The following is a 55683-nucleotide window of genomic DNA, read 5'->3' as shown; positions in this document are numbered from 1 at the left end:
CGTGGTGCACGTGCAGCTCCACCTTGGGCAGTCCGGCGATGAAGGCCGACAGGTCGGTCACGGGTTCTCCCTAGGATCGGGCGCCGGTACGGGCGACACAGAAGACACGGCGGAACGGAAAGTACACCTGCCCGGCGCGGACGGGGTACGCCTTTTCGAGCCGGTCGCCCAGCTCGGCGCGGAACTCCGCCCAGTCCGGGCCGTCGCCGAGCGCGGAGCGTACCGGCCGCAGCGCGGTCCCCTCCATCCAGCGCAGCACCGGGTGGTCGATCACGTCCCGGGCCGGCAGCAGGTGCACGTAGGTAGTTTCCCAGGCGTCCACGGCGCACCCGGCACCGACCAGCAGCTCGGCGTAGCCCGCCGGGTCCCGGACCGGGTCGTCGCGCAGCAGGTCGGCGACCCGGTCCCGCCAGCGCGGCAGCCGGGCGACGTCGCGCAGGGCGCGATGTGAGGGGGCGTCGAAGTTGCCCGGCACCTGGAGCCCGAGCCACGCCCCGGCGGGCAGTTCACGGGCCCAGCGCGACAGCAGCGGCTCGTGGCCGGGCACCCACTGGAGGACGGCGTTGGTGACCAGCACGTCGGTCTCCGGCGTCGGCGACCAGTCCCGTACGTCACCGACGGTGAAGTCGACCGCGCTTCCCCGCGCCACCGCCCGCTCGATCATCTCGGGCGACGAGTCCACGCCCCGGACGCGGGCGTCCGGCCAGCGGGTGGCGAGCGCGGCGGTCAGGTTGCCCGGGCCGCAGCCGAGGTCCACGACCTCCCGGGGCCGGTCGGCCGCCACGCGGGCCACCAGGTCGAAGAAGGGGCGCGAGCGCTCGTCGCCGTACCGCAGATACGTTGCCGGGTCCCACATGCCAGCTCCCAAACCGTACGTACGTCTTGCTGGGACGATACCGGCGGGCCGGGACGGCGCACAAGTCGGGGCCCGAGCCCACAAGTTAGGCTCCTCCCCGTGGAGAAGCGACGTTTTCCCCGGCTGGGGCGTGAGGTCGGCGTGATCGGTCTCGGCGCCTGGCAGCTGGGTGCCGACTGGGGCGAGGTCAGCGAGGAGACGGCCACGTCGATCCTCGCGGCGGCGGTCGAGTCCGGCGTGACCTTCATCGACACCGCCGACGTCTACGGTGACGGGCGCAGCGAACAGCTCATCGGCCGGTTCCTGCGCGAGCACCCCGACGCCGGCCTGACCGTGGCGACCAAGATGGGCCGGCGCGTCCCGCAGACGCCCGGGGCGTACACGCTCGACAACTTCCGGGCCTGGACCGACCGCTCCCGCGCCAACCTCGGCGTCGAGGCGCTGGACCTGGTGCAGCTGCACTGCCCGCCGAGCCCGGTGTTCGTCACCGACACCGTCTACGACGCGCTCGACACGCTGGTCGAGGAGGGGCGGATCAAGGCGTACGGAGTGAGCGTGGAGACGGTCGACGAGGCGCGCGCCGCCATCGCCCGTCCCGGCGTGGCCAGCGTCCAGATCATCCTCAACGCCCTGCGGCACAAGCCGGTGACCGAGGTGCTGCCCGCCGCGGCCGAGGCCGGGGTCGGCATCATCGCCCGGGTCCCGCTCGCGAGCGGCCTGCTCTCCGGCCGGTACGACGAGCACACCACGTTCGCGGCCGACGACCACCGGACCTACAACCGGCACGGCGAGGCGTTCGACGTGGGCGAGACCTTCTCCGGGGTCGACTTCTCCCTGGGTCTCCAGGCGGTCCGCCGGCTGGCCCCGCTGGTGCCGGAGGGGGCGACCATGGCGCAGTTCGCCCTGCGCTGGATCCTCGACCAGCCCGGCGTCACCGTGGTGATCCCCGGCGCCCGCAACCCCGAGCAGGCCCGGGCCAACAGCGACGCGGCGGCGCTCGCCCCGCTGCCGCCGGAGGCGCTGGCCGAGGTGGCCGCGGTCTACGACGAGCTGATCCGGCCGCAGGTGCACCACCGCTGGTGACCCGCCGGCGCCGGCCGGCTCCCGTCGCGGATGGCGCGGACCGGGCCCGGCCGGCGATCCGGGCGAGGGACCGGACCGGCGCGCCGGTCCGGTCGGGCGTCCCCGTGCAGTCGGAAGGAGAAGACGTGTCGAGGAGTTGGTTGGCGCTCACACTCGGGCTGCTCGCCATCGTCGTGGGTGCCGTGTGGACGCTGCAGGGCCTCGACTACCTGACCGGCAGCGCGATGAGCGGGCAACGTTTCTGGGTGGTGGCCGGTCCGGTGGTGGTGCTGGTCGGGCTGGTGGCGGTCGGATTGGGGCTGCGGGCGCGGCGTCGGCGTACCCCGTCAGGGTGAATCCGGACGGTTTCGTAACGTAACGGGCGCGCCCGGGGCAACGTTCGATGCGACGCGACGTACACCGGACCCGCGCCCGTCACGACAGCGAGCATCCACCGCGACACCGGGAACGTCCGCCGCGACAGTGGGCGAGCGCGCGGTGACGGTCGGCATGATTCCGCGGTCGCGACGCGGGCATCGCATCGACCCCACGACGGCGGCGAGCCCCGCGTCCCGGACGGGGACACGGGGCTCGCCGTGGTACCTGAGCTCGTGGTCTTACCGCAAGTCGTGGTACCTGGAGCGGTTCGGTGCCGGCGTGGGCCGCCGGCCGTCAGCGGATCAGATGGGGCGGACCTGCTCGGCCTGCGGACCCTTCTGACCCTGGGCGATCTCGAACTCCACCCGCTGGTTCTCCTCCAGCGTGCGGTAGCCGCTGGTCTGGATGGCCGAGAAGTGGACGAACACGTCAGCACCCCCGCCGTCGACGGTGATGAAGCCGAAGCCCTTGTCTGCGTTGAACCACTTCACGGTTCCCTGCGCCATGTGTATCTCCTTCTAAAACTGGCGGCCGAGCACGCCGTGCGGCCGATTGGCCGTTTTCGAGCAGCGGCGCCTGAGTCCGCCCCCACCAAGGAGACTTCTCTCAAACCACGCCATCTCGCAACAGCGTGGAAAGCAAACCACGTACGCAAAAACTTCGCACAGCCTACCCGACGAAATTCTCCGACATGTGACCTGAGGCGGCACCACCATCCGCCCGGCGGTACCGCCAAAGCGGACCGCTCAGGGCTTGACGACGGTCACCGGCGCATCGAAGTCGGAGAAGGTCACGGTGACCTCACCGGACTGTCCCGGTACCGCGAACCGGGCCTGGTGCAGCAGGCGCCGGTCGGTGCCGACCCAGAGCGTGCCGGTGGCGTCCGAGCTGAGCCCGGGGACCAGCACGGCGAGCCCGGCGCCGGCGAGCGTGCCGCGAATCCGGTAGGTCGGCACCCCGCCCAGCTCCTCGCGGGCCTCCGTGGTCCCGTGGGCGGTACCGACCAGTCGGGCGAGGCCGCGCTCGGGCGAGAGCAGCGCCGACGGGTCGTAGACGGCGGCGGCCGCGGCGAGCGGGAGGCGCTGCCAGCCGCCGGCGGCCAGGCCCTTGACGTACAGGTCGGGGGGCTTGACGACGAACGACAGGTCCGAGGCGACGCCGGTCTGGTCCAGCCGCACCTTGCCGTCGGCCTCGCCCGCGGCGGTCACCCGCCCGCTGGCGGAGCGGATCCCGAGCAGGTCGCCGCCGTTGGTGCTGATCTCGAAACGTACGGTCCGAAGGTCGCGCAGCTCGGCCGCGGCCTCCCGCAACAGCCCGTCGGCCGGCGGGAGCTGTCCCGCCGAGCCGCTCGGTCCCGCGCTGGCCGGGGGCCGGGGTTCGCGACCAGTGCAGGCGGTGAGGGCGGTCAGGAGGAGGAGCAGGGCCGCGGCGAACGTGAGGGGTCGGCGCATAGGCGGGAGCCTACCGAGCCCGCACCGCCGACGGTTCGGCGTCAGCCGGGCCAGCGGCCGGTCAACCGCCGTACGGTGACGGCGCCGCCCCGGTCGACGGCGGCCCGGACGACCGCGAAGATGGCGCCCTGGAGCGCGGCGGCGGCGATGATCTCGGCCCAGTGCCGGTCCTCGTCGGTGGCGTTCGGGGCGTCCCCGTCCCCGGTCAGCCGCCAGACCTGTCGGAAGAGGGCGCCGGCCAGCAGGCCGGCCCCCATCCCGAGCAGCAGCCCCACCGGCTTGTACGCGATCATGCCGCGCCCGTCGCTCATCTGCGTCTCCCCCGCCACACCAGTACCGCCACGAGGGCGGCGACGGCCCCCGCGCCGACCGCGGCCAGCGGGACGCGGTACGTCCGGACGGTCCGGCCCAGCCCGGAACCCGAGCCACGTACCGAGGCCATCGCCTGTCCCGCCTGCCGCTGCATCCGCTGCGCCGCCTGTCCGGCCTGCCGCTGCACGCGCTGGGCCGCCTCGCCCGCCTGCCGCTGCACGCGCTGCGCGGCCTCACCCGCCTGCTGCTGCACCCGATGCGCCGCCTCACCCGCCTGCTGCTGCATCCGCTGCCGGGTCTGCGCGGCCGATCCCTTGACCCGGGACTTGACGTCCATCTTCGCGGCCAGCGCCTCGACGGTCTCGCCCAGTTCGGCGCGGGTCTGCTGGATCTCGGCCCGGAGCGCCTCGCGGTCGCCCGCGCCGTTGGTCGCGGTCACGACCGGCCCCGGTGGTCCCGCACCGCGGCGGCCAGCGTCTCCACGTCGGCGCGTACGCCCTCGGCCGCCGCGAGCGGCACCGGCGGTACCGCCCGTTTCACCTGCTGGCGGCCGACCAGCGCGAAGACGCCGGCCAGCAGGAAGAGCAGTCCGGCCACGATGAGCGCCGACGCCCAGGCCGGCAGCACCAGCGCGAGCAGCAGCACGGCGGCGGCCACGAGCGTGCCGAGGCCGAGCACGGCCAGCACCCCGCCCCCGCCGAAGAGTCCCACCCCGAGCCCGGCGTGCTTGCCCTTCTCGGTCAGTTCGAGCCGGGCCAGGGCCAGCTCGTCGCGGACGAGCCGGGAGATCTGCTCGCTGGCGCGCTGGATCAACTCCCCGGTGGACTGCTGCGCGGCGGGCCGGGCCGGGCCGCCGTTCACGACGTCGGCCATCGTGTCCTCCTTTCCGTACCCCCGCGCTGTATGCCCCGACTTCGCACCGGTCAATCCTCGAACCGGGCGCGAACCGGGGAGCGAGCGGCGGGGCCACCGGCGGCGGGATCGCTGCGCGCCGCCGGCGGTTCCCGGTCAGGTCTCAATCCTCCGGCCGCTCCAGCAGCACCACACTGCGGAGCACGCCTCCGTCCCCCATCCGGGTGAACGCCGCCTCCACGTCGCCGAGCCCGATCTCCTCGGAGACGAACCGGTCCAGCGGCAGCCGGCCCTGCAGGTGCAGGGAGGTCAGCGTCGGGAAGTCCCGTTCCGGCAGGCAGTCGCCGTACCAGGAGGACTTGACCGCGCCGCCCCGGCTGAAGACGTCGAGCAGGGGCAGTTCGAGGGTCATCTCGGGCGTCGGCACGCCGACCAGGACCACGGTTCCGGCGTGGTCGCGGGCGTAGAACGCCTGGCGGAACACCTCCGGCCGGCCGACCGCGTCGATCGTGACGTCGGCGCCGTCGCCGCCCGTGAGCGCGCGGATCGCCTCGACCGGGTCCTGTTCCCGCGAGTTGACCGTGTGCGTCGCACCGAACGCGCGCGCCAGCTCCAGCTTCCGCTCGTCGATGTCGACGCCGATCACGGTGGTGGCGCCCGCGAGAACCGCGCCGGCGATGGCGGCGTCGCCCACCCCGCCGCAGCCGAAGACCGCCACCGAGTCGCCGCGCCCGACCGCGCCGGTGTTCATCGCGGCGCCGAGGCCGGCCATCACGCCGCAGCCGAGCAGCCCGGCCACCGCCGCCGGTACCGCCGGGTCGACCTTGGTGCACTGGCCGGCCGCGACCAGCGTCTTCTCGGCGAAGGCGCCGATGCCCAGGGCCGGCGACAGCGGCGTACCGTCGGCCAGGGTCATCGGCTGCCGGGCGTTGTGCGTGGCGAAGCAGTACCAGGGCCGCCCCCGGCGGCAGGAGCGGCAGCGGCCGCAGACGGCCCGCCAGTTGAGCACGACGAAGTCGCCGGGGGCGACCTGGTCGACGCCGTCCCCGACCGCCTCCACCACCCCGGCGGCCTCGTGGCCGAGCAGGTACGGGTAGTCGTCGCCGATCCCGCCCTCGCGGTAGTGCAGGTCGGTGTGGCAGACCCCGCAGGCGGCGACGCGGACCAGCGCCTCACCGGGGCCCGGATCGGGCACGATGATCGTTTCTATGGTGACGGGCTGGCCCTTCTCGCGGGCGACGACCGCGCGGACGGAACTTGGCATCCTGGCGCACCTCCGGTCGGCAGTGACGGACGTCACTGATCCCAGTGCACTCCGTCCTACCAGGAATCCGCGCCTGAGCCTAGGGCGGCGCCCGAACCGAGGTCCGGTGTCAGCGGGGCGCGTCGACCGGCTCGCCCGGGCCGACCGTCAGCGGGGCGCGTCGACCGGCTCGTCCGGGCCGACGAAGGCGGTACCGCGCGCCTCGCCGTCGTCGCCGCCGCCGAAGACCCGCGCGTCGTCCGGCACCTCGTGCTCGGTCGGCCGCCGGGCCGGACGGCGGGGCTGGACCCACTGCCAGGCCAGATGGCTGGACGCGTCCCCGACCTCGGCGCGCATCCGGGGCAGCGCCGTGGGCCGCTGGTCCCGGATCCAGCCGACCAGGTGCTCCCGGATCAGGCAGCGCAGGTCCCAGAGGCTCGGCGCGTCCGGCGCGCTGACCAGTGCCCGTACCCGGACCAGCCCGCCGACCGCGTCGGTGACCTGGAGTACGCAGACCCGCCCGTCCCACAGGTCGCTCCCCTCGACCGCCCGGCGCAGCTCCTCGCGCATGGCCTGTACCGGCACCGACCAGTCGACGTCGAACTCGGCCGTACCGAGCACGGCGGACTGGGTACGGGTCCAGTTCTGGAACGGCTTGGTGGTGAAGTACGAGGTCGGCAGCACCAGCCGCCGGTCGTCCCAGATCTGCACCACGACGTAGCTGAGCGTCAGCTCCTCGATCCGTCCCCACTCCCCCTCGACCACGACCACGTCGTCGAGGCGTACCGCGTCGCTGAAGGCGAGCTGCATGCCGGCGAAGACGTTGCCGAGCACGCTCTGCGCGGCGAGCGCGGCGACCGCACCGATCACCCCGGCGGAGGCGAGCACGCTGGCCCCGATGCCGCGTACCTCGGGGAAGGTCATCAGCATCACCCCGACGGCCAGGATCGCGGTGGCCGCGATGGTGAGCCGGCGCAGGATGCCGATCTGCGTCTTGATCCGCCGGGCCTGGCGGTTGTCCGGAACGTCGGTGCGGAACCGGGCGAGCGCGGTGTCCTCGGTCACCAGCAGCAGCGACGCGGCGAAGCGGGCGGTGGTCGCGATCACCGCGAGCAGGAGCACGTGCAGCAGGGCCCGGCGCCAGGACGTACCGACGGCGTAATTGGTGCTGAACCGGACGGCGAAGTGGACCGCGACGACCGTGGCGGCCACCTGGAACGGCCGGTACGAGTGGTCGGAGAGTTCGGCCAGCAGCAGCGAGCGCCGGCCGAACGACTTGACCACCCGGTGCACCACCTCCACCACGATCAGCGCGATCGCCGCGGCCGCCAGCGCGAACACGATCGTCCAGAGGTAGCTCTGCACCGGGTCTCTCCCCCTCGCCGGACCGGCACGTCGTCCGTGCGCACCCGCGAGCCGGTCCGACCGGGTGCGCCGTGGGCAAAGGCCCAATGATCCGCGACTTTGCCGGCAGCGGCCAGGCTAAACCTGCCGTCGCCGACGAAGGACGGCTCGGTGCCGGGCCGCGACGGGGCCCGCGCCGAGTCGGCACTGGCCCGGACGAGCCTGGCAGCCCCGAACGAACTGCCCTAAACCCGCCGATACCTCGCCTGGACGAAGCAGAACAGAGCGAACGCGGCGATACCGAGCGCCACGAGCGTGAGCAGGATCGCACCGTACGACTGCTCGCGCAGGGTGTGCAGCGCCGTGTCGAGCCCGCGCGCCTTGTTCGGCTCGTACCGCGCGGCGGCGACCACCACGAGCAGCCCGGCGATGCCGTACGAGACACCCTTGGCCGCGTAGCCGGCGATCCCCGAGCGGCGGCTGAGGGTACGCACCGACGGGCTCATCCGGCCCGTCTCCAGGTGCTTCTCGAAGCGCTTGAGCACCCCGTACACGACCAGACCGATGCCGAGGGCGGCGAGCCCGACGCCGACCGCCCCGACCAGCCAGCGCCCGCCGGAGGCGCTCATCAGCCGCTCGGAGAGCGCCTGCTGCTTCTCCGCGCTGGAGGGCCCGGCATGGTCGAAGACCTGGTAGGCGGTCCAGGCGAACCACAGGTAGACGAGGGTACGGCCGGCCGAGGCGACCCGTTCGGCCGCGCGCTCGGCGCCCCGGTCCTCCCGGTGCCCGGTGGCGGCCTCGACGGCCTGCCAGATCGCCATCGCGACCAGCCCGACCGCGATGGCGATCACCAGGAACCGGCCCAGCGGCTGCGCCGCGAGGGTGAGCAGCGCGCCGGACTGGTCCCCCTCGTTCGCCGGCCGGCCGAAGGCGATCTGCAACGCCAGCCACGCGAAGAGCAGGTGGACGATCCCGTAGCCGACGAAGCCGGCCCGGGCGAGATTCTTGAGTACGTCGCTGTGGGCGGCGCGGGCGGCGGTGGCCTCCGCGTGGCGGGTGACTGACATGGCCTGTCAAATCACCGGAAGGGAAGGTCGCCAAACGTGGGCCACCGCCGCGAGGGTCGCGGCTGCGGGTCACGACCGCCGGGTCAGAGTCGCCGGGTCACGGCCGCCCAGCGGGTCCTTCGCCCGCCGGAGCGGGCCGCCGGGTCACGGCCGGGCGATCCGGACCACCACCTGGTCGTCCGTGACGCTCTGGACGGTCACCAGCATCCCGCCCACGTCGGCGCCCTGCTGGCCGACGGTGAGGCCGAGCTGCTCGCCGGCGACCTCCACGGTCACCACGTCGCCGTCCACACCCACCAGTCGGGCGTCCACGCCGAGGATGCTGGCCCGGGCCTCGACGCCCCGGTCGAAGGTGACGGTGCACTGGTCGATTCCGCAATCGGTGGAAGCACCTTCGGCGCTGCAACCGGCCAACAGGGCCGTGCCGAGGGCCAGACCGGCGACGAGGCCGGCGGCGCGACGGGCGATGGTCATCGGGGGGTACGTTCCTCGATTTCTCACCTTCGCAACGATACGAGACGGATGCCCGTCCCCGGCAATCATGGATCCGCGCCGGGCCCAGTAGGGTGCGCCCATGCCGTTCGACATCACCCGCGTCCGGGCCGCCTACCCCGCGCTCGCCGAGGGCTTCGCGCACTTCGATGGCGCGGGCGGTACCCAGGTCGCCGCCGGCGTCGCCGACGCGGTCGCCGAGACCATGCGCGGCGCCGTCGCCAACCGCAGCACCGCCTACCCGCCCGGCCGGCGCGCCATCGAACTGGTCGCCGCCGCCCGGCACGCGGTGGCCGACCTGCTCGGCGCGGTACCGGAGGGGGTGGTGCTCGGGGCGAGCGCCACCGCGCTGACCTACACGGTCGCCCGTACCCTGTCGCGCGACTGGCGGGCCGGCGACGAGGTGGTGCTCTCCCGACTGGACCACGACGCGAACGTACGGCCGTGGGTGCAGGCCGCCGAGGCGACCGGGGCGGTGGTGCGCTGGGCCGAGTTCGACCCGGAGACGGGCGAGCTGCCCGCCGCCCAGTACGCCGGGCTGGTCGGTCCCCGGACCCGGCTCGTCGCGGTCACGGCGGGCAGCAACGCGATCGGCACCGCGCCGGACCTGCCGGCGATCGCCGCGGCGGCGCACGCGGCCGGGGCACTGGTCTACGTCGACGGGGTGCACGCCACGCCACACGGCCCGACCGACGTCGCCGCGCTCGGCGCCGACTTCTACGTGACCAGCGCGTACAAGTGGTCCGGGCCGCACCTGGCCGCGGTCGTCGCCGACCCGGCCCGCTGGGAGGGGCTGCGTCCGGCGAAGCTGCTGCCCTCACCGGACTCGGTACCGGACCGGTTCGAGGCCGGTACGCCCAGCTTCCCGCTGCTCGCGGGCGTGCGCGCCGCCGTCGACCACCTCGCCGGGCTGGACCCGGCGGCGACCGGGGACCGGCGGGCGCGGCTGCTCGCCGGCCTCGCCGCCGCCCGCGCGTACGAGCTGGACCTCTTCGACCGGCTGCTCGCCGGCCTGGCCGCCCGGCCCGGGTTGACCGTGTACGGCGCCGCCGCGCGCCGCTGCCCGACGGTGTCGTTCCGGGTCGACGGCCAGCCGCCCGCGCGGACCGCCGCCCTCCTCGGCCAGCAGGGCGTCTGCGTCTCCAGCGGCGACTACTACGCCTACGAGTACTTCCAGCGGATGGGACTGCGCGACAGCGGCGGGGCGGTGCGGGCCAGCCTCTACCACTACAACACCGCCGAGGAGGTGGACCGGCTGCTCGCCGCCCTGGACCGGATCACCGCCCCGGTCGCCTGAGCCGGCCGCCGCCCGAGCCACCCCGGTCGCCCGAGCCGGACCGGTCGCTGAGCCGGCCCGGTCGCCCGAGCCGGCGCGGCCCGGGGGAGCCGCGCGGCGCGCCCCGATTCCGGCGGCGCGCCCGGGCGGTACAGAATGGGGCCGTGAACATGCTGGTCGAGGACAACCCGGCGCAACGGCGCTTCGAGATTCTGGTCGACGACAGTCTGGCCGGTTTCGCCACCTACCAGTTGCGGCCCGGCGTCGTGGTCTTCATCCACACCGAGGTCGACTCCGCCTTCGAGGGCAAGGGCGTCGGCTCGGCGCTCGCCAAGGGCGCCCTCGACCAGGTACGCGAGCGGGGCGAGCGGGTGATCGCCCGCTGCCCGTTCATCGCCGCCTACATCGAGCGGCACCCCGAGTACAGCGACCTGCTCGTCACCGAGTAGGCCGCCCCGGTCACCGCAGCACGGCTCCGATCCGCCGCGCCGCCTCGCGCAGCCGGTCCGGCGGGTGCGCGGCGTACCCGAGCACGAGTCCCGGCGGGCCGCCGCGCTGGCGGTGCCAGGAGAGCGGGTGGACCAGGACGCCCGCCGCCCGGATCCGCTCGGCGAGTTCCACGTCGGCGACGTCGCCTGGTGCCTCCGGCAGCGTGAGGAGCAGGTGGAGCCCGGCGGCGACGCCCCGCACGCACGCCCGGGGCAGGTGCTCCCGGAGCGCGGCCAGCAACGCGTCCCGGCGGGTCCGGTGGCGGGCACGGACCAGCCGGACGTGCCGGTCGAGTTCGCCGGTGGCGATGAGCCGCGCGAGCACCAGCTGCGGGATGGCCGGGCTGCCCAGGTCGCTGGCGTGCTTGGCGGCGACCAGGTCCGCGTGGAGCCGGCGGGGCGGGATCAGCCAGCCGAGGCGCAACCCCGGCGCCAGCGTCTTCGAGGTGCTGCCCGTGTACGCCACCGCCTCCGGCGCCGACGCCTGCAACGGCGGCACCGGGGCCCGGTCGTAGCGGTACTCGGCGTCGTAGTCGTCCTCGACGACCAGCCCACCCGCCGCCGCCCACGCCAGCAGGGCGCGGCGACGCTCCGGTGCCAGGACCACCCCGGTCGGGAACTGGTGCGCGGGGGTCAGCAGCGCCGCGCCGAGGCCGGTACGGGCCAGCTCGTCGACCCGCAACCCGTCCTCGTCCACCGGGACCGGCACCGGTTCGAGACCCCAGTGGGCGAGCTCGTCCCGAGCGCCCCGGGACCCCGGATCCTCGACCGCGACGCGGGACGCCCCGGCGGCCGTGAGCCGCTGGGCGAGCAGCGCGAGCGACTGGGCCACCCCGGCGACGATGATGATCTCGTCCGCGCCGGCGCGGACGCCCCGCACCCGGGCGAGCCAGCCGGCCAACTCCTGCCGGAGCCGGGGCGCGCCGCGCGGGTCGCCGTAGCCGAGGTCGGACGCGCCTGCCCGGTCGAGCACCGCCCGCTCGGCGCGCAACCACATCGCCCGGGGAAACGCGGTGAGGTCCGGCACCCCCGGGGAGAGGTCCAGCTCGACCGGGGTGACCGGCGGCGGCAGGGGCAGCGGCGGGGACATCGCCCCGGTGGCCGAGCGGCCGGCGGGCGGTGCCGGTGGCGGCGCCGGTACGGGCGGCCTGGCCAGCGGGGTCACCACCGTGCCGGCGCCGGTCCGGGCCCGCAGCAGCCCCTCGTCGCCGAGGCGGCGGTACGCCTCCACCACCACGCCGCGCGACACCCGCAGGTCGTCGGCGAGCACCCGGGTGGCGGGCAGCCGGGCACCGGAGCGGAGCCGACCGTCGGCGATCGCGGTACGCAGCGCGGCGACGAGCCAGTCGGTCAGCCCCTTGGGCGGCGCGGCGGCCGGGCGCAGTTGCAGGAAGTCGGCGCCTCGCGACGCGTCGGGCGCCATGGCATGCCTCCGCGATTGGTCCACTTGGCAGCCCGTCGGATGGTCCTGGAACCGGACCACCGGGGCGTCGAGCATGGTAGCCGTGACAGACAGCGACTCCGCCATCGAGCGGTTCCACCGGTGGCTCCGGCACGAGTTCGTCGGCCTCAACACCGAACTGGAGAAGGTCTACCTCTCGGCCGGCGGGCAGCCCGAATCCGGCCGGCCGGAGCTCGACGGCCTCCGGCACGCGCTCGCCCGGGGCGGCGCGGACCTGGTCGGCCGGATCCGTGCCGACGCGGTGCGGGCCGACGCGCGGCAGCGGTACCTGCTCCTCGGCGCGATCGGGTTCCACCTGGCGGCCTGCCACCGGCACGGCGTGGACGTGCCCGCCGCCGAACGGACCGAGGCGCTGGCCGACCGGCTGGGCGCCTCGCTGGGTGTGGCGCCCAGGTACGTCTTCGCCCACCAGTCCCGGTACGGCTACCGCACCTTCACCTCGCTCCCGGACGAGCACGCCTTCGTCGCCGGCAACGGGCTCGGCGTGCTGGCGTACGACCGGGCCGCCCGCGCGCTGCGCGCCGTACCGGCGGTCGGCATCTCCAGCCCGCTCGCGGGGTACCTGCTGCGGGACGCCGCCGCGGCCCTCGCCGACGTGCTGCGCTTCCACCAGGAGCTGGCCCGTACGCTCGACGCCGACGTCTTCTACCACCACATCCGTCCGTACTACCTGCCCTACCGGGTGGGCGGGGTCGAGTACCGCGGGGTGAACGCCGGAGACTTCGCGGCGATCAGCGAGATCGACCTGCTGCTCGGGCTCTGCGCGGCGGACGACCCGTTCTACCGCCGGGTGCTGGACGAGAAGTACCGCTACGTCCCGCCCGAGGACCAGTCCGCACTGCGCTCCGTCGTCACCGAGGAGTCCCTGCTGGAGCTGTTCCTCCGCGAGGCGGCGGCCGGCGCGGTCACGCCGGGGCTGCGGGCCAACGCCGGCGCCTTCCTCGCGGTCTGCCGAGCGCACGGCGCGGCGTACGCGTACCACCACCACCGGCTGGTCAGGCCCTTCCTGGCGGAGCCGGCGCGGGGCGCCCCCGCGGTCACGGCCAGCGGGCCGCCCCTCGACGTGGTCGTCCGCCTGCTGGGTCGCCTCGCCGACCTGCGCGCGGCCCGGGACCGGCCGGGAGCACCACCGACCGCGCGCGCCGCGATCGACCGGCTCCGCGCCCTGCTGGACCCCGCCGAACCGTGACGCGGGCGCAGCGGGGTGGTTGAGCCGGCCCGCCGCTGGCGAGCCTGCTCGACCACCCGCTCAGACCGCGTGCTCCGGCGCCGGCAGCTCGGCGAAGGGGAAGCGCTGCTGGAAGTCGGGCCAGGGCACGCTCAACCGCAGCCGCCCGTCGGCGCCGACCTCCTCGACCCGCAGCTGGGCGAGGTCACCGAGTTCGCCGAGCGAGCGGTGCACCTCCTCGACGGCGACACCGGCCAGGGCGGCGAGGCTGGCGGCGGTGGTGCCGAGCACCCGACGCCGCCACCGCCGCCGGGTCCGCTCGGCCAGCCGCCGTACCGCTATCGCGACCAGGACGGTGCGGTCGTCGCGCTGCGCGCGCTCCTCCAGTTCCCGTTCCTCCGCGGTGAGCGGCAGCACGTCCAGCGGGTCCCGGTCGAGCCTCGGACGCACCAGCGGGTCACCGTCCTCGCCGTCGGTCAGCTCGAACAGGCCGAGCGTGGCGAGGCAGCTGAGCAGCTCGCGCACGCTGTGCGGCACCGGTACGCCGGCGCGCCGGCACATCTCCCCGAAGAGTTCGATGCGCTCGGCGCGGACCCGGACCATCCAGTCGTAGTGCTCGCGGGCGTGCAGCTCCGCATGCGTGGACTCGCGGCGGGGCTGGCGGCGCTGCGCCCGGCGTACCCAGTCGTCGACGTCGCCGGGGTCGCACCAGAGGACGTCGTCCCAGGGCACCACGCCGTCCCAGTCGGAGCGGTGGAACGGCAGTTGGTCGGGGATGACGGTCAGGTAGGTGAAGGCGCACGGCAGCCAACGGATCCAGGACGGCATCAGGGGGGCCCGCTGCCAACGACGGCTCACCGCAGAGACGATACCGCGACAGGCCGTGCACGTGGGGGCACCGATGGTAATGATTGTCGATCTCTACTCATCGACCGGCGAGAATTTCCGCGGCGGCCCGACCACCCGCCCGGCTCGCCCCGTACGTGGCGATGTGGACGGTGCCGGCGATCCGCTCGGGCACGCCCAGCTCGACCACGACGGCGTCCGGCCGCACCCCCAACGCGCGCGCGACCGCGCCGGCCATCCAGTCGTGCCGGTGCAGGTCCCGCACCACGAGCACGAGCGGACGCCCGCGCGCCGGTCCCAGCAGCGCCGGCGGCAGGTCACCGTCGGCGGGCAGGTCCGCGGCGGCGAACCGTACCGTGGTGGTCCCCGGCAGCAGCGCGGCGAGCGGGTCGCCCACACCCCACGGCGTGTCCGAGCCGGTCGCGATGTTGTGCGGCGGCGCGAACTCCACCACGTGCGCGGGCCCGGTCAGCGGCAGGGCCGTGGCACCGTCGGCGGCCCGGGTGAGGCGCACCGCCCGACGCGCCGCGTCGACCCCGATCGGTGACCCGTCCGGGTGCGCGCCCGGCCACTGCGGTCGCCGGCCGCGCGCCTGCACGGTCCAGGCCGCCAACTGGCCGACCCGCTTGGCGGCCTCGACCAGCCGCTCCTCGGGCAGCCGGCCGGCGACGACGGCCTCCACGATGCCGTCGCGCAGCAGCCGGGCCGACTCCTCGTCGGCGTGCTCCCCGCCGACGCAGATCGCGTCGGCACCGGCCGCGATGGCCCGTACGGTGGCGCCGGCCAGGCCGTACCGGTGGGCGACCGCCTGCATCTCGATCCCGTCCGTGATCACGACGCCCTGGAAGCCCAGTTCCTCGCGGAGCAGCCCGGTCAGGATCCGCCGGCTGAGCGTGGCCGGCAGCTCCGCGTCCAGCGCGGGCACCAGCAGGTGCCCCGTCATGATCGCCTGCGCGCCCGCCTCGATCGCGGCGCGGAACGGCAACAGCTCGGTGCTGGCCAGCTCGCCCATGGTCGCGCCGATCCGCGGCAGGTCGAAGTGCGAGTCCGTGCTGGTGTCGCCGTGCCCCGGGAAGTGCTTGGCGCAGGCCGCGACCGCGGCGGACTGCAATCCCCGAACCCAGGCGGCGGTGTGCCGGGCGACCAGGCCCGGCTCGGCGCCGAAGGACCGTACCCCGATGACCGGGTTGTTCGGGTTGGAGTTGACGTCCGCGTCGGGGGCGTAGTTCAGGGTGACCCCGGCCGCGGCCAGCTCGGCGCCGAGGTCGGCGGCGACCGCCTCGGTGAGCGCGGGGTCGTCGATGGCGCCCAGCGCCAGGTTGCCGGGCCGGGAGCTGCCGAGCCGGGACTCGAACCGGGTGACGTCGCCGGCCTCCTCGTCGATCGCGACGAGGACGTCGGGCCGCTCCGCCCGTAACGCCGCGGTGAGCTCCCCCACCTGCTCGGCATCGCGGACGTTACGGGCGAAGAGGGCCACCCCGCCGAGCCCCTCGGCGAGCCAGCGGAGCACCCAGTCGGGCGGACTGGTGCCTTCGAAACCCGGCTGCAGCACGGCCGCGGCCAGGCTCGACAGTTCGCCCGTCGGAGTGCTCATTCCCCCGTACCCCCCGGTACTAGATCCATATTGGACAGCGGCCACGGCCAGGGTGGCGGCGGCTGCATGCCATGGTCACACCGGCACCTTAAATAGTCAATAAACCTTTCTATTACCCACCGTCGCGCCGGAGCGGCTGGGCGTGCGAAGGTGCGGGAATGCATCAGCTCGTCACGGCCGCCGAGGACACCAGTTGGTACGACATTCCGGGGGTACGACTCGTCGGCGCGGTACTCGGCGCGCTGCTGCTGCTCGCCGCGATCCGGTCGATGTTCGGCAGGGGCGGGCGGTAGTCCGGCGTCTCAACCCGTCGCCGTATGGCGGCGGACGGCGGACCGGTGAAACCAGTCGCGCGGCGCCCGGTCGATCTCTATCCTCGAACGGACCTCGCGGCTGCTGAACCGTCAGGCACAACCGGATACCGGCGGGCCCGTCCCGCGCCTCCGCACGCGACGGATCGCGTGTCGATGCCGCCCGCCCGGGTTCCCCGCCTCGTTCCACCGGCATCTCCGCTCGACAGCCACGAGAGGTCTGCGCACTCCCATGCCCCATGGCAAGACGTCCCACCCCAGGCGTCCGGATCCGCGTCTGGTCCGTACCGACGAGTCCTGGCTCACCCTGCCCAACCCGGCCGGCGTTCCGGTCGAGATCTGCGCCGGTCCCGACGTACCGGTCGAACCCGCCGCGATCGACGAACTGCTCACCCTCCTGGAGACCGCCGACACGCTGCGGGCCTTGGCCGACGCCACCCCCGGTCTGGCCGTCGAACCGCGCATCGAGCGGGTCGTCGGTACGCCCGACTTCCACAAGGGCGCCGGCATCCCGATCGGCACCGTGCTGCGTACCGAGGGCGCGCTCGTGCCGCAGGCCGTCGGCAACGACATCAACTGCGGCATGCGGGTGGAGGTCACCTCGCTCACCGTCGAGCGGGTCCGCCCCCACCTCGACCGGCTCGAACGGCGGCTGAGGCACCTCTTCTTCGAGGGCGGCCGGCGGATCGGGCTGACCGCCGTGCGGCGTGAGGCCCTGCTCCGCGACGGCCTGCCCGGCCTGCTCGACGGCGGCGCCCCGGCCGGCGCCGAGGGTGCCTGGCGGCAGGTGACGCCGCAGGACGCCGAGGGGCTCGACACCGGCCTGCACGCCGCCGCGTACCCGGCCGACTCGGCCGACGGGTTCCGCGACTGGATCACCAGCGGCGGCGGAACCAGCTTCGACAGCATCATCGGCAGCATCGGCGGAGGCAACCACTTCGCCGAGTTGCAGTACGTTTCCGCCGTGCACGACGGACCAGCCGCGTACGCCTGGGGGTTGGCCCCCGGCCGGATAGTGCTGATGGTGCACAGCGGCTCCCTCTCGCTCGGGCACCAGGCCAACGCCACCGGCCAGGACCAGGCCCGGGCGGCCTGGCCCCGGGGCGTACCGATGCCGGCGAACCGGATCCTGCCGATGCTGCTGGACGAGCGGGGCGCCACCGCCCGGGCCAGGTACCTGACCGCGCTCGCCAACGCGGCGAACTTCGCCGTCGGCAACCGGTTCTTCCTGGCCATGATGCTGCGCGCGGGGCTGGCCGACGTCGCCGGCGAGCTGCGGTCGCGGCTGGTGTACGACGCACCGCACAACCTGCTCTGGCCCGGCGCCGACGGCGGGGTGCTGCACCGCAAGGGCGCCACCCCGGCGGGCGGGCCCGGCGAGGGCGGCCACGTGTGGGGCGAGCCGGTGATCGTACCGGGGTCGATGGGCGCGCCGAGCTACCTGCTCCGAGGGCTGGGTAACGCCCGCTCGCTGGGCAGCGCCTGTCACGGCGCGGGTCGCAGCGTGCCGAGGGGCGCGGCGGCCCGGGGCGGCGATGCCGAACTCGACGCGTTCCTGCGCGAGTTCCGGGTGGTCACCCCGCTCAACCATCGCGACCCGGCGGTCGCCGCCCGGCACGACGTGCTCGAGGCGTGGCGCCGGGACCTCAAACAGGAGGCGCCGTGGGCGTACAAGGAGGTCGGCCCGGTGGTGCGGAGCCTGCGGCACGCGGGGGTGGCCCAACCGGTCGTCGAGCTGCGTCCGATCATGACGGTGAAGGGCTGAGCGTCGCGTCACCCACTGCCGGTACGGCTCGGCCGCCACCGCGACCCCGTCGTGGGGTGCGCCGGCACGTGCCGCGACCACTCGGCCCCGGCGCCCGACCCTATGTAGAGAACAGGCACAGCCCTATGTAGAGTCTCGCGCATGGGTAACGACGTACGGGTCACCACGGCCGTGGCGCGGGTGCTCGCCGCGTTCCTCGCCGATCCCGCGGCCGAACGCTACGGCCTGGACCTGATCGGCGCGACGGGGCTGCCGAGCGGCACGATCTATCCGATCCTGGTCCGGCTGGAACAGGCCGGTTGGGTCGACCGCGCCTGGGAGGAGATCGACCCGGTCGCGGCGGGGCGGCCAGCCCGGCGCTACTACCGGCTCACCGCCGACGGCCTGGCCCGGGCCCGGGTCGAACTCGCCGCGCTGCACCAGCAGCTCAGCCCGGCGCGATCGGCGAACACGAAGCCGAGGACGGCGTGACCGGCGCGGGCGGGCACGACCCGGCCAACGACGAAGTTCGCGGGCGCGGCCTCGCCGATCGGCTGCTGCGGGTGGCGAGCCGCCGCTGGCCGGTCGAGCTGCGCGAGGCGATGCTCGCCGAGTGGCGCGCCGAACTGGCCGCGATCGGCGCCGACCGTACCCTCCGCCGACTGGTACGGGTGCTGCGGCGGCTCCGGTTCGCGCTGAGCCTGGCCGGCTCCCCGCCGGTCGAGGACGAGCAGGGGGTGCCGCGCGGCTGGCGCGAGCTGCTGCCGGAGTTCGGCAAGGGGCTGCGGCCGGTGCTGATGCTGCTCGGCGCGACCCTGCTCTGCGACCTGCTCGGCTGGGGCGCACGCGACGTCAGCGCCGCGGTCCTGGCCGGGGTACGCGGCGGACCGCCCAGCTTCTCCCGCGACGGGATCGACTGGGCCGGCAACGTCGCCACGCTCGCCGGCCTCGTCCTGGCCACCGGCCTGGCCGCCCTGGTCGGGGCCGCGCTGGGCCGGCGGCTGCCGGTCGCCTGGGCGCACCGGGGCCGGCTCGGTGCGGCCGGTTCCGCGCTGGTGGCGCCGCTGGTGCTGGCCGCCGGCATGGGCGCGCAGAACGCGCTCTGGTGGGCGCAGCAGGACCCCGGCGTGGACGACGGGACGGTCACGGTGCTGGCGGCTGAAACGGGCCCCGCCCTGCTGCTCTGGGCCGCGCTGATCGTGCCGGTGGCGGTGCTCACCGTACGGCTGGTCGAGCGCGGGCGGCGCGGCCGGGGCTGGCTGGTCGGGGTGGTCGGCGGGCTGCTCGCGCTGGAGTTCGCGGCGGTGCTGGCCGGCCGGCACGTGGCGGCCGTGGAGGGGCTCAGCCTCACCACCTCGCCCTGGTGGTTCCCGCTCAGCCTGCTGGAGACGTACGGCGGCGGGATCCGGTTCGGCCCCGTCGAGCAGGGCTCGGTGGCCTCCGAGACGGTCGTCGACATCGTCGCCGGCACCCTGCGACCGCTGCTGACCGCCACCGCGTTCGTGCTGCTCTACGGAGTACGGGCCGCCCGCGCCACCACCGCCGACCGGGCCGCCCGCGCCACCACCGCCGCCCCCACACTGACCCCGGCGGACGGGGCGGCGGTCGCGCCACCCGCGCCGGTCACGGTACCGCCGGGACACCGGCGCCTCGGGCTCGTGGCGCTCGCGGCCGGGCTGGCCCTGTGGGCGTACGCCGCGACGATCCTCACCCCGCAACTGGCCGAGGTGGCGCGGGTCGACGCGGTACAGAGCTGGGAGCTGCACCTCTGGGTGCAGGAGCTGCGCGAGGCGGCGATCGTGCTCGGCGTACTCGGCCTGGTCGTGGCCGCCGCGACCCGGGGGCCGGTGCTCCTGCCGGGCCTGCTCGTCGCCGCGCTGCTGGTCACGGTGGACTCGGTGCTCGACACCGTCGACGCGGGCGGTCCGGCCGCGCTGGCCGGGGCGCTCGCGCTCGCCGCCGGGGTGGCCGGTGCCGGCCGGTGGGCGGTCGGCGCGCTGGCCGGCCAGCGCGGGGTGAGCGAGGCGGAGGTACGACGGCGCCTCGCCTGGGTGGCGGCGGCGGCCGCCCTGCTCGCCCCGGCGCCGCTGATGCCCGCCGCCATGGCGGGCTCGCTCACCCCGGTCGGCTACCCGGCCGTCACCGCCGCCCTCGCCGGGCTCCTCGCCGCCCTCGCGGCGGCCGGAGCGCTCGCCGCCCGACCGGGGCGGCTGCCGTCACGGCTGGCGGTACCGCTGGTCGCGGCGCCGGGCCTGCTGCTGGCCACGCTCGGCGCGCTCACCACCACCGTACGGCTCGACTACTCGGTGACGCTGGGGCTGCCGCTCGTCGCGTACGCGCTGGCGCTGGCGACCGCGCGCCGCGAACGCTGGGCGGTCCCGCGCTGGGTCGGGATCGCGCTCGGCGCCGCGCTGCTCGGCCTGCCGGCGGTCTACGTCCAGCTGGCGCTCGGCGTCCCCGCCGGCATGCCGCTGATCCGGGCCGCCGGTTACGGCAACCCGGTCGACGGCCTGCCGTACTTCCCGGGCGCGGTGATCCTCGCCCTGCCGGTGGCCGCGCTGGTCGCCCGCCTGGCCGCGTCCGCCTCCCACACGGCCGACGGGGCGCCGGCCCGAGCGGCCGGGCGGTCCGGGGCGCCGGCCGGGCCCGACCCCGACCCGGCCTGACCGACCGGTTCCACGGGCCCGACCGGTTTCGCGGTCCCGGCCGCCTCCGGGCCGACCACGGGTCCGGTGTTCGCGACGACCAGGCTGGCCCGCCCGTCGGCGCCGGACGTGCTCACCCACACCTCGCCACCGGCCACGTTGTACCGCAGCGCGTTCTCCACCAGGTTCCCGACGAGACGTTCGAGCAGCAGCGGGTTGCCCGAGGTCGGGGCGGACGACAGGGCCGTTTCGTGGCGGTCAGCTCCGCGCCCAGATCCACCAGCCCTGCGCGTAGCCGCCGCTGCCGTTCTCGTACCGGCAGTAGTGGGCGCGACCGTCGATGTGGTCCCACCAGACGGCCCGGTGGTTGCATTCGCTCTGGGTCGGGAACGGGCCCTCGACGAGGAAGTCCAGCACCACCACGTCCCCCGCGACGACCGCGCCGGCGGGCGGGGCGGCCTGCGCCGCGGTCGCCGTCAGGGTGGGCGCCGCCACGGCCGCCGCGAGCAGCGCTCCGGCGGCGAGCTTACGTACCTGCATGGACTTCTCCTTCGAGTCGGGTCTTGTCCGAAAGGGGTGCGGACGACCGAGTCGACCATCGGGTCCTTTCAGCCCTGGCTCAGATCCCTTTCACCGCGCCCCTGGGCCCGGTCCGGTACGGCGAGACGACGCCGGGGCTCGGGCTTCTCGTTGCGCAGGTGTTTCTCCTTGTGCTGGCGTACCTCCTCGTCCCAGACCTTCTGGTCGTAGTCCGGGTCGGGCGGGATCCACCTGTGCGAGCCGTCGCTGTAGTGGAACCGCTCGTCGCCGGGGCGCAGGATGCTCACGTCGGCCAGTGCCCCTGGTTGATCGGCCAGTGCCGCCGGCTGATCGGAAGCGGGTGCCGCACGTGGCACGGCAGCTCCGATCCGCAGCGGCAGATCCGCCGCCAGCGCCGCCAGGACCAGACCGGGCGGTGCCGCCGCGCGAGGTCCAGCGCCACCGCCAAGAGATATTGCTCGTACGTCACCCGCTTCACACGATCCCTCCGTGGAAATTGCGCCGCCCCGCCCACGCGCACCGCGCCATGAGCGGGACAGCGACTTATCGGTGCGCCGAGACAAGGCGACCGGGACTGAATCGTCCGGCCACCCACGTTCCAGCATGGACACCCCTTGCGCCGGCATTGCCGGGCTAATTAGGCTCGATTCGCATCGACACTTCCGGGGCGGCGATTATGTGACACGACGAACGGAATCCGCCCCATGTTGCACAAGAAATGGCGGCGATGTTGCATGGCGGATGAAACACTCGGGTCGACGGTTCCACGCCGGCAGCTCGGCCGGCTGCTGGCCCGACTCCGCGAGGAAGCCCTGATCACGGTCGACGCGACCGCCGAGGCGATGGACTGCTCCCGACAGAAGATCTGGCGCATCGAGAAGGGCCTGGTCCCGGTCCGCACCCCCGACGCCAAGGTCCTCTGCGACCTGTACGAGGCGTCGGACGAGGTACGAGAGCAAGTGACCACCCTGGCCAAGGAAAGCCGCGCCAATGGCTGGTGGCAGTCGTACGGCGAGTCCATCCCGTCCCGAATCTCGACTTATGTGGACCTCGAAACCGCCGCATCACGAATGCGCTATCACGCCTCGCACCTCGTTCCCGGCCTGTTACAGACTCGCGAATACGCGGTGAGCGTGTTCCGCCGGGAACAGCCGGCCTGGAGCGAGGAGCAGATTCAGCAAGGAATCCAGTTCCGCCTACAGCGCCAACGGGTGCTTGATCGCCGGCTGCCACCGGCTCCCCGGCTGGATCTGATTCTCAGCGAGGCGGTACTCCGGCGGCCGTCCCCCACGCGACCCGCGATGGCGAGACAGTTGCAGCATCTGCTCGATTCAATGGAGCGGCCCAACGTCTCGATCCACGTGCTGGCCTTGGCCGCCGGCCCGCCGATGGGGGCAGAATGCGGCTGCTTCATCATCCTCGACTTCCCGCCGAGCCGGGGAAGGAACACGGCCGAGCCGACCACTGTGTACATCGAGAGCATCACCGGCGCGCTCTACCTCGACAAGCCAGCGGAGGTAGCGGCATATGACAGGGTCTGGCGCAGCCAACAAGATCTGGTGCTCAATGAGGAAGCATCAAGAGATCTGATTCTGAAGATTATGAAGGAGTATCATGAGTAACCAGCCTCAGGCCCGGTGGCGGAAGAGCAGCCGCAGCACCAGCGGCGGTGAGTGTGTCGAGGTGGCTGGGGACCTGGGCGGGCTGGTGGGCGTACGCGACAGCAAGGACGCCTCGGGTCCGGTGCTGGCCTTCGCCCCCCGGAGCTGGACCGCCTTCGTGGCCGGCGTCAGGACCGGCCACTTCGCGCGCTGAACTCCGCAGGCGTGATCGGAACCTCGTCCGCCTTCACCTGCACCTCGAATGATCGAGGCGAGCGCCGGCAAGATCCGCACAAATTCGGAGAATTAGTGGCCGACCCGCGCCCCGAAGGGCGTAATTCTCTGAATTTGTGTCGATCTTGCTGGACTCGATCTTGCTGGGCCGGCTACCCGCTGAATCCCGCAGGCAGCCGTGAACGGAACCGGTGTATGTGGTCATCGGCCGGCGGTCCTCCCGTTGGTACGCTTCCCGCCCTTGATCGCCATCGGGAAGGGTGGCGGTCCGGTGTGGAGAGCCCGAGCGGGGAGACGCGTTGAGCGCTGAAGTGACCGTACCGCCGGACGCGGAGCACGAGACCGAGCCGGCCGGCCCGTCGGAAACGAACGCCGAGGACCGGGACCGGTACTGGCGGGAGGTCGGGCACCGGCGGTGGGAGGAGCGCTGGGCGGAGTACGCCGCCGGCTACGGCATCGTGGTCGGTCGGCTCGGGCCCGACGGGGACGGTCAGGTCTCCTGCACGAACATGGTCAGGTCGGATGGCGACTCCGAGCCCGAGCGGACCGTCCTGCTGGAGGTGCACCAGCCCGACGCCACCGCCGACGGGTACGGCTGGGGCCAGGTCATGCTGAGCCTGCAACAGGCCCACTACCTGCACCAACGTCTGGGCCGGCTGCTCTACCAGGCCACGTACGGCGGAGAACTGGAGTGACCTGACCGCCCCCGTCGCGTCACCGCTCGGCACCGGCGGTGCGGGAGCGGCTCTGCCCCCGAATCTGGGCGGTCTTCGCGGATGCGATGCCCAGGAGAATTCCGTCGATCACCGCCGCGACGCCGAGCGGTGGCAGATGCGACAGGGCCGGAGCCACGGCCAGGATGGCGAGCAGGCCGAGAAGTAGCCGCCACGGGATGGGGACCTTGATTCCCCTGACGCGGGCCATCCATACCGTGAGCACGGCGAACAGGATGCGCCCGAGCAGGAACACCGCCGGTCCGGCGGTCAGCCCCACCACCCAGGCGCCCGGGGTCGGGGCGGCGGGATGGCGAATGGCCAGTTCGGCGCCGACGGCGGTCAACACGGCGCCGGCGATCATGATCAGATGGGCGTGCGCGACGAGCACCGCCAGCTGGCCGGACTTCCTAGCGTGCTCAAGGCCGGGCCCGAGCCAACGGCCGGAGCGGACGAAGTAGATCCGCCACATCAGCACGGTGTTGACGAAGACCAGCACGAACGCGACGGTTTGCGGCGAGCTGAAGTCGACGCTGCGGTACGCGAGCGCGGCCACCAGGATGATCTCGCCGAGCGCGACGATGAACATCTGCCGGAACCGTTCCGACAGATGTTCACCGAGCACGCGCAGTTCCTCGGGCGGAGTCCGGCCCCGCCCGGGCACCGGATAGCCGAACCAGCCGACCGCGTAGTCGACGGCGAGGGCGACCGCCCAGAGCACCAGTTGCGTGGTGCCGCCCAGGAACGCGCCGACCATCAGCGGCACGCCGGTCACGCCGAACCAGACCACCACCCGCAGGCTCCGGTAGCGCAGCTGGTGGCCCTTCAGTGCCCAGGCGAGCAGCAGTCCACGACCGACGTGCACGGCCACGTACGCCCCGGCGAAGACGATCGCGTTCGGCCCCTCGAACGCGGTCGGAATGGTGAGCGCCAGCAGCAGGCCACCGAGCATGACGCCGAGCACGAGTAGCTGGATCACCGGCTCGTCGGGGTCGAACCAGTTAGTCGTGTAGGCGGTGACGGTGAAGACCCACCAGACGGCGGCCAGCAGCACCATCGCGCGCAGGGCGTTTCCCCAGCTGACGTCGGCGGCGATGCGCTGCGACAGCCGGGTCAGCGCGACGATGAAGGCCAGGTCGAAGTAGAGCTCGAGGAACGAGGGCCGCTGGAGACCTTCGCGGGTCCGCACGACGCCGATCCTGGCCATGCTCCACGCTAACAGTCATTTCCTACTATTACCTCTAAAACATCCCGCAATCGGTCAATGATCGGGGGCCGTCTCGACGGCCGGGTGGCGGGGCAGGCCGCGCAGGGCGTACGCGACCAGGCCGGCCACGGCCAGCAGCGCCGCGAAGACCGTCGCGGCGGTGCTGCCGGCGGGCTGCACGAGCCAGCCGGCGACCTGCCACCTCAGCTTCGTGCTGGGCCCCACGAACGGCAGGATCGTGACGAGGGTCCAGGTCAGCGGGGCGATCCAGGAGCGCGCGGGGCCGAGCAGCGCGGCCCCCAGCGCCGTGAGCCCGAGGATTCCCACGGTGTCGCGCAGCACCACGGTCAGTGGCGCGAAGCGTGCGTCGGTGACCGTGCTGAGCAGCAGCAACCCGGTGATCGCGGACGCGGTGAGCAACAGGTGCGCGGCCCGGCGCACCGGCCAGTTGACCGACGCGGTGCGGTCGAGCGCGTCGTCCGCGCCGCCGAGCGTCGGGGTGAACGCCGCCACCGCGAGCATCACGGTGAGGCTCACCAGCCGGGCGTTGACGGTCCGCTCGTCGGAGTACGCCAGCCACAGCGCCCACACCAGCGCGGTCGCCGCCGTCGCGAGGCCCAGCGCGAGCGGCACCCGGCGGGAGCGCAGGTAGAGCCGGAGCCACCTCACGGGGTCTCCCCGGGCAGGATCGACACGAGCACGTCGGTACGGCAGTCCAGCGCGGCGTCGCGGGCCGCCACCATCCGGCGCAGCTGCTCGTCCGGCGGCAGCGCCGTCAGCGCCCGGTAGCCGGCCTCCACCCGGGCCTGCTCCTCGGGTTGCCACCACACCTCGGGGACGGGTGGTTGACCGGTCAGCCAGGCGGCGGCCACCACCCGGGCGAGGTGCGCGTCGCCGCCGTGCTCCGCCTCGTCGCCGCAGTCGCGCTGCCACGCCGCCGTCAGCAGGTACGGCAGGAAGGGTTCCTTCGAGAAGTCGGCGCGGCCGGTACCTCCGATCAGGGGATTGGCGAAGACGAGCGCGTCGGCCGGCGGCTTGGGCCCGATCCGCACCGGGTCCTGCGGTTCCCAGAAGGTGGAGATCTCGCGGCTCTCGATCGCGCGGGTGGGTGCGTCGGGCAGCTTCGCCGCCATGAGGGCCAGTGCCTGGCGGACCGGGCCGACCACGTCGGGCAGCAGCGCGGCGTGCACCCGGGTCACGCAGACCTGCCGGCCGTCGTCGTCGCAGACCAGCTCGACGGCGCTCGGGTCGAGGACGGGCGCCGCGTCGTAGCCGCCCGCGGGCATGAGCGGTACCGCCACCGCGCCGCCCAGCATCGCCGGGAGTACGGCCAGCGCGACCGCCCGGCGGCGGACCGCGCCCAGCAGCAGCAGTCCGGTGGCCGCGAGCGCCGCCAGCCACAGCGCCTGGGTCAGGTTGACCCGCGCCGCGACCGTCTGGAAGTCGTCGACGCCGCGGCTGAAGACCGGGCTGAGCAGCAGCGCCGTCGGATCGGGCGTATCGCCGTCGAGGCCGGAGGCGCTCATCCAGTCCGGCAGCAGCCCCACCACGGCGACCGCGACCACGGCGAGGGCGGGCGCGGTGACCAGCCGGGGCACGGCCCGGCCGGCGGCCATGCCGAGCCAGCCGGCGGCGACCAGCGACAGGGCGCCGACGGCGGTGACCGCGATCGTGGCGATCGGGAAGTACCGCGCCGTCGGCGCGACCCAGGCCGCCCCGACGAGGAACATCAGGACGTACGCGCCGACCAGCGTGATCGCCAGTGCGCCGGCGGTCGGCAGGACGCGCTGCCAGCGGGGCCGGGCGGTGCTGGCGAACAGCTCGCCGACCCGGCTGCGCGCGTCACGCCGGCCCAGCCACGCCCCGCCGGCGAGCGCCAGCGGCCACATCAGCATCAGCATCATCCGGGCGGAGACCGCCAGCTGCATCCACCGCCCCGCGAAGCCCTGCGGAAACGACAGCAGCAGCGCGGTGGCGACCAGCAGCGACAGCAGGGCGACGGCCGCGGCCGAGGAGCGGCGCAGCTCGGTGCCGACGATCCGGATCACGCCGTCACCTGCGCCCGGTGCGCGCGCAGCAGCGCCGAGTAGCCGCGCTCGGCGGCACTGTCCCCGGCGTCGCCGGTGCCGCCCTGCTCCGCCAGCTGCGCCGGGCTGCCCTGCCAGACCAGCCGCCCCTCGTTGACCAGCACCACGTCGGTGCAGGCAACCGCGACGTCCTCGACCAGGTGGGTGGAGACCAGCACGCAGCTGTCCACGCCCAGCTCGCGCAGCAGCTCCCGGAAGTGCAGGCGCTGCTCGGGGTCCAGGCCGACGGTCGGCTCGTCGAGCAGCAGCACCTGCGGGTCGTTGACGATCGCCTGGGCGATGCCGGCGCGGCGCAGCATGCCGCCGGAGAGCGTCTTCATCCGGGAGTCGGCCCGGTCCGCGAGGCCCACCCGTTCGACGGCGCGCTGCACCGCACCGGGGATGACCGCCTTCGGCATCTCCTTGAGCCAGGCCATGTACTCGACGAACTCCCGCAGCGTGAAACGTGGGTAGAAGCCGAAGTGCTGCGGCAGGTAGCCCAGGCCACGCCGTACCCGGCGCAGGTCCGAGCGGCCGGTGACCTCCTCGCCGAGCAGGCTCAGCCGCCCGTCGGCCGGGTCCACCACCGTGGCCAGGGCCCGCATCAGCGTGGTCTTGCCGGCCCCGTTGGGGCCGAGCAGCCCGTGCACGCCGGTGCCCAGCGCCAGGTCGAGCCCGTTGACCGCGAGGTGCCGTCCGGCCCGGACGACCAGCCTCTCGGCGTGCACGGCCCAGGCGTAGCTGGTCGGTGCGGTCTCCGCCGCGCTGACCGCGCGCATCATGATCTCTCCATTCGTCGGGTGGCGGGCAACGCCACCGGCCAGGGGATGTTTCGGAACGGGACGCGGTGCCGGATCAGATCCGGCCCGCGCCGAGACGACGGTGGTCGGCGGCCCGGACCAGGACCAGCGCCGTCAGCGCCACCGTGAGCAGCGCCCAGCCGGGCCAGCTGCCGCCCTCCAGGACGGCCGGGAGCCGCCGGCCGGCCAGGCTCGGCAGCACCACCGCGACGGACCAGCCGGTCGCCAGTCCGATCGCGGCCCGGTCCACGCCGACCAGCCCGCCCAGGGCCAGGCTCCCGGCCGCGAAGGCCAGGCAGGGCAGCAGCCACAGGGCCGGCGAGTGACCGGTCAGCCAACCCGCCACCGCCAGCACCGGACCGACCGCCGCCAGCACCGCCAGCGTGCGGCGCAGCAGCAGCCACAGCCCGCGCCGGGGCACGGTCGCCATCAGTTCCCAGGCGGGGTCGGTACGCCGGCTCCACGCCGCGGCCACCGGCAGCAGCGGCGCCACGGGCGCCACCAGCAGCACCAGCGAGGGCAGGCTCCGCACGGTCTGCTCGAAGGCGAGCGCGGCGAGGATCAGCCCGACCGCCGTGGCGAGCCAGGGCAGGATCCGCGCGGTCACGCCGGTGGGCCGCAGCCGCCGCCGGCGGGTCGGGCCCGGCCCGGCGGCGATCCCGGCCGCGATCCCGTCGCCCACGAGGTCCAGCAGGTCCCGGGTCGCCGGGCCGACGGCGTCCGCCAGCAGCGCCCGGCAGGCGGCGCAGGACTCCAGGTGCGCCTCCACCGCCCAGACGGTCGCGTCGTCGACGCCGGCGCCGCCCGCGGCGTACCGGGAGATCAGAACGGGGGTCGGATGGGTGTTCATGACAGCGCCTCCCGCAGCGCGATCCGGGCCCGCCGCGCGCGGGTCTTCACGGTGCCCTCCGGCACGCCGAGCAGCAGCGAGGTCTCCCGCGCGGTCAGCCCGTCGAGAACCATGGCGTGCAGCACCTGGCGCAGCTCCGCCGGCAACGCCAGCAGGGCCCGTTCCAGGTCGGCGTCGATGCCGCCGGCCAGCGCCTCCTCCTCGGCGGCCGGGGCCACGGTCGGGAAGGTCTGCACCGTGGGGACCCGCTCCTGCCGGGCCCGGCGGCGGAACGCGTCGACCAGCCGGTGGGCGGCGATCGTCCACAGCCAGCCCAGGGCGCTGCCCCCGGTGGAGGCGTGCGCCTGGCTGCCGGCCGAACGCCAGACCGCCAGGTACGTCTCCTGGAGCACCTCGGCCACCACGTCCCGGTCCGCGCAGCGCCGGCGCAGCCGTACCGTCAGCCAGGGCGCGGTACGGCGGTACAACTCGTCGAAGGCACGCCGGTCGCCCCGCGCCACGCGACGCAGCAGCTCACCCTCGTCGAGCCCGTCCAAGCTTCGCCTCACACCGGGCTTGACGACGCGTACCCGCGCCGGAGTTCTCCCCGGACCGTGACCCGCGTCACATCAACCGCCAGTCGGACGGCCCGCCCGTTCCGTCACCGCCCGCGCCCGGCGCGCGGTGGCCTCCGGCGCACCGGGGACGACTCGCCCGGGTCGGGTCCGCGCCAAACATTCATTGTTTCAAAAAGCGCACGTCACGTCCCGTCGGAGGGTATCGGCGTCGCCACGAGATGTACGCGGACATGTACGATCGCCGAGATGCCGCCGCAGACGGCTGGTATACCCACACGGGGGCGTTCGATCGACGGGTTGGACGGGTGACAGATTCGGTGCCCGGACCGGACCGGGTCCGGACCCCGGAGGAGTTCGTCGCGGGACTGCGCCAGGTCAAGGCGTGGACGGGACTGTCCTACCGGGACCTCGCGCGGCGTGCCCGGGCCAACGGCGACGTGCTGCCCGCCAGCACCGTCGCCTCCGCCCTCAACCGCGCCTCGCTGCCGAACCTCGAACTGGTCACGGCGCTGCTGCGGGCCTGCGGCGGCGGCCCCGAGACGACCGGGCGCTGGATCTCCGTCTGGCAGGAGCTGGCCCGCTCGGCCGCCGACCGGTGGCAGGGGCTCGCACCGGCGGAGCAGCAGCCGGTCGCCGGGGCCGAGCCCGCCCGGACGGACGGCCCGTCACCGGCACCGGAACGGCTGCCCAGCCCGTGCCTGCTGCCGCCCGACCGGCAGCACTTCGTCGGCCGGGCCACGGAGTTCGCCGCCGCCTGCGAACTGCTCCGGGCCTCCCCGGGCGGCCCGACGACGCTGCTGGTCACCGGGCCGGCGGGGGTCGGGAAGACCACCTTCGCGGTACGGCTGGGGCACGCCGTCGCCGCGCACTTCCCCGACGGGCAGCTCTACGTCGACCTGCACGGCGCCGGCCCGGAGCCGGCCGCCCCCGCCGCCGTGCTCGGCACCTTCCTGCGGGCGCTGGGCGTGCGCGGCGGCACGCTTCCGGCGGAGCCGGCCGACCGCGTCGACCTCTACCGGACGCTGCTCGCCCGGCGGCGGGTGCTGGTGGTCCTCGACAACGCGGCCAACGCCCGGCAGGTCGAGGTGCTGCTCCCCAACGGGTCGGGCTGCGCGGCCGTGGTGACCGGCCGCACGACCCTGGCCGAGCTGGAGGGGGTCAGGATGCCGCTCGGGGTACTCGGCCGCGAGCAGGCCCTCACCCTGCTCGGCCGGATGGTCGGCGAGGAGCGGACCCGCGCCGAGCCGGAGTCCGCGACCGCGATCGTGGACACCTGCGGCCGGCTGCCGCTGGCGGTCTGGGTGGTGGGCGCCCGGCTCGCCGCCCGGCCGCACTGGTCGCTCTCGGCGATGGCGCGGGCGCTCGGCGACGAGCACCGCAAGCTCGACGAGCTGGTGGTCGGCGACATCGCGGTACGGGCCAGCCTGGAACTGAGCTACCACGGGCTCGATCCGCGGGCGCGGTACGCGCTGCGGCTGCTCAGCCTGCTTGACGCGCCGGACTTCGCGCCGTGGGCGCTGGCCGCCCTGCTCGACACGGCGCCCGTGGCGGCGGAACGGCTCCTCGACGACCTGGTGGAGGTGCACCTGGTCGAGCCGGAGCCGCGCGACGGCACCGCCCGGTACCGGCTGCACGACCTGGTCCGGGCCTTCGCCCGGGAACGGGCGCTGCGCGACGACCCGCCCGCCCGGCGGGCGGAGGCGCTGGAACGGCTGCTCGGCGCGAGCCTGCACCTGGCCGAGACCGCGGCGGCCCGGCTCAGCGCCGACTTCCAGGGCATCGGCAAGCACCGGACGCCGCACTGGTCGCTGCCGGCCGGCGACGTCGAGCAACTGCTGGCCGAGCCGCTGACCTTCTTCGACGTCGAACACGCCTTCCTCCTGGCCATCGGGGAGCAGGGCCTGGACGGGCCGGCCGTCGGCCTGGCGGCCGGCCTCGCCACCGCGCTGACCACCTTCTTCCAGATCCGCAGCCACTTCGACGACTGGTACCGGTTGCAGGACCGCGCGCTGGTCGCCGCCCGCGCGGCCGGCGACCGGATGGCGAGCGCCAAGCTGCACCGGGCGCTCGGCGAACGGGCGACGATCCTGGACCGGTACGAGGAGGCGGTGAAGCACTTCGAGCGGTCCCTGGAGTGCGGTCCCGACACCGACCCGACGTACACGGCGAGCGCCACGGCCGGGCTGGCCTACGTGCACCGCCTGCTCGGCCGGTACGACTCCGCGACCACCTACTTCACCCGCGCCATCGAGCTGGCGGTGAGTACCGGCAACGTCAACTGCCTGATCTACGCGAGCAACGGGCTCGGCGTGGTGCAGCTCGAACGCGGCGAGTTCGCCGGCGCCCTGGACCGGTTCACCCGGTGCCTGCACCTGAGCCGGGAGGTCGGGTACCGTCCCGGCGAGGCGCAGGCGTACCGCTGCCTCGGGCAGACCCACCGCGCGCTCGGGGAGTACGACCTCGCCGCCGGGCACTTCGCCCAGGCGGCGGCGATCAGCGCCTCCCTCGGCGACCGGCTCGCCGTTACGCACGCCAAGTGCTGGCTCGGCGACGTACGGGTGCGGCAGGGCCGGCCCGGCGAGGGCCGCCGGCTGCTCGCCGAGAGCCTCTGGACCTACCGGGAGTTCGCCAACGCCTGGGGCGAGGCGGCGGCGCTGTACGGGCTGGCCGGGGCGCAACTGGCCGCCGGGCGGCCGGCGCGGGCCCGGGCCCGGGCGCTGGCGGCGGTGCGGATCTGGCGCGGCATCGGCGCGCCGTACTGGCTCGCCACCGGCCTGGAACTGCTCGCCGAGGCGTGCCGGGCCGACGAGGACGAGCCCGCCGAGCGGGCGGCGCTGGCCGAGGCGCGGGCGCTACGGGAGCCGCAGCCGACGGCCTGACCTGGGCGGAGGTCGCGCACCCGGGGGCGTACGCGGGTGTACGGAACCGTACGGAACCGACCGGAACGGCTGACAGGCACCAATTGCACCGGAAACATTGCCGGCGGTGAATGACCGCCATGGTCGCGAGTGAGCGCGGCCCGCACCGGATCGGAGACCCACCGTGAAGCGACGTCTGCTGACCCTGCTCACCGTCGGCGCCACCACGTTGACCACGGCCCTCGTGGCCACCCCCGCCCAGGCAACCGCCTACCGGGACTGCCCCTACCCGTACGTCTGCCTCTACTCCGGCACGTACTCCGCCGGTACGAAGCTCGTGCAGTTCCAGGACGCGATCTACCAGAACCTGCCCTCGAACCGGCAGAACCAGGCCGACTCGGTGGTGAACACCCGCAACGACGACTCGGTCTGGCTGCTCGACACGGGGACCAGCCCGGACCGCTACCTCTGCATCCCCGCCAACGCCCGGGTGAACCTCGGCGACTACACCCACCCGAACGGCACCTGGGCCAACGACGTGGACACCATCCGGATCTGGGGCGACCCGGACAACGGCAAGTGCAGCGGCACCAGCTCGGTGCAGCAGGGCACCGTACCGGACGGCTGGCGCGGCTGACCGGCCCCTGCGGACCGCCGGCGGTCCCGGCTAATCGACGCCACCGATCCCGCCGGGACCGCCGGCCCCCGGCGCCGGGGCAGGGCCGTGGCCGGGGCACGCCGCCGCCGTTTCGCGGTCACCCGGGTGGGGTACCTCCGGCGACCAATGAAACTGCCACTGCACTCGACCCGGCTGCGCCGCGCGGCGCGGCAACACTTCGGCTGGCGTTCGCTGCGCCCGCACCAGCTCGCCGCCATGCGGGCGGTGATGAAGCGGCGGGACGCGCTCGTCGTCCTCCCCACCGGGGCCGGCAAGTCCGCCGTCTATCAGGTACCGGCGGCGCTGCTGCCCGGACCCACGGTGGTGATCTCCCCGCTGCTCGCGCTCCAGCAGGACCAGATCGCCGCGCTCAACGACCGGGACGCCGGACCCGACGGCGGCGGCGGCCGTGGCGGCCGTGGTGGCGGACGCGACGGCCGTGGAGCGGGACGCGGCGGCGTACGGCTGCGCGCGGTGCGGATCAGCTCCGCCGAGACGCCGAACCAGCAGGCGGCGGCGCTGCGGGAGATCGAGCGCGGCGAGGCCCGGTTCCTCTTCATCACCCCGGAGCAGCTGGCCAACCCGCAGCGGCTGGCCGAGGTGCGGGCGCTGCGCCCGGCGCTGGTCGCCGTGGACGAGGCGCACTGCATCTCCGCCTGGGGACACGACTTCCGCCCCGACTACCTCGCCCTCGGGCAGCTGATCCGCGGACTGGGCCGGCCGCCGGTGGTCGCGCTGACCGCCACCGCCTCCCCACCGGTACGCGACGACATCGTCGCCCGGCTCGGGCTGAACGACCCCCGTACCGTCGTCGGCGGCCTGGACCGGCCCAACCTCTTCCTCGAGGTCGCGCACTGCGCAACCGAGGAGTACCGCTGGCGACGGCTGGTCGCCCTGCTCGGCGGCGACGAGCGGCCCGGCATCATCTACGTGCCGACCCGGCGGGCGGCCGAGGAACTGGCCGGCCGGCTCGACGACGCCGGCTACGAGGCGCGGTTCTACCACGGCGGGATGCCCACCGGGGCCCGCGAGGAACTGCACGAAGAGTTCCTCGCCGACCGGGTCCCGGTGATGGTGGCGACCTCCGCGTTCGGCATGGGCATCGACAAGCCCAACATCCGCTGGGTGGCGCACCTGGCCCTGCCCGACTCTCCGGACAGCTACCTCCAGGAGATCGGCCGGGCCGGCCGGGACGGCGCGCCCGCACGCGCGCTGCTGCTGTGGCGGCCCGAGGACATCGGGTTGCAGCGCTACTTCACCGGCGGTACGCCCGACGCGCGGGAGCTGACCGAACTCGCGGCGGCGCTGCGCGAGGGGCCGATGACCCGGACCGCGCTGCGGGAGCGCAGCGGGCTCGGGGCCCGCAAACTCGGCCAGCTGCTCGCGCTGCTGGAACAGGTCGGGGCGGCCGGAACCAGCGGGCCGAACCAGCGGGTGACCAGCCCGCCGTACGCACCCGTACCGGCCGAGGCGGCGCGGGCCGCGGTGGCCGAGGCGGAGCGCCAGCAGGCGGTGCAGCGCTCGCGTACCGACATGATGCGCGCCTTCGCCGAGACGACCGGCTGCCGCGGTCAGGCGCTGCTGGCCTACTTCGGCGAGCAGCTGGGCGACCCGTGCGGCCACTGCGACAACTGCCACGCCGGCACGAGCACCGCCGACGACCGGGCGAGCGGCCCGTTCCCGGTGCACAGCACCGTACGGCACCCCGAGTGGGGAGCCGGGCTCGTGCTCGGGTACGAGGAGGACCGGATGACCGTCCTCTTCGACGACGTCGGCTACAAGACGCTCTCGGTACCGGTGGTCAGCGAACAGGGCCTGTTGACCCCGGAGCCGGCGCCGGCCCCGGACCAGGGCGGGTCGCCGCCGCCCCGGAAGCGGCGCGCGTCACGGCCCCGACGGGACCGGCGTGCGTCGGCGGCCGCCTGACCCGGAGCTGCACTAGCCTGTCCGAGATCGCGGGGGTGGCGACTCGTCCGGCCGGGCGGCTCGTTCTGCCGTGTGACGTGGATTTCGCGAGCTGCCGTGAGTCGTGGACTCGCGACGGTCGCACTTTTCGGGATGCCAGTAGTGGAGAGGGGCACAGCCGTGACGGACGTTCCGGTGTTCACGGAGTTCGGATTCTCCGACGAGGAGTGGGGACTGCTCGTCGGCCTGCCGCAGTCGGTGCTGACCGCGGCCAGCGCGGCCGAGTCGGACGGCTCGCGCCGCACCATGGCGGAGAACGCGGCCGGGCTCGACGCCATCGCCGCCGGCCGGGAGTCGGCGAGCCCGCTCGTCGCCGCCGTCGCCGACGAGGTGGTCTCCCGGGTCGGCGACCCGGAGGAGGGCGAGGAGTTGCCGGCGATCGAGCCCGCCGACCCGGGCGCGATGATCGCCGATGTGCTGCAGCGCGCCCGTACCGCCGCGGGGCTGCTGGCGGGCAAGGTCGACGAGGGCGAGGCCGGCGCGTACAAGCACTGGCTGGTCGAGGTCGCCGAGCAGGTGGTGACCGCCGCGCCGACCGGTGGGCTGCTCGGCCTCGGTGGGGACATCGTCACCGAGTCGGAGCGCCGCTTCCGGGACCAGCTGGCCGAGGTACTCAACGACTAGGCGCTCCGCCCGCCCATGCACCATCCCCGCGCGCCATCCCCGTCGATCTAGGGCAAATCCTCGTGCTTTGATCTTCAATCACGACGATTTGCCCTAGATCGACGAGCGGGGCGGCGCCCGCGCGACCCCGGTGTACGGGCCGGTGCGGGCGCCCGCACAATGGGCAACCGTGACGAGCGAACCCTCCGGGCCGGACGCGCCGGCGAGCCCCACCACCGACCCCGAGCCGACGCCCGGCGCGACCACCGGGGCCGAGCCCGCGATGGACGCAACCGAGGCCGCGACGGGTGGAGCCGAGGCCGAGCAGGCGACGGGCCCGGCCGAGCCGGCGGCGACGCTGGCGATCACCACGCCCCCGAGCGCGACGAAGGTGCGCATCGACACCCCGGGCGCCAGCATCGAGATCGAGGCGCACGAGCCGCTCGGCAACGTGGTGGAGACCGCCCTGCGGCTCTTCCACGAGGCCGGCGGCTGGCCGCAGCAGAACACCCGCGCCGCCGGGTTCGCCCAGAGCGAGCGCCGGGACACCCCGCCGGCCCAGGCCAGCTCGATGCCGTACGCCCCGGGCGCGTACCCGGTCCAGTACCCCTGATCCTCGCGCGGCCCTTGATACCCGGCCGGGAATATAACCAGCCCGGCATCCGACCATCGCCCCGTCCCGACGCCGCCGCGGAACCTGCACCGCCGCGGAACCTGCACCGCCGCGGGCCCTGCGCCGCCGCCGGGGACCGTGAGATCGCGCAGGAGCGGGGAAACAGTGGCGTCGCGGGCACGACGAGGGGCCAGTTCCCCGGCAGTTGTGTGGATCATGGCGACCGGGGAAAGCGCTCGGGGCCCGACCGGTCCGACCGGTCCGACCGCGGCGACTGCGAAACGAGGTGGCACATGCGCGCGGTACTGCTGGAGGAGTTCGGCGACCCGCCGGCCCTGGGCGAGATCGACAGACCGGTGCCCGGGGCGGGGCAGGTGCTGGTACGGGTCCGGGCGAGCGGCGTCAACCCGCTGGACCTGAAGCTCGGCGCCGCCACCGTCGTCAGGGGCGGGGCGCAACTGGCCCGACCGACCCGGCTGCCGGCGGTACTCGGCATCGACCTGGCCGGGGTGGTGGCGGAGGTCGGCCCCGGCGTCGCCGGCTTCTCCCCCGGCGACGCGGTCTACGGGATGGCCGGTGGCGTCGGGGACCTGCCGGGGTCGCTGGCCGAGTACGCGGCCGTCGACGCCCGCCTCCTCGCCCACAAGCCGGCCGAGTTGGACATGCGCTCGGCCGCCGCCCTGCCGCTGGCGATCGTCACGGCCTGGGAGGGGCTGGTTGACCGGGCCCGGGTGGGCGCGGGCCACCGGGTACTCGTGCACGGCGGGGCCGGCGGGGTCGGGAACCTGGCCGTCCAGCTCGCCCGCGCCCGCGACGCAGAGGTCTTCGCCACCGCGTCGCCGGGCAAGCTGGAGACCGTCGCCCGCCTCGGCGCCACACCGATCGACTACACGACCACCTCCGTTGAGGAGTACGTCGCCCGGCACACCGGCGGCGAGGGGTTCGACGTCGTCTTCGACACGATCGGCGGTACGACGCTCGACGCGTCCTTCGCCGCCGTACGCCGGAACACCGGCCACGTGCTGAGCGCGCTCGGCTGGGGCACCCACGACCTCGCGCCGCTGTCGTTCCGGGGCGCCACGTACTCCGGCATCTTCGCGCTCGCGCCGCTGCTGACCGGTACGGGGCGCGAGCACCACGGCGAGATCCTGCGCGAAACGGCGGCCCTGGCCGACGGCGGCTGGCTGCGGCCGGTGGTCGATCCCCGGCGGTTCGGGCTCGCCGACGTCGGCGACGCGCACGCCGCGCTGGGCACCGGCACGGCCGTCGGCAAGGTGGTCGTCGAGATCGAGGAGTGAGCCGCCGTCGGGAGCGCCGGGTCGGGCCGGTGGCGCCGGCGCCACCGGCCCGGTAATCGGATTGCCGACCGGACGGCGCGCGGACCAGGATCGGACGATGATCAGACCCGAGGTACTGGACTACTACCGGCGCGGCGGCGAGCGGGTACGCCTGGAGACCGGCGCCGCCAACCGACTGGAGTACCTGCGCACCTGGGACCTGCTGACCCGGGTCCTGCCGCCGGCCCCGGCGCGGATCATCGACGTGGGCGGCGCCACCGGCGTCTACGCCCGACCGCTGGCCGACGCCGGCTACCGGGTACGGCTCGTCGACCCGGTCCCCGAGCACGTCGCCGCCGCGGCGGGGATCGCCGGGGTGACCGCCGTACTCGGTGACGCCCGCGAGTTGCCGGCCGAGGACCGCGACGCGGACGCCGTGCTGCTGCTCGGGCCGCTGTACCACCTGCCCGACCGGGCCGACCGGCTGCGCGTCTGGCGGGAGGCGGCGCGGGTGGCCCGGCCCGGGGCGCCGGTGGTGGCGGCGACGATCAGCCGCTTCGCCTCCCTCTTCGACGGCTTCGTCAAGGGCTTCGCCGCCGATGCGCGGTTCCGGCGGATGGTCGAGCGGACGCTGGCCGACGGCCTGCACCGCAACCCGGACGACCAGGCCCAGTGGTTCACCACCGCCTACTTCCACCACCCGACGGAGATCCCGGGCGAGGTGACGGAGGCGGGCCTGGCGCTGGAGCGGATCGTGAGCGTGGAGAGTCCACTCTGGATGTCCGGCCCCCACCTCGACGAGATCCTGGCCGATCCGGAGCACACCGCCCGGATGCTCGACGCGCTGCGCCGGGTGGAGGACGAGCCGAGCCTGCTCGGCGCGAGCAGCCACCTGCTCACCGTGGCCCGCCCCGGACCGGTACCGCCACCGGCGAACCCGACCTGACCGGCGCCCGCCGCTGACCGGCGCCCGGACCGCCGCCGGCGCGCCCGCGCTTGACCGGCGCCCGGACCGCCGCCGGGGCGCCCGTGCCTGACCGGCGCCCACGCTTGACCGGCGTCCGAGCCGGGGCGGCTCAGTCGATGGTGTGCCCGCCGTTGACGGTGATCCGTTCGCCGGTGACGAAGGCGGCGGCGTCCGAGGCGAGGAAGGCGACCACGGCGGCGACCTCCTCGGGCGTACCGATCCGGGCCAGCGGCACCTCGGCGGCGTAGCCGCGCAGCGCGCTCTCCGGCGTACCGGCGTGCCGCTCGACCGGGATCCAGCCGGGCGCGACCAGGTTGACGGTGATGTTGAACGGGCCCAGCTCGCGGGCCCAGGTGCGGGTGAGGCCGAGCTGCGCCCCCTTCGCGGCGACGTACGCCGACCAGCCGGGCAGGGCCCGCTCGAACATGTCCGAGCCGATCTGGATCACCCGTCCCCGCCCGCGCGCCTTCATGGCGGGCAGCACCTCGCGCAGCAGCAGGGTCGGGCTCTTGACGAAGAACGACAGCTGGTCCAGGTGGGCCTGCCAGGTCAGCTCCTCGACCGGTACCTCGGGCTGCGGGCCGGTGGCGTTGGCGACCAGCACCTCCACCGGACCCAGCCGCTCGGTCACGCGGGCGACCAGTCCGGAGACGCCGGCCTCGTCGGTCACGTCGGCCGCGAACGCCTCGGCGGTACCGCCCGCGGCCCGGATCTCGGCGACCACCCGTTCGGCGGCCTCGGCCCCGGCGCGGTAGTTGACGGCGACCGGCCAGCCCTCGGCGCCGAGCCGCCGGGCGAGGTACGCGCCGAGGCCACGGGAGGCGCCGGTGACGAGGGCGGTACCGCGAGGTGCGGCACCGATGTGGACGGTACCGACGCGGGCGGTGCCGGGGATATCTCGCACTCGGGGACCTCCGGGCTGATCAGGGGCTCGACGCCGGCCGACGCGTTGATCGCCAAAACTACCCGCCGCAGAGGTCTTTATATATCGTGCATCGGTATATGCTCCTCGACGTGACCGACAAGCCACTCACGGAACCGACGTTCCTGATCCTCACCGCGCTGGCCGAGACACCCCAGCACGGCTACGGCGTGATCGAGGACGTGCTGCGCATCTCCGACGGCCGGGTACGGCTGCGCGCCGGCACGCTCTACGCCGTCCTCGACCGGCTCCGGGTCGAAGGACTGATCGAGGTGGACCGCGAGGAGGTGGTGCAGTCCCGGCTGCGCCGCTACTACCGGCTCACCGCCGTCGGTGCCCGCCGGCTCGCCGAGGAGGCCGCCCGGCTGCGGCACCACGCGAACCAGGCCGGCGCCCGGCTGCGCCGCAGCGGCCTGCTGGCCGAGGGAGGTCTGGCATGAGCGGACACGACCTGGAACGGCGCTACCGCCGACTGCTCGCGGTCTACCCCTGGGAGCACCGCCGGCGGTACGAGGAGGAGATGCTCGCCGTGCTGCTGGCGAGCGCCCGGCCGGACCAGCGCCGACCGGGCCTGGCCGAGAGCGCCAACCTGATCCGCTCCGGTCTGCGGGCCCGGCTGGGCACCACCGCACGGGGACTCGCCGGCCCGGGCTGGGCCGACGGCGCGGCGGTGACGGGCCTGCTCGCCGCCCTCGTCCTCGTCGCGCTGGGCGGCTTCGCGCTGACGCGGCTGGCGAGCCAGCCCGCCTCCGAGCCGGAACTTTCCCCGTACTTCGTGGGGCATCTCGACGCCGCCGACTGGCTGCACCTGATCGGTTGGGGTGCCGTCTGCGTCGGTGTGCTCGCCGGGCTACCCCGTACCGCGGCAGCGCTCGCCTGGGCCGCCGTCGTCGCCCAAGCCGTCGTCCTGCCGGGGCAGTACCAGACCAACCCGGTCACGACGGTCAACTCGCTCTGGCAGTTCGCGCTCGCACTGGTCGCGGCGGCGGCGCTGACGGTACCGGCGCCCCGACGTCGCGCGCTCGCCGCACTCGGCGCGCGCCGGCTGCTCGCGGTCGCCCTGGCCCTGGCGCTGGTCGACGGGCTGTTCCTGGTGAGCCGGTTCAAGGAGGTCGAGACGCTCGGCCCCGGCGCCGGCAGCTATCACGTCCTGGGCGTCTACGCGCCGCTTGACGGGGCGAGCCGCGCGGAGCTGATCTCGTTCTCCGCGCTGGGCGGCTGGCTCAACCTGGCGGGCGTCGCCGCCGCCGGGCTGACCCTGCTCGTCGCGGTCGCCACCCTCGCCGGACCGGTGCGCCGCCGCGTCGCCGCGCTGCTGGCACCGGTCGCCGCGCTGGTGGTCCTGGTGGATTCGACGCTGGACGGATGGGCCAGCTCGAACAGCTATCTGGACCACCACGTTGGCCTGGTTCCGGCACAGTGGACGGTGCTGGTCGCCGCGCCGCTGCTCACCTTCGCGCTCGGCGTGCTGCTGGTGCGGCGGCGGGAGCACACCCTGCAGATGGTGGCGCTCGGTCGGGCCGCCGACCGGGAGGGATCGGTGGCCGACTCCTGACGACGCCCCGTCGCGGCGGCGCACGGAGAGTGGTGGAGGGCGGCGGCGGAGGGCGGCACGCCGCGCGCGACGGCTCCAGTTCGGCGGACGAGTTCCACCGAACGAGATCTTGCAGGAAACCTTCATCGGCGCAACGATTGTCGTCAATCGTCTACCAGCCGATTCGAGGGGCAGGACCATGGACCGACGGAGCATGTTGCGCGCCGCCATCGCGGCCGGCGCCGCCGCCGCGCTGGGCGGGATCAGCACCGGCCCGGCGCGGGTCGCGGCGGCGGAGAGGGCGCCGGCCACCCGCGACATCCGCTTCCGCCGCTGGGCGTCGGCCGCCGACTTCGCCACCGGCAGCTCCGCCGGTACGGTCCCGACGGGCGCGACGCTGACCATCGGTACCCCGGCGGGGCGGCTGAGCTACACCGACCCGGTACGGGGAACGACCGCCAGCTACGACTACGCCACCTGGACCTCGCCTCGCGTGTCGGCGGGCTTCGCCGGCACCGAGGTGATCCCCTCCTGGACCGCGGACACCCCGGGCGGCACCTGGATCCAGGTGGAGCTGCGCGGCCTGACCGAGCTCGGCACCACCACAAAGTGGTACAACCTCGGGCGCTGGGCCGGCGGGGACGACGAGATCCACCGGACCTCGGTACCGGCGCAGGGGGACGCCGACGGGTCGGTGGCGGTGGACACCTTCGTGGCCGCCAGCGGCCGTGGCTGGACCGCGTGGGAGCTGCGGGTGACCCTGCTCCGCCCGGCCGGCACCAGCCAGACCCCGGTGCTGCGCGGCGCCGGCGCGATGATCTCGCGCCTGCCCGACCCGGGCAAGCTCACCCCCAGTACGCCGCAGGCCGCCCAGGGCGTCGTGCTCGACGTACCGCGCTACTCGCAGGAGATCCACGCCGGCGAGTACCCGGAGTGGGACGGCGGGGGCGAGGCGTGGTGCAGCCCCACCTCGACCTCCATGGTGCTCGCCTACTGGGGCAGCGGCCCGACGCCGGCCGAGTACGCGTGGGTCGACCCGAGCTACGCCGACCCGTGGGTGGACCACGCCGCCCGGCACACGTACGACCACTCCTACACCGGCTGCGGGAACTGGCCCTTCAACACCGCGTACGCCGGCCGGTACGGCCTGAACGCCCTGGTCACCCGCCTGCGGTCGCTGAACGAGGCGGAGCGCTTCATCGCCGCCGGGATCCCGCTGGTGGTGTCGGCGTCGTTCAAGAAGGGCGAGGTGCCGGGGCTGGACTACGGGACCAACGGGCACCTGATGGTGCTGGTCGGCTTCGCCGCCGACGGCCGGCCGGTCCTCAACGACCCCTACTCCCCCAGCGCCGCCGCCGTTCGCAAGACGGTCGGGCGGGCGGAGTTCGAGGCGGCCTGGCTGAACACCAGCCGCGGCGTCAGCTATGTGATCCACCCGTCGTCGGTCGCGCTGCCGACGCCGCCGGCACAGGCGAACTGGTAGACCCGGACGCCCGCGCGGGCCCGGCGACGAACGGCCGCCGGGTCCGCGCGCGGTAAGTGGCCCGGCCCCCCGGCCCGGGCTGGCGCGCCGAGCCGCCCGGGTCGACGCGCGGACCCGGGCGGCTCAGGACCGCTCGGCGAGAAGCTGGATCCCGGCCCGGTCGACCAGCAGCACCGACGGCACCAGCTCGGTGGTCGGATACGTCGACTCCAGCACCATCCGCCGGATCTCCTCCGGCCAGCCGGAGTTGGCGCCGGCGACGATCAGGTCGTCCGGGCAGGGCAGCCCGACGACGAGCCGCTCGTCGTTGAGGGTCTCCGACATCCGCTCGTAGAAATCGGGCAGCGCCAGCGCCGAGGCGGCCAGGCTGCCCTCCCGGTGCATGGCGAGCAGGTCGCCCCGGTCGGAGCGGCGGCCGTCGACGCGCAGTCCCCGGGCGAGCGACTCGGACGCCTGACCGATCAGGTCGCCGAGGGCCGGCGAGCCGATCCGCTGGTGGGCGTCGTGGGTCAGGTGGCTCATGCCGATGGTGCCGCGCGGCGTCGGCGCCACCATGGCGAGCCCGACGAAGAGCCGCCCCGGCACCAGGGACCAGTGCGGCATCGCCGCGAGCATGGTCGACGCGTTCGGCGACGAGGCGCTCCAGAGTACGGGCAGCAGCTCGCCGTTCTGCTCGGCGTGGGCCATCCGGTCAGCAGCCTCCTCCGCCAGCTGCTGCCCCTGGGCCTGCGCCATCACCTGCGCCGCCGCCTGGAACGCCTGCTCCCAGCCGTCCGGCCCCGGGCGGTCGAAGTTGTGCGTCAGCTTCGCGTCCGGAAAGACCGCGCCGACGAAGGCGAGGTCGGTCTCGGTCGCCGCCCACTCACTGTGCAGCGCCACCACCTCGTCCGGCCGGGCCCGGTGCTCGCGCGCCACCCGCTCCCACGCCTGCCGGATGCCGTCCTCGTCGAGGGTGGCCACGTCGGCGATGCCGTGTTCACCCTCACCGCGGGCCAGCAGGAAGACCACCATGTTCCTGGTGGGATCGACATTCACCAAAATCCTCCTAAATCGTCCGCCGGAACCTACCGGACCACGGCGGACCTGTCGACCCACGCGGAGGATTCGACGGCGATCGCCGGGTGGGGCGGCGCGGGCCGCCCCACCCGCGCCGTCACCGCTGCCTGATCAGATAGATCTCCTGCGTCCCGTCGCGCTGGGAACGCCCGGCCCGACGGTCGCTCGTGAAGACCACCGTTCCGTTGTGGATCGCGGGCCACGTGCCGTTGCCGACCGTGCTCAGCCGCACCGGTGCCGTCCAGCCCGAGGGCGCGCGGTGGCAGGTGAAGACCTTCCAGCGCCAGTCCGCGGCGCGGGAGTCGTACCAGACCGCCCGGGCGGTACCGTCGGGATCGACGTCCAGCCGGGGCCGCTGGCTCATGGCGTCGGCGTCGAGGCCGACCGGCTCCGCCGCCGACCAGGTAGTACCGTCGGTCGACCGGCTCGCGCGCAGCGAGAGGTTGGCCCCGGCGGCCGAGAGCGCCTTGGTCTCCCAGACGACGACGTAGGCGCCGTCGCCGTCCACCACCACGTCGGGATGACGGTCGGCCGCGTCGTCGTTGCCGCTGACCCGTACGGCGGCGCCCCAGCTCGCGGACGGGCCGGTCCGGACCGCCGCCAGGATCTCCCAGTTGTCCGGGTTCGTGCCACCGCTGGCCGGTTGCCCGGGCGGCGGGGTGTGACCGGTCCAGCCCGCGTCCGGGTCGAACCGGTTGTCCTGCCAGGTCACGATGATGCCCCGGTTCCGGGTCACCGCGAGCGCGGGGAAGAGCGAAGCCGGGTGGATCGGCGAGCGGGCGTCGTCCGGCGTACCGGGGACGATGACCTTGCCGGCGGCGGAGACGTTGACCGGTGCCGGGTCGACGCCGACCACCTGGACGTAGACGTCGAACGCACCGCCGCTGTTCTCCGCCCAGGCCACGACCGGGTGCCGGTCGTCGAGCAGGGCGAGCGCGGGCTGCTCGGCCCGGCCCGCCCCCCCGCCGACCCGCACCGCCGGCGCGAAGCTCCGGCCGCCGTCGCGGCTGTGGCGCAGGTAGACGGCCGGCCGGTGGGGCTGCTCCTGGCCACGTTCGTCCTGCCACACCACCCAGACGTCGTCGCCGGAGGCCGCGATCCGCGGCGCCCGCGCCGTACCGGAGTCGCCGGAGATGGTGACCAGCTTGTCGCTCTGCTCGTTGCCGTGCCCGTCGAGCCTGCGGTACACCACCGACGTCCGGTGGTCGCGGTGCACCTGGGCGACCACGTGGGTGATCCGCCCCGTGACGGCGACGTCCGCGAAGCCGGCGAAGGCGCCCGGCTCGCCCAGCACGAGGCCGGCCCGGTCCTGGTTGCCCTCGGCCCGGGGCAGCGCGATCTCGGGTGCCGGCTCGGCGGGCCGCCGCACCGACACGAAGACCGGCGAGGTCGCGCCCCGCAGCTGGTCGGGGAGGTTCGGGTCCGCGTCACGCCCGGACACCTCGCCCGGCGCGCGCACCTCCACCCGGTACCAGGCGTGGTCGGCGGCCAGCGTGAGCGGAACCAGGTACGTCTGGTCGTCCTCGGCGGGCACGAACGTCGCGACGGGGCCGGCCGAGCGGCCGGGCGCCGCGTAGACGAGTACCCGCATGCCGGCCCCGGCCCTGACCCGGACCCGCAGCGCGGCGCGCTTCGGCAGGCGCCGGTCGTCGACGACCACCTCGTCGCCGCCGATGGCCTCGAACCGGCCGTCGCCGTCGACGTCGGCCTCGATGGTGACGAACGGGCCGGTCGGGCTCAACGACACCGTCGTCCGGCCCGCCCGCAGGGCGTCGAGGATCGCGCGCACCGAACGCTCGGCGGCGAAGACCCAGGTGGTCGGCGCGCCAGGGGCGCTGACGGGCCGCAGCTCCTTGAAGTGGCTGTCGCCCGCGCCGACCGCCCCGAAGCGGAACCCGTGGTTCCACCGGTTCTCGGCGTAGTCGATCTCCGCATCGGGGTCGTTGCTGGCGTTCCAGACCTCGACGGTGTCGACCCCGAGCACGCTGGCGTTCTCGTTCGGGCCGGCGGCCCGGGTGAACTCGCCGTCGTCGGGGTGAGCCACGGACCAGACCGCGTCCTGGGCGTGCGCGTCCCAGATGGACTGCTGGACGTGGCGGAACGGCGCCGATCCGGACGGGTTGGCGCCGTCCACCACCGTGTCGACGGCGCCGAGCACGATCGCGTGTGGTGACCCGTTCGCCTCCTCGCCGTTGATCAGCAGCAGCCGGTCGGACCGCCAGAGCGGATCCCAGTGCTGGTCGAACGTCCGGTGGTCGGTCAGCGGCAGGAACGCCAGGCCGCGCGACTCCGCGTAGCCGATCTGGTCGCCGACCGGCAGGTTCCCGGGGTCTCGCTGGTCCGACAGCTGACGCGGGGCGCTCCCGTCCGACGAGTGGTCGTCGTGGACGTGGGTGTCGCCCGGGAGCCACACGCCCTTCGGCTCGCCGCCCCCGCCGGGCCCACGCTCCTCGGCGCCCCCGCCGGGCCCACGCTCCTCGCCGCTCTCCGCCCACGCGGCGGACGCGGGCAGCAGCCCGGCGGCGACGACCGCGCCACCGGCGGCGATGAACTGTCTGCGGTCCCATTCCATGCGGTCCCCATTCCACGCGCGCCCCACGCCGGCGGCGGCGCGACCCGTGGTCACGCGGCGGCCGACGAGTTTGATCAAGTCAGTTGCGCCCGACGCTAGCCATCCCATGCGGCACATCGCATGAATCGTCGGTGAAGCGGGGATGACCGGGACCGTAGCTACCCGGCGGTACCGGCCTCGCCTTGATCAACCAGCCGAAACCCGTCAGGCGGGCACGGGTCCGGCGGTTCGCGCGCGTCCGTGACCGGCGGAATCCGCCCGGCGCCCGCCGGGGGACGCCAGGGGTCAGCGCAGGGCCACCGGCAGCGCCGACAGGCCGCGTAGCAGCAGGCTGGGACGCCAGGCGACCTCCTCGACCGGTACGGCCAGCCGCAGGTCCGGGAAGCGGCGCGCCAGCGCCCGGAAGGCGATGTCCCCCTCGAGGCGGGCCAGCGGGGCGCCCAGGCAGTAGTGGATGCCGTGGCCGAAGGCGAGGTTCGGGGTGACCGGGCGGTCCAGGTCCAACCGGTCCGGGTCGGGGAACCGCTCGCCGTCCCGGTTCGCCGAGAGCAGCGAGATCAGTACGCGCGCGCCCTCGGGGATCTTCTGGCCGCCCAGCTCGACCGGCTCCAGCGCGGTACGGAAGGTGGCGCTCTGCACCGGCCCCTCGTAGCGCAGCAGCTCCTCGACGGCGCCCGGGACCAGCTCCGGCGTGGCCACCACCCGGGCCCAGCGCTCCGGCTCCGCCAGGAGCAGCAGCGCCCCGTTGCCGATCAGGTTCACGGTCGTCTCGTGCCCCGCGATGAGCAGCAGGTAGACCATCGAGATCAGCTCGTCGTCGCTGAGCCGGTCCTCCTGGTCCCGTACCGTGATCAGCGCGGAGAGCAGGTCGTCCGCCGGCCGCCGGCGCTTGGCCGCCAGCAGCTCCCGGATGTAGCCGACGATCGCCACCAGCGCGGGCGGGAGCCCGGCCGGATCGACCCCACCGGCGACGATCGCGTTCGTCCACGAGCGGAAGTCCGCCTGGTCCTCCGACGGTACGCCGAGGAGGTCGCAGAGCACCTGGATGGGGAGCGGGAGGGCGTAGCTCTCGATCAGGTCCACCCGGTCGGCGCCCGACATCCCGTCCAGCAACTCCTCGGCCAGCCCCTCGATCCGGGGCCGGAGCGCGGCCATCCGGCGCGCCGTGAAGGCGCCCGAGACCAGCCGCCGCAGCCGGGTGTGGTCCGGCGGGTCGAGCGCGAGCAGGTGCCTGCTCACGGCCCGGGCCACGTCCTCGGGGAGCATGCGTTGGTAGCTGAACCCGCCGGCCGAGCTGCGCTTGCCGAGCCTCGGATCGCCCAGCGCCCGCTGGGCGTCCTCGTACCGGGTGACCAGCCAGGCGGTACCGCCGCCGGGGAGCGCGACCTCGACGACGGGGCGCTCGCGGCGCAGCGCCGCCAGTGCCCGGTGCAGGTCGGCCATGCCGGTCTCGAAGAGATCGATGACGCCGCTCATGGCCGCTCTCCCGTTCCGCCGCCCGTGGTGGGTCCGGCCCACCGCGAGGGCTACCCCGGACGCGCCGCCACCATCGGCCCCAGCCTAACAACGGCCGCCGTCGACTCCGATTCACGCGGCGGTCCGTGCCGCTCGCCCGCATACCCGAGAGCACACCTCGCGGCTCGGCCACTCGCGCGCGTACGGACACGACGGCAGGATCCACCCGCACCGAAACCGAGACCGAAGGAGAGCACCAGATGGGCACGTACGTCCAGCTCGGCGCCGTGCGGACCTGGTACGACGAGCACGGTACGGGTGACCCGCTCGTGCTGATGCACGGCGGGCTGGTGGACGCCCGGTGGTTCGCGCCGAACCTCGACGCGCTGGCCGAGCGGTTCCACGTCTACACGCCCGAGCGTCGCGGCCACGGGCACACCCCGGACGTCGAGGGCCCGATCACGTACCAGCTGATGGCCGACGACACGATCGCGTTCCTGGAGACGGTGGTCCGTGAGCCCGCCGACCTCGTCGCGCACAGCGACGGCGCCGTCGTCGCGTTGCTGGTCGCGATGCAGCGCCCCGAGCTGGTACGGCGGCTCGTCAGCATCAGCGGCGGCTTCAACAAGAGCGGCGAGGCGGTGCCGGACGCGGAGTGGAACGTCGACCAGATCTTCGAGTTCCTCGGCCCGTCGTACGGTGAGGTCTCGCCGGACGGCATCGACCACTTCCGGGTGGTCGCCACGAAAATCGGCGAGATGGCCGCGAAGGAGCCGAACCTCCAGGCCACCGAGCTGGCCAAGGTGCCGCACCGCACGCTGGTGGTCTACTCCGACGACGACCTGATGACCCTGACGCACGCGCTGGAGATGTACGACAACCTGCCGAACGCCGAACTCGCCGTCGTACCCGGCACCTCGCACTTCCTCACCCAGGAGAAGCCCGCGCTGGTCAACGCGATCGTGCTGGACTTCCTCACCAACGATCCGGTGCCGGTGATGGCCCCCATCCGGCGCGCCCCGGCGAACCAGGCCGGCTGAGCGGCGGTCGGCGCCACCGGCTCGCCCGGGCCGGCGACAGGTCACCGCCGGCGGGGCAGCCTGCCGACGTGGCCGGGGTCGTCCCCGGGTCCCGTGGTGACGGCGGCGCCCGCTCCGTCGGCTTCGAGCCCCGTCACGGCCTCGACCACGTCGGGGAACGCGTCGACGAACGCGTCGACCCGGTACGCCCCGAAGTCGCCGCGTCGCCGGACGCCGCTCTGCATGCACGCGATGAAACGCACCCCGGCGGCGTTGGCGGCCTGGGCGTCGGTGGGCGAGTCACCGACGTAGACGCACTGGCCGGGCGAGAGCCTTGCGGCGGAGAGAAGCTCGTCGAACGCGCGACCGTCCGGCTTGCCGAACCGCGTGTTGTCCCGGTGGTAGATCGCGCGGAGTCGACCGGCGAGCACGTGGTCCGGCGCCAGCAGATGCGCGACCTCCGCCCCGGTCCGCGAGGTCAGCAGCATGACGCTGCGTCCGGCGAGGGCGAGCCGGTCGAGGGCGTCCAGGTTCTCCGACGCGACGACGTCCAGCCGGCCGTTCGCCACGTACTCCTGGAGCACGACGTGGTACGCGGTCGCGAAGTCCCCGAGGTCCACGCCGGGTGAGCGCCGCGGCATCGCGTCGAGCAGGGGTTGTCCCCACGTCGACAGGTGCACCGCACGCGGCATCGGCGGGCGGCCGATCCGCGCCAACACCTCGTTCTCCAACTCGAAGCAGACCGCCTCGGTGAGGCAGAGCGTGTCGTCCACGTCGATCACCACGGCACGGATCACGCCAGCACGGTAACCGTCGCCGGTCAGCGCTCCGCGAGCAGCCGCAGCACCGATCGTTCGAGGTCGGCCTCGGCGGCGTCGGGGCGTACCCGGGTCAACGCGCCGTCGTGGTAGAGGTCCACGACCCGCGGATCCACGTAGGACGCGCGGGCGACCGCGGGCGTGTTCCCCAGTTCGGCGGCGACCTCGCGCATGGTGCCGGCCACGGCGCGCTTGCGGGCGGTGGCCGAGGGCTGCGGCCCGAGCGCCGCGAGCCGGGTCGCGGCCAGCAAAGTCGCCCGCCAGGTACGGAAGTCCTTCGCGGTCATCTCACCGCCGCTGCTCTCCCGCAGGTAGTCGTTGATCTCGTCGCTGCGCACGTCCCGCCAGGACCGCCCGGCCCAGTAGCCGAAGAGGCGCTCGGCCGCGCGGCGGCGCCGGCGCAGCTGGCGCAGCACCCCGCAGAGCTGCGGATCGTCGACCCGGCGGGTCAGCGCGATCCCGCCCTTGGCCGGAAACTCGAAGATCACGCAGCCGGGCCGGGACCGGAGATGCTCCGGACGCAGCGTGGACACCCCGTACGTGGGATCGTCGCCGGCCGCGTACTGGTCGTTGCCGACCCGGAACGCGCCCAGGTCGAGCAGCCGGGTGACGGCCGCCAGCACGCGCTCCCGCCCGAGCCCCCGCGCGGCCAGGTGCGCCGCCACCCGCGCCCGCAGCTGCGGCAGCCGGGCCGCCACCTCCAGCACGTGGTCGAACTTCGCCTCGTCCTGCCGGGCCCGCCAGAGCGGATGGTAGAGGTACTGCTTGCGGCCGGCCGCGTCGATGCCGGTGGCCTGGATGTGCCCGGCCGGGTGCGGCGAGATCCACACCTCCCGCCAGGCCGGCGGGATCACCAGCTCCCGCAGACGGCGCACCTCGTCCGGGTCGCGGATCGGCCGGCCCTCCCGGTCCAGGTAGAGCATCCCGCGACCGCAGCGGCGCCGCCCGTAGCCGGGCCGGTTCGGGTCGCTACGCCGCAACCGCACCGCGCTCCCGTCCGGCCCGCTCGACCTCGTCGGTCGCGTCCAGCACCTCCGCCACCCCGATCGCCGCCGGATCGACGCCCGGCCCGACGACGCCGTCGGGCAGCCCGTCCTCCACGGGCGACCCGGTGTTGCCGGGCGACCCGCCGGGCCCGGTTTCGCCCGCCCAGAGGGCGCGGTGCCAGGGCCGGTCGGGCGGCGGTCCCCACTGCGCCGGCGAGACCGGGCCGAAGAGCACCACCGACGGGATGCCGTAGGCGGTGGCCAGGTGCGCCACGCCGGTGTCCGCGCTGACCAGCATCCGCCCGTGCGCCACCAGCGCGGCCAGCCCGGCCAGGTCGAGCCGGCCGGCGACCACCGCCGTACCGGGCAGCCCGGCGTCGCGGGCCACCCGCTCGACCAGCTCGCGCTCGGGCCGCGACCCGGTCACCACCACCCGGTGCCCCGAGCGGGCCAGTTCCCGGGCCACCGCCGCGAAGCGCTCCGCCGGCCAGCGCTTCTCCGGCGTCTTCGCCCCGGGGTGCACCACCGTCACCCCCACCGGCACCCGGTGCGGGCTCGGCCGGGCCAGCCCCAGGTCCTCCGGGTCGGTCTCCACGCCGTACCAGTCGAGCAGCCGGCACCAGCGCCGCACCTCGTGCTCCGTGGGGTCCCAGCGCGGACCGTCGTGGTGCTCCGCGTCGGCGCACGCGAACGCGCAGAGCCGCTCCGGGGCGGCCGCCTGGAGCAGCCGGTGCGACTGCGGGCCGCGCCCGTGCAGGTTGACCGCCCAGTACGCGGCGGGCAGCCCGCCCGCACCGGCGCCGGGCGCGTCCCGCCCCCGCTCGCCGCCGCCCGTGACCGGCCGGCCGGCCGCCTCCAGCCCCTCGGTCGGTACCAGGTGGTCGACCCCGCCGACCAGGTCGACCAGGGGCGCCAGCCAGCGCGGGGCGGCCAGCGCCAGGGTGCGTTCGGGAAACGCGGCGCGCAGCCCCCGCAGGGCCGGTACCGCCGTGACGAGGTCCCCGACGCCGAGCGCCCGCAGCACCAGGATCACGGGTACGACGACTCCGTCTCGGAGCAGTAGGTCAGCTCGCGTACCGCGCAGCCGGGCGGCTGGCTGAGCGCGAAGAGCACGGCGGCGGCGACGCTGCCCGGATCGGTCAGCGACGCGTCCTCCGGCGGCCGGTACCGCTCCTCCCGCTCGTCGAAGAAGGCGGTCCGCATGCCGCCCGGCACCAGCAGGGTGACCCCGACCGAGCCGGCCAGCTCGGCCGCGAGCGCCCGGGTGAAGCCGACCACGCCGAACTTGGCGGCGCAGTACGCGGTCGCGTCGCTGACCGCCTTGAGCCCGAGGGTGGAGGCGACCGTGACCACCCGGCCCCGGGAGCGTTGCAGGTAGGGCAGGGCGGCCCGGATCACGGCCACGGTGCCGAGCAGGTCGACGGCGACGACCCGTTCCCAGGTCTCGGCCGGTACGTCGGCCAGCCGGCCCGGTACGTCCATGCCGGCCGCCGTGACCACCCCGTCCAGGCCACCGACCTGGTCGGCGAGCTGTCGGGTGGCCTCCTCGGCGCCGCGCGTGTCGGCCAGGTCGCACTTGACCCAGGGCACCCCGTCGGCGGGCTTCTGCAGGTCCAGCACGCAGGGCCGGCCGCCGCCCCTGGCCACGCCCGCCACCACCGCCGCCCCGAGTCCGCTGGAACCGCCGGTGACCAGCACGGAGGGGCCGGTGGTGGGTTGGTTCGCGGTCATCGGGGCCCTCCGGCGTGGTGACGGCCGCCCGCGCGGGCGGCGGCGATCATGCGGGTGGTGGAGCGTCCGTCCAGGTAGGGCACGACCACGGTGTTCCCGCCCCAGCGCTGGACGATCTCGGCCTCGGGCAGGCGCGGCTCGCCGCCGCCGCCGGTGCCGTAGTCGCCGCCCTTGACCCAGACGTCCGGCCGCAGCCAGCTCAGCACCGCGTGCGGCGTCGACTCGTCGAAAATCAACACCGCGTCCACACAGCCCAACGCCGCGAGCAACCGGGCCCGGTCCGCCTGCGATACCACCGGCCGACCATCGCCCTTCAACCCCGCCACGCTCTCGTCCGAGTTCAGGCAGACGATCAGACAGTCCCCTAACTGCCGGGCCGCCTCCAACGTCGCCACGTGCCCGGCGTGCAACAGGTCGAAACAGCCACCCGTGGCCACCACCGTGCCGCCGGCGGCACGTACCCGGGCCAGCACCGCCGCGGTCGCGGCGGCGCCGATCCGCTCGGCGCGGTCGGTGCGGTCCGGTACCGGGGGCATCGGTACGGGTGCGGGCGGCTCGGGCGGTACGGGCACCGCGGCGGCCACCCCGCCGTCGGCGACGTACGCGGACGCCTGCTCCACCGCCTCCTCGACCGCCTCGGAGACGAGCGCGCCCCGGGCCAGCGCCACGGTCGCCGCCGCCGCGAACCGGTCGCCCGCCCCGCAGGTGTCCCCGTCGACGCAGGCGGCGGGCGCGGGCACCACCAGCGGCGTGGCGCCGGCCTGGCAGAGCAGCGCCCCGTCGCCGCCGAGGGTCACCGCGACCGCGCCGACCTGCCAGCGCTGCCGCAGCCCGTGCGCCCCGCGCGAGGCGGTGACCAGCCGCGACCCGCCGGTGATCGCCCCGCCCAGCTCCTGCGCCTCGACCTCGTTCGGCGTCAGCAACCGCGCCCCCGGCACCGCCGCCGGGCCGCGCGGGTGCGGGTCCCAGACCACCGGGGCGCCGGTCGCCGCCAGCGCGGTACGCAGCGTGGGCTGCGCCGCGACGCCGCGCCCGTAGTCGCTGACCAGGATCGCCGCCGCGCCGGCGAGCACCTCCAGCACGGCCTCGGTCGGCTCGCCCGGCGGCCCGGCCGGCCCGCCCCGGTCGTGGCGCAGCAGCACCCGTCCCCGGGTCCGCAGCCGGATCTTCTCGGGGGTGGCGCCGGGCAGCGGCAGGGCGTAGACCTGCACCCCGGCCGCGGTGAGCAGGCCGCTGAGCCGGGCGCCGCCCGCGTCGTCGGCGAGCGCGGTGACGAGGACGACCTCGAAGCCCTGGCCGACCGCGAAGAGCGCGGCGAGGCCGGCGCCGCCGGGCCGGTCGGCGTGCCCGGCCTCGTCCAGCACCGGTACCGGCGAGTCCGGGCAGAGCCGGCTCACCACCCCCTCGACGTCCCGGTCGAGCAGCGTGTCGCCGAGCACCACGATCCGGGCCGTCACGAATCGACTCCGGCGGACGCGTCACCGTCCAGCACGAGCGCCTCCACCCCCGACGGCCGGGTCCGGCCGGTGCGGGCGTAGCCGGCGGCGCGGACCGGTACCGGACCGTCCCGCCCGGCGTCGGTCTCGACGCCGACTCCCGCGGCGCTGGTCGGGGCCGCGACGCCGGTCGCGGCGGCGCCCGTACCCCGGCCGTTGGCCAGCGCGGCGTCGACGTAGTCGCAGAGCAGATGCGCGGAGACCAGGTGCAGCTCCTGTACGACCTGCGGATCGGCGGCCGGTACGGCGAGCGCCTCGGCGCAGCGCTCGGCGAGGGGGTTGGGCGCCGGCCCGGTGAACGCCCAGCAGCGCAACCCCAACTCCCGACCCGCCCGCGCCGCCGCCAACAGGTTCGCGCTACGACCACTGGTCGACATCAACAACAACACATCCCCCGGCCGACCATGCGCCCGCACCTGCCGCGCGAACACCTCCTCGAACCCGTAGTCGTTACCGATCGCCGTCACCGACGACGTCTCCGCGTGCAACGCGATCGCCGACAACGGCACCCGGTCCTCCCGCAACTTGCCCACCAGCTCCGCCGCCAGATGCTGCGCCTCCGCCGCACTACCCCCGTTGCCCGCCACCAGCAACCGACCACCCTCGACCAGGGTCCGGGCCAGCTCCCCGCCCCAGCGGGCGAGCTGCCCAGCCGCCTGCCGGTACGGCAGCAGCGCCGCCGCCAGCCCGGCCAGGTGCCCGTCCAGCACACCCACCGGCTCGCCGGCGGTGCCGAGGGTGCCGGTCAGCTCGGGCGGCTCGCCGGCGGTCCGGCCGGTGCCGGTCAGCTCGGACATCAGACCACCGCCCGGGTCCGGCGTACCTCGCTCACCGCGGTGTAGACGTCGCCGAGCTGGTCCGCGGCCCGCCGCCACGAGTACGCCTGCCGGGCCCGCTCCAGCGCCGCCGCCGCGTACGTCGCGCGCCGGGCGTCGTCGGCGACGATCTTGCCGACGGCGGCGCCGAGCGCGCCCGGGTCGCGGGGCGGGACCAGGTCCCCGGTCAGCCCGTCGACGACGGTGTCGATCAGGCCGCCGACCGCGCTGGCGACCACCGGCACGCCGCAGGCCATCGCCTCCAGCGGGGTCAACCCGAACGGCTCGTACCAGGGGGCCGCGACCAGCACGTCCGCCGAGCGGTACCAGTACCCCATCTCCTCGCGCGGCACCGCGCCGACCAGCCGGACCCGGTCGCTCACCCCGCACGACTCGGCGAGCGCCAGCAGCCGGCGGGCCTGCGGGTCGGCGTCGAGCTGGTCGGCCGGCGGCCCGCCGACGATCACGCACTCGGCCTCGGGCACCTGGCACATCGCCCGGATCAGGTCCTGGAAGCCCTTGCGCTCGACCAGCCGCCCCACCGACAGCACCCGGGCCCGGCGCTCGTGCCGGGGGGCCGCGGGACCCGTCGGCGCGAAGACCGCGTCGTTGACCCCGGACGGGACGACGGCCATCACGGCCCGCGGTACCCCCATCCGGAGCAGTTCGGCGATCTCGTCCTGGCTCTGCGCGATCACCCGGTCGACCAGCCGGCCCAGGGCGCGCTCGTAGCCGATCCGGGGGGCCGGGCTGGTGTCCATGGCGCCCTGGTGCCGGCGCTTGACGGTGCCGAGCGCGTGGTACGTGAGCACCACCGGCACCCCGGTGTCCCGGCCGGCGGTGACGGCGGCGAGACCGCTCATCCAGAAGTGCGCGTGCGCCACGTCGGGGCTCCACGACCCGACGCCCCAGTCGGCGGCGAGCCACCGCCCGAACTCCTCCATGTACGGCAGCAGCTCGTCCTTGGCGATCGGCTCGGGCGGACCGGCCGGTACGTGCACCACGGTGACGCCGTCGCCCATCGGCACCGTCTCGGGCCGGTACCGGTCGTCGCGGCGGGTGTAGACCCGCACGTCGTGGCCGGCGTCGGCGAGCGCGGCGGACAGCTCGGCGACGTGGGTGTTCTGGCCGCCGGCGTCCTCCCCGCCCAGGACGGCCAGCGGGCTGGCGTGCTCCGAGATCATCGCTATCCGCATAGCTCCTCCTCCAGCAGCCGGTCCCAGTCGGCGAGGAACCGGTCCAGGCCGTAGCGCTCGGTCGCCGCCAGCCGGGCCCCCGCGCCGAGGCGGCGGGCGCTCTCCGGGTCCTCCAGCAGCCCCCTCGTCACCGCCAGCAACTCCTCGACCCGGGTGGAGAGCACCCCGGCGGTGGGCGGTACGGCCAGCACCGCCTCGGTGACGGCCAGCACCACCACCGGCATCCCCATCGCCATCGCCTCGATCAGGCTCAGCCCGAGCGAGGTCCACCGGCACAGGTGCAGGTACGCCCGCCGCCGGGCCACCTCCGCCTGCATCCGGGCCTGCGGCAGGTCCTCGTAGACCACCATCCGATCGGGCGGCAGGCCGAGCCGCTCCGGCAGGCCGCTCACCCCCATGCCGAAGACGTCCAACGGAGCCAACTCCGCGAAGCGCGGCAACAGATCCGTACCCGTCACCCGCCACCGCCGCACCGGCTCGTTCACCACCACCGCCAACCG

58 protein-coding genes and 1 pseudogene (1 of these 59 only partly in view) are annotated in these 55683 nt (G+C 74.6%); 23 read left to right on the top strand and 36 right to left on the bottom strand.

The genetic code is table 11. The features are described 5' to 3' along the window. Positions 1-61 carry the start of an adenosine deaminase gene (locus AB0J86_RS16580; protein WP_363857844.1) on the bottom strand. 968 nt of this gene lie to the left of the window's left edge, so only the first 61 of its 1029 coding nucleotides appear in the window; the start codon lies at positions 59-61; its stop codon lies off the left edge, out of view. Positions 62-70: 9 nt separating this feature from the next. Further along, on the bottom strand, positions 71-856 hold the full coding sequence (locus tag AB0J86_RS16575; RefSeq protein ID WP_363857842.1) for a trans-aconitate 2-methyltransferase: 786 nt from the start codon (positions 854-856) through the stop codon (positions 71-73). A 99-nt stretch (positions 857-955) separates the two neighbouring features. On the opposite strand from AB0J86_RS16575, the gene AB0J86_RS16570 reads away from it, so the two are divergent. Beyond that, positions 956-1939, top strand: coding sequence for an aldo/keto reductase (locus AB0J86_RS16570; protein ID WP_363857840.1), 984 nt, complete (start codon positions 956-958; stop codon positions 1937-1939). A gap of 125 nt (positions 1940-2064) precedes the next feature. Beyond that, positions 2065-2274 carry a hypothetical protein gene (locus AB0J86_RS16565; protein WP_363857839.1) on the top strand — a complete coding sequence of 70 codons (210 nt, stop codon included), beginning with the start codon at positions 2065-2067 and terminating at the stop codon, positions 2272-2274. A gap of 324 nt (positions 2275-2598) precedes the next feature. Here the strand turns inward: AB0J86_RS16565 and AB0J86_RS16560 are convergent, their stop codons facing one another. The 9 genes from AB0J86_RS16560 to AB0J86_RS16520 all read right to left on the bottom strand — a co-directional run bounded on the left by AB0J86_RS16560 (position 2599) and on the right by AB0J86_RS16520 (position 9039). Next, on the bottom strand, positions 2599-2802 hold the full coding sequence (locus tag AB0J86_RS16560; protein WP_007075740.1) for a cold-shock protein: 204 nt from the start codon (positions 2800-2802) through the stop codon (positions 2599-2601). Positions 2803-3042: 240 nt separating this feature from the next. Beyond that, complete coding sequence (locus tag AB0J86_RS16555; protein WP_363857837.1) at positions 3043-3747, bottom strand: LppX_LprAFG lipoprotein; 705 nt, start codon at positions 3745-3747, stop codon at positions 3043-3045. Positions 3748-3788: 41 nt separating this feature from the next. Further along, positions 3789-4058, bottom strand: a complete 270-nt coding sequence (locus tag AB0J86_RS16550; protein ID WP_363857835.1) for a DUF4235 domain-containing protein — start codon at positions 4056-4058, stop codon at positions 3789-3791. Next, the gene (locus tag AB0J86_RS16545; RefSeq protein WP_363857834.1) at positions 4055-4498 is read right to left on the bottom strand and encodes a DUF3618 domain-containing protein; all 444 of its coding nucleotides are present in this window, start codon (positions 4496-4498) and stop codon (positions 4055-4057) included. Before AB0J86_RS16545 ends, AB0J86_RS16550 begins: the two co-directional genes overlap by 4 nt. Then, positions 4495-4932 carry a phage holin family protein gene (locus AB0J86_RS16540; RefSeq protein ID WP_363857832.1) on the bottom strand — a complete coding sequence of 146 codons (438 nt, stop codon included), beginning with the start codon at positions 4930-4932 and terminating at the stop codon, positions 4495-4497. Before AB0J86_RS16540 ends, AB0J86_RS16545 begins: the two co-directional genes overlap by 4 nt. A 142-nt stretch (positions 4933-5074) precedes the next feature. Further along, positions 5075-6175 (bottom strand): S-(hydroxymethyl)mycothiol dehydrogenase, encoded by a 1101-nt coding sequence (locus AB0J86_RS16535; protein WP_363857830.1) that lies wholly within the window; start codon positions 6173-6175, stop codon positions 5075-5077. A gap of 147 nt (positions 6176-6322) precedes the next feature. After that, positions 6323-7519: a mechanosensitive ion channel domain-containing protein gene (locus tag AB0J86_RS16530; RefSeq protein ID WP_363857828.1), complete on the bottom strand. Its 1197-nt coding sequence runs from the start codon at positions 7517-7519 to the stop codon at positions 6323-6325. A 224-nt stretch (positions 7520-7743) separates the two neighbouring features. Next, on the bottom strand, positions 7744-8565 hold the full coding sequence (locus tag AB0J86_RS16525; RefSeq protein WP_363857826.1) for a DUF1206 domain-containing protein: 822 nt from the start codon (positions 8563-8565) through the stop codon (positions 7744-7746). Positions 8566-8709: 144 nt separating this feature from the next. Then, positions 8710-9039: a hypothetical protein gene (locus AB0J86_RS16520; RefSeq protein WP_363857825.1), complete on the bottom strand. Its 330-nt coding sequence runs from the start codon at positions 9037-9039 to the stop codon at positions 8710-8712. Positions 9040-9139: 100 nt separating this feature from the next. Between AB0J86_RS16520 and AB0J86_RS16515 the strand changes: the two genes are divergently transcribed. Together AB0J86_RS16515 and AB0J86_RS16510 are read left to right on the top strand one after the other, a co-directional pair. Then, complete coding sequence (locus AB0J86_RS16515) at positions 9140-10354, top strand: cysteine desulfurase-like protein (RefSeq protein ID WP_363857823.1); 1215 nt, start codon at positions 9140-9142, stop codon at positions 10352-10354. A gap of 149 nt (positions 10355-10503) precedes the next feature. Beyond that, on the top strand, positions 10504-10782 hold the full coding sequence (locus AB0J86_RS16510) for a GNAT family N-acetyltransferase (RefSeq protein WP_363858014.1): 279 nt from the start codon (positions 10504-10506) through the stop codon (positions 10780-10782). Between the two features lie 10 nt (positions 10783-10792). Here the strand turns inward: AB0J86_RS16510 and AB0J86_RS16505 are convergent, their stop codons facing one another. Continuing rightward, complete coding sequence (locus AB0J86_RS16505) at positions 10793-12244, bottom strand: PLP-dependent aminotransferase family protein (RefSeq protein WP_363857821.1); 1452 nt, start codon at positions 12242-12244, stop codon at positions 10793-10795. A gap of 82 nt (positions 12245-12326) precedes the next feature. Here AB0J86_RS16505 and AB0J86_RS16500 point away from each other — a divergent pair, with 82 nt between their 5' ends. Beyond that, entirely contained in the window at positions 12327-13472 is a 1146-nt protein-coding gene (locus AB0J86_RS16500) for a monodechloroaminopyrrolnitrin synthase PrnB family protein (RefSeq protein WP_363857819.1), read from the top strand. 60 nt (positions 13473-13532) lie between these two features. Here the strand turns inward: AB0J86_RS16500 and AB0J86_RS16495 are convergent, their stop codons facing one another. After that, a complete protein-coding gene (locus tag AB0J86_RS16495; protein ID WP_363857817.1) occupies positions 13533-14309 on the bottom strand; it encodes a DUF6042 family protein in 777 nt (258 codons plus the stop codon). A gap of 67 nt (positions 14310-14376) precedes the next feature. Beyond that, a complete protein-coding gene (locus AB0J86_RS16490) occupies positions 14377-15891 on the bottom strand; it encodes a glycoside hydrolase family 3 protein (RefSeq protein ID WP_363857815.1) in 1515 nt (504 codons plus the stop codon). A 158-nt stretch (positions 15892-16049) separates the two neighbouring features. Here AB0J86_RS16490 and AB0J86_RS16485 point away from each other — a divergent pair, with 158 nt between their 5' ends. The 4 genes from AB0J86_RS16485 (at position 16050) to AB0J86_RS16470 (ending at position 20612) form a co-directional block, all read left to right on the top strand. Continuing rightward, positions 16050-16184 (top strand): hypothetical protein, encoded by a 135-nt coding sequence (locus AB0J86_RS16485; protein ID WP_363857813.1) that lies wholly within the window; start codon positions 16050-16052, stop codon positions 16182-16184. Positions 16185-16434: 250 nt separating this feature from the next. Then, a complete protein-coding gene (locus tag AB0J86_RS16480) occupies positions 16435-17967 on the top strand; it encodes an RtcB family protein (protein ID WP_363857812.1) in 1533 nt (510 codons plus the stop codon). Between the two features lie 141 nt (positions 17968-18108). Beyond that, the gene (locus AB0J86_RS16475) at positions 18109-18438 is read left to right on the top strand and encodes a PadR family transcriptional regulator (RefSeq protein ID WP_363857810.1); all 330 of its coding nucleotides are present in this window, start codon (positions 18109-18111) and stop codon (positions 18436-18438) included. Then, a complete protein-coding gene (locus tag AB0J86_RS16470) occupies positions 18435-20612 on the top strand; it encodes a hypothetical protein (protein WP_363857808.1) in 2178 nt (725 codons plus the stop codon). The genes AB0J86_RS16475 and AB0J86_RS16470 overlap by 4 nt, the downstream gene beginning before the upstream one ends. Before the next feature lie 47 nt (positions 20613-20659). Here AB0J86_RS16470 and AB0J86_RS16465 read toward each other — a convergent pair. The 4 genes and pseudogenes from AB0J86_RS16465 to AB0J86_RS16450 form a co-directional block, all read right to left on the bottom strand. Beyond that, positions 20660-20848 (bottom strand): annotated as a pseudogene (locus AB0J86_RS16465) (ATP-binding protein); the annotation flags it as partial. A gap of 1 nt (position 20849) precedes the next feature. Then, positions 20850-21131, bottom strand: a complete 282-nt coding sequence (locus tag AB0J86_RS16460; RefSeq protein ID WP_363857806.1) for a hypothetical protein — start codon at positions 21129-21131, stop codon at positions 20850-20852. A gap of 68 nt (positions 21132-21199) precedes the next feature. Then, on the bottom strand, positions 21200-21418 hold the full coding sequence (locus AB0J86_RS16455; RefSeq protein WP_363857804.1) for a hypothetical protein: 219 nt from the start codon (positions 21416-21418) through the stop codon (positions 21200-21202). Next, positions 21415-21600: a hypothetical protein gene (locus AB0J86_RS16450; RefSeq protein WP_363857802.1), complete on the bottom strand. Its 186-nt coding sequence runs from the start codon at positions 21598-21600 to the stop codon at positions 21415-21417. Before AB0J86_RS16450 ends, AB0J86_RS16455 begins: the two co-directional genes overlap by 4 nt. Before the next feature lie 235 nt (positions 21601-21835). On the opposite strand from AB0J86_RS16450, the gene AB0J86_RS16445 reads away from it, so the two are divergent. The 3 genes from AB0J86_RS16445 to AB0J86_RS16435 all read left to right on the top strand — a co-directional run bounded on the left by AB0J86_RS16445 (position 21836) and on the right by AB0J86_RS16435 (position 23661). After that, positions 21836-22753, top strand: a complete 918-nt coding sequence (locus tag AB0J86_RS16445; protein ID WP_363857800.1) for a helix-turn-helix transcriptional regulator — start codon at positions 21836-21838, stop codon at positions 22751-22753. Further along, entirely contained in the window at positions 22746-22946 is a 201-nt protein-coding gene (locus AB0J86_RS16440; RefSeq protein WP_363857798.1) for a DUF397 domain-containing protein, read from the top strand. The genes AB0J86_RS16445 and AB0J86_RS16440 overlap by 8 nt, the downstream gene beginning before the upstream one ends. 319 nt (positions 22947-23265) lie before the next feature. After that, on the top strand, positions 23266-23661 hold the full coding sequence (locus tag AB0J86_RS16435) for a hypothetical protein (protein WP_363857796.1): 396 nt from the start codon (positions 23266-23268) through the stop codon (positions 23659-23661). A 19-nt stretch (positions 23662-23680) separates the two neighbouring features. Here AB0J86_RS16435 and AB0J86_RS16430 read toward each other — a convergent pair whose 3' ends face one another. The 6 genes from AB0J86_RS16430 to AB0J86_RS16405 all read right to left on the bottom strand — a co-directional run bounded on the left by AB0J86_RS16430 (position 23681) and on the right by AB0J86_RS16405 (position 29150). Continuing rightward, a complete protein-coding gene (locus AB0J86_RS16430) occupies positions 23681-24868 on the bottom strand; it encodes a low temperature requirement protein A (RefSeq protein WP_363857795.1) in 1188 nt (395 codons plus the stop codon). 72 nt (positions 24869-24940) lie between these two features. Beyond that, entirely contained in the window at positions 24941-25555 is a 615-nt protein-coding gene (locus AB0J86_RS16425; RefSeq protein WP_363857793.1) for a hypothetical protein, read from the bottom strand. After that, entirely contained in the window at positions 25552-26934 is a 1383-nt protein-coding gene (locus AB0J86_RS16420; protein WP_363857791.1) for a hypothetical protein, read from the bottom strand. The genes AB0J86_RS16425 and AB0J86_RS16420 overlap by 4 nt, the downstream gene beginning before the upstream one ends. Next, complete coding sequence (locus AB0J86_RS16415; RefSeq protein WP_363858012.1) at positions 26931-27731, bottom strand: ABC transporter ATP-binding protein; 801 nt, start codon at positions 27729-27731, stop codon at positions 26931-26933. Before AB0J86_RS16415 ends, AB0J86_RS16420 begins: the two co-directional genes overlap by 4 nt. Positions 27732-27807: 76 nt before the next feature. Continuing rightward, positions 27808-28602 (bottom strand): zf-HC2 domain-containing protein, encoded by a 795-nt coding sequence (locus tag AB0J86_RS16410; protein ID WP_363857790.1) that lies wholly within the window; start codon positions 28600-28602, stop codon positions 27808-27810. Next, complete coding sequence (locus AB0J86_RS16405; RefSeq protein ID WP_363857788.1) at positions 28599-29150, bottom strand: RNA polymerase sigma factor; 552 nt, start codon at positions 29148-29150, stop codon at positions 28599-28601. The genes AB0J86_RS16410 and AB0J86_RS16405 overlap by 4 nt, the downstream gene beginning before the upstream one ends. Positions 29151-29464: 314 nt before the next feature. Here AB0J86_RS16405 and AB0J86_RS16400 point away from each other — a divergent pair, with 314 nt between their 5' ends. From AB0J86_RS16400 to AB0J86_RS16370, 7 genes are all read left to right on the top strand, one after another. Continuing rightward, positions 29465-32038 carry a tetratricopeptide repeat protein gene (locus tag AB0J86_RS16400; protein WP_363857786.1) on the top strand — a complete coding sequence of 858 codons (2574 nt, stop codon included), beginning with the start codon at positions 29465-29467 and terminating at the stop codon, positions 32036-32038. A gap of 163 nt (positions 32039-32201) precedes the next feature. Beyond that, positions 32202-32654 carry a peptidase inhibitor family I36 protein gene (locus tag AB0J86_RS16395; RefSeq protein ID WP_363857784.1) on the top strand — a complete coding sequence of 151 codons (453 nt, stop codon included), beginning with the start codon at positions 32202-32204 and terminating at the stop codon, positions 32652-32654. A gap of 147 nt (positions 32655-32801) precedes the next feature. Then, positions 32802-34601, top strand: coding sequence for an ATP-dependent DNA helicase RecQ (locus AB0J86_RS16390; protein WP_363857782.1), 1800 nt, complete (start codon positions 32802-32804; stop codon positions 34599-34601). A gap of 159 nt (positions 34602-34760) precedes the next feature. Then, positions 34761-35264 (top strand): hypothetical protein, encoded by a 504-nt coding sequence (locus AB0J86_RS16385; protein ID WP_363857780.1) that lies wholly within the window; start codon positions 34761-34763, stop codon positions 35262-35264. A 169-nt stretch (positions 35265-35433) separates the two neighbouring features. Next, positions 35434-35856, top strand: a complete 423-nt coding sequence (locus AB0J86_RS16380) for a hypothetical protein (RefSeq protein WP_363857778.1) — start codon at positions 35434-35436, stop codon at positions 35854-35856. Positions 35857-36149: 293 nt separating this feature from the next. Next, entirely contained in the window at positions 36150-37154 is a 1005-nt protein-coding gene (locus AB0J86_RS16375) for a zinc-dependent alcohol dehydrogenase family protein (protein ID WP_363857776.1), read from the top strand. A 97-nt stretch (positions 37155-37251) separates the two neighbouring features. Then, entirely contained in the window at positions 37252-38079 is an 828-nt protein-coding gene (locus tag AB0J86_RS16370; protein ID WP_363857774.1) for a methyltransferase domain-containing protein, read from the top strand. 130 nt (positions 38080-38209) lie between these two features. Here AB0J86_RS16370 and AB0J86_RS16365 read toward each other — a convergent pair whose 3' ends face one another. Continuing rightward, positions 38210-39004 (bottom strand): SDR family oxidoreductase, encoded by a 795-nt coding sequence (locus AB0J86_RS16365; RefSeq protein ID WP_363857772.1) that lies wholly within the window; start codon positions 39002-39004, stop codon positions 38210-38212. A 110-nt stretch (positions 39005-39114) separates the two neighbouring features. On the opposite strand from AB0J86_RS16365, the gene AB0J86_RS16360 reads away from it, so the two are divergent. The 3 genes from AB0J86_RS16360 (at position 39115) to AB0J86_RS16350 (ending at position 42039) form a co-directional block, all read left to right on the top strand. Further along, on the top strand, positions 39115-39462 hold the full coding sequence (locus AB0J86_RS16360; RefSeq protein ID WP_363857770.1) for a helix-turn-helix transcriptional regulator: 348 nt from the start codon (positions 39115-39117) through the stop codon (positions 39460-39462). Next, positions 39459-40577, top strand: coding sequence for a hypothetical protein (locus tag AB0J86_RS16355; protein ID WP_363857768.1), 1119 nt, complete (start codon positions 39459-39461; stop codon positions 40575-40577). Before AB0J86_RS16360 ends, AB0J86_RS16355 begins: the two co-directional genes overlap by 4 nt. A 178-nt stretch (positions 40578-40755) precedes the next feature. Beyond that, entirely contained in the window at positions 40756-42039 is a 1284-nt protein-coding gene (locus AB0J86_RS16350) for a C39 family peptidase (protein ID WP_363857766.1), read from the top strand. 123 nt (positions 42040-42162) lie between these two features. Here AB0J86_RS16350 and AB0J86_RS16345 read toward each other — a convergent pair whose 3' ends face one another. The 3 genes from AB0J86_RS16345 to AB0J86_RS16335 all read right to left on the bottom strand — a co-directional run bounded on the left by AB0J86_RS16345 (position 42163) and on the right by AB0J86_RS16335 (position 47143). After that, positions 42163-43074, bottom strand: coding sequence for a hypothetical protein (locus AB0J86_RS16345; RefSeq protein WP_363857765.1), 912 nt, complete (start codon positions 43072-43074; stop codon positions 42163-42165). Between the two features lie 118 nt (positions 43075-43192). Beyond that, positions 43193-45667: a CehA/McbA family metallohydrolase gene (locus AB0J86_RS16340; RefSeq protein ID WP_363857763.1), complete on the bottom strand. Its 2475-nt coding sequence runs from the start codon at positions 45665-45667 to the stop codon at positions 43193-43195. 285 nt (positions 45668-45952) lie between these two features. Then, on the bottom strand, positions 45953-47143 hold the full coding sequence (locus AB0J86_RS16335; protein ID WP_363857761.1) for a cytochrome P450: 1191 nt from the start codon (positions 47141-47143) through the stop codon (positions 45953-45955). Positions 47144-47382: 239 nt separating this feature from the next. On the opposite strand from AB0J86_RS16335, the gene AB0J86_RS16330 reads away from it, so the two are divergent. After that, positions 47383-48162: an alpha/beta hydrolase gene (locus tag AB0J86_RS16330; RefSeq protein ID WP_363857759.1), complete on the top strand. Its 780-nt coding sequence runs from the start codon at positions 47383-47385 to the stop codon at positions 48160-48162. Positions 48163-48203: 41 nt separating this feature from the next. On the opposite strand, the gene AB0J86_RS16325 is transcribed toward AB0J86_RS16330, so the two are convergent. From AB0J86_RS16325 to AB0J86_RS16290, 8 genes are all read right to left on the bottom strand, one after another. Further along, positions 48204-48938 (bottom strand): HAD hydrolase-like protein, encoded by a 735-nt coding sequence (locus tag AB0J86_RS16325; protein ID WP_363857757.1) that lies wholly within the window; start codon positions 48936-48938, stop codon positions 48204-48206. A gap of 23 nt (positions 48939-48961) precedes the next feature. Then, positions 48962-49945 (bottom strand): DNA topoisomerase IB, encoded by a 984-nt coding sequence (locus AB0J86_RS16320; protein WP_363857756.1) that lies wholly within the window; start codon positions 49943-49945, stop codon positions 48962-48964. Next, the gene (locus AB0J86_RS16315) at positions 49929-50978 is read right to left on the bottom strand and encodes a glycosyltransferase family 9 protein (protein ID WP_363857754.1); all 1050 of its coding nucleotides are present in this window, start codon (positions 50976-50978) and stop codon (positions 49929-49931) included. The genes AB0J86_RS16320 and AB0J86_RS16315 overlap by 17 nt, the downstream gene beginning before the upstream one ends. Then, on the bottom strand, positions 50975-51676 hold the full coding sequence (locus tag AB0J86_RS16310) for an SDR family oxidoreductase (RefSeq protein ID WP_363857752.1): 702 nt from the start codon (positions 51674-51676) through the stop codon (positions 50975-50977). Before AB0J86_RS16310 ends, AB0J86_RS16315 begins: the two co-directional genes overlap by 4 nt. Continuing rightward, entirely contained in the window at positions 51673-53133 is a 1461-nt protein-coding gene (locus AB0J86_RS16305; RefSeq protein WP_363857750.1) for a PfkB family carbohydrate kinase, read from the bottom strand. The genes AB0J86_RS16310 and AB0J86_RS16305 overlap by 4 nt, the downstream gene beginning before the upstream one ends. After that, a complete protein-coding gene (locus AB0J86_RS16300) occupies positions 53130-53969 on the bottom strand; it encodes an SIS domain-containing protein (protein ID WP_363857748.1) in 840 nt (279 codons plus the stop codon). The genes AB0J86_RS16305 and AB0J86_RS16300 overlap by 4 nt, the downstream gene beginning before the upstream one ends. Further along, positions 53969-55183, bottom strand: coding sequence for a glycosyltransferase (locus tag AB0J86_RS16295; protein WP_363857746.1), 1215 nt, complete (start codon positions 55181-55183; stop codon positions 53969-53971). Before AB0J86_RS16295 ends, AB0J86_RS16300 begins: the two co-directional genes overlap by 1 nt. Further along, a partial coding sequence (locus tag AB0J86_RS16290; protein WP_363857744.1) for a glycosyltransferase occupies positions 55174-55683 on the bottom strand: 510 nt, incomplete at its 5' end. The genes AB0J86_RS16295 and AB0J86_RS16290, both read right to left, overlap by 10 nt.

The sequence above is a fragment of the Micromonospora sp. NPDC049559 genome, assembly GCF_040676675.1.
GTDB lineage: Bacteria > Actinomycetota > Actinomycetes > Mycobacteriales > Micromonosporaceae > JBFAPK01.
This window is presented reverse-complemented; position numbering and strand designations above follow the sequence as displayed.

Excerpts from the sequence above, each read along its gene's own strand:
- AB0J86_RS16575 (WP_363857842.1), bottom strand. The coding sequence starts at position 856 with ATGTGGGACCCGGCAACGTATCTGCGGTACGGCGACGAGCGCTCGCGC.
- AB0J86_RS16560 (WP_007075740.1), bottom strand. The coding sequence starts at position 2,802 with ATGGCGCAGGGAACCGTGAAGTGGTTCAACGCAGACAAGGGCTTCGGC.
- AB0J86_RS16555 (WP_363857837.1), bottom strand. The coding sequence starts at position 3,747 with ATGCGCCGACCCCTCACGTTCGCCGCGGCCCTGCTCCTCCTCCTGACC.
- AB0J86_RS16550 (WP_363857835.1), bottom strand. The coding sequence starts at position 4,058 with ATGAGCGACGGGCGCGGCATGATCGCGTACAAGCCGGTGGGGCTGCTG.
- AB0J86_RS16540 (WP_363857832.1), bottom strand. The coding sequence starts at position 4,932 with ATGGCCGACGTCGTGAACGGCGGCCCGGCCCGGCCCGCCGCGCAGCAG.
- AB0J86_RS16535 (WP_363857830.1), bottom strand. The coding sequence starts at position 6,175 with ATGCCAAGTTCCGTCCGCGCGGTCGTCGCCCGCGAGAAGGGCCAGCCC.
- AB0J86_RS16525 (WP_363857826.1), bottom strand. The coding sequence starts at position 8,565 with ATGTCAGTCACCCGCCACGCGGAGGCCACCGCCGCCCGCGCCGCCCAC.
- AB0J86_RS16520 (WP_363857825.1), bottom strand. The coding sequence starts at position 9,039 with ATGACCATCGCCCGTCGCGCCGCCGGCCTCGTCGCCGGTCTGGCCCTC.
- AB0J86_RS16515 (WP_363857823.1), top strand. The coding sequence starts at position 9,140 with ATGCCGTTCGACATCACCCGCGTCCGGGCCGCCTACCCCGCGCTCGCC.
- AB0J86_RS16510 (WP_363858014.1), top strand. The coding sequence starts at position 10,504 with ATGCTGGTCGAGGACAACCCGGCGCAACGGCGCTTCGAGATTCTGGTC.
- AB0J86_RS16505 (WP_363857821.1), bottom strand. The coding sequence starts at position 12,244 with ATGGCGCCCGACGCGTCGCGAGGCGCCGACTTCCTGCAACTGCGCCCG.
- AB0J86_RS16490 (WP_363857815.1), bottom strand. The coding sequence starts at position 15,891 with ATGAGCACTCCGACGGGCGAACTGTCGAGCCTGGCCGCGGCCGTGCTG.
- AB0J86_RS16485 (WP_363857813.1), top strand. The coding sequence starts at position 16,050 with ATGCATCAGCTCGTCACGGCCGCCGAGGACACCAGTTGGTACGACATT.
- AB0J86_RS16480 (WP_363857812.1), top strand. The coding sequence starts at position 16,435 with ATGCCCCATGGCAAGACGTCCCACCCCAGGCGTCCGGATCCGCGTCTG.
- AB0J86_RS16475 (WP_363857810.1), top strand. The coding sequence starts at position 18,109 with ATGGGTAACGACGTACGGGTCACCACGGCCGTGGCGCGGGTGCTCGCC.
- AB0J86_RS16460 (WP_363857806.1), bottom strand. The coding sequence starts at position 21,131 with ATGCAGGTACGTAAGCTCGCCGCCGGAGCGCTGCTCGCGGCGGCCGTG.
- AB0J86_RS16445 (WP_363857800.1), top strand. The coding sequence starts at position 21,836 with ATGTTGCACAAGAAATGGCGGCGATGTTGCATGGCGGATGAAACACTC.
- AB0J86_RS16440 (WP_363857798.1), top strand. The coding sequence starts at position 22,746 with ATGAGTAACCAGCCTCAGGCCCGGTGGCGGAAGAGCAGCCGCAGCACC.
- AB0J86_RS16415 (WP_363858012.1), bottom strand. The coding sequence starts at position 27,731 with ATGCGCGCGGTCAGCGCGGCGGAGACCGCACCGACCAGCTACGCCTGG.
- AB0J86_RS16410 (WP_363857790.1), bottom strand. The coding sequence starts at position 28,602 with ATGAACACCCATCCGACCCCCGTTCTGATCTCCCGGTACGCCGCGGGC.
- AB0J86_RS16390 (WP_363857782.1), top strand. The coding sequence starts at position 32,802 with ATGAAACTGCCACTGCACTCGACCCGGCTGCGCCGCGCGGCGCGGCAA.
- AB0J86_RS16375 (WP_363857776.1), top strand. The coding sequence starts at position 36,150 with ATGCGCGCGGTACTGCTGGAGGAGTTCGGCGACCCGCCGGCCCTGGGC.
- AB0J86_RS16370 (WP_363857774.1), top strand. The coding sequence starts at position 37,252 with ATGATCAGACCCGAGGTACTGGACTACTACCGGCGCGGCGGCGAGCGG.
- AB0J86_RS16355 (WP_363857768.1), top strand. The coding sequence starts at position 39,459 with ATGAGCGGACACGACCTGGAACGGCGCTACCGCCGACTGCTCGCGGTC.
- AB0J86_RS16350 (WP_363857766.1), top strand. The coding sequence starts at position 40,756 with ATGGACCGACGGAGCATGTTGCGCGCCGCCATCGCGGCCGGCGCCGCC.
- AB0J86_RS16340 (WP_363857763.1), bottom strand. The coding sequence starts at position 45,667 with ATGGAATGGGACCGCAGACAGTTCATCGCCGCCGGTGGCGCGGTCGTC.
- AB0J86_RS16335 (WP_363857761.1), bottom strand. The coding sequence starts at position 47,143 with ATGAGCGGCGTCATCGATCTCTTCGAGACCGGCATGGCCGACCTGCAC.
- AB0J86_RS16330 (WP_363857759.1), top strand. The coding sequence starts at position 47,383 with ATGGGCACGTACGTCCAGCTCGGCGCCGTGCGGACCTGGTACGACGAG.
- AB0J86_RS16310 (WP_363857752.1), bottom strand. The coding sequence starts at position 51,676 with ATGACCGCGAACCAACCCACCACCGGCCCCTCCGTGCTGGTCACCGGC.
- AB0J86_RS16300 (WP_363857748.1), bottom strand. The coding sequence starts at position 53,969 with ATGTCCGAGCTGACCGGCACCGGCCGGACCGCCGGCGAGCCGCCCGAG.
- AB0J86_RS16295 (WP_363857746.1), bottom strand. The coding sequence starts at position 55,183 with ATGCGGATAGCGATGATCTCGGAGCACGCCAGCCCGCTGGCCGTCCTG.